The 57,671-nt window shown below is 36.7% G+C and carries 49 protein-coding genes and 2 riboswitches (2 of these 51 cut by a window edge); of the genes, 22 read left to right on the forward strand and 27 right to left on the reverse strand.

The window, feature by feature from the left end; all coding sequences use genetic code 11:
• The 5 genes from ACJJVW_RS14605 to ACJJVW_RS14625 all read left to right on the forward strand — a co-directional run.
• Positions 1 to 4,620, forward strand: partial view of a translocation/assembly module TamB domain-containing protein gene (locus tag ACJJVW_RS14605; RefSeq protein WP_405252816.1) — the 3' portion only. Its footprint begins 420 nt before the window's first position; 4,620 of the gene's 5,040 nt are visible here — the last part of the coding sequence; its start codon lies off the left edge, out of view; its stop codon occupies positions 4,618 to 4,620.
• Positions 4,621 to 4,623: 3 nt separating this feature from the next.
• The gene (locus tag ACJJVW_RS14610) at positions 4,624 to 6,894 is read left to right on the forward strand and encodes a BamA/TamA family outer membrane protein (RefSeq protein ID WP_405252818.1); all 2,271 of its coding nucleotides are present in this window, start codon (positions 4,624 to 4,626) and stop codon (positions 6,892 to 6,894) included.
• 135 nt (positions 6,895 to 7,029) lie between these two features.
• Positions 7,030 to 8,283 carry an NAD(P)/FAD-dependent oxidoreductase gene (locus ACJJVW_RS14615; RefSeq protein ID WP_405252820.1) on the forward strand — a complete coding sequence of 418 codons (1,254 nt, stop codon included), beginning with the start codon at positions 7,030 to 7,032 and terminating at the stop codon, positions 8,281 to 8,283.
• A 607-nt stretch (positions 8,284 to 8,890) separates the two neighbouring features.
• Entirely contained in the window at positions 8,891 to 10,378 is a 1,488-nt protein-coding gene (gene mqo, locus ACJJVW_RS14620; RefSeq protein WP_405252822.1) for a malate dehydrogenase (quinone), read from the forward strand.
• Positions 10,379 to 10,879, forward strand: coding sequence for a peptide-methionine (S)-S-oxide reductase (locus ACJJVW_RS14625; protein ID WP_405252824.1), 501 nt, complete (start codon positions 10,379 to 10,381; stop codon positions 10,877 to 10,879). It abuts the gene before it with no gap.
• On the opposite strand, the gene ACJJVW_RS14630 is transcribed toward ACJJVW_RS14625, so the two are convergent.
• Positions 10,876 to 11,631 (reverse strand): acyl-CoA desaturase, encoded by a 756-nt coding sequence (locus tag ACJJVW_RS14630; protein ID WP_405224762.1) that lies wholly within the window; start codon positions 11,629 to 11,631, stop codon positions 10,876 to 10,878. The two genes, ACJJVW_RS14625 and ACJJVW_RS14630, sit on opposite strands and share 4 nt — an antisense overlap.
• Before the next feature lie 50 nt (positions 11,632 to 11,681).
• Positions 11,682 to 12,254 carry a Crp/Fnr family transcriptional regulator gene (locus tag ACJJVW_RS14635; RefSeq protein ID WP_298325018.1) on the reverse strand — a complete coding sequence of 191 codons (573 nt, stop codon included), beginning with the start codon at positions 12,252 to 12,254 and terminating at the stop codon, positions 11,682 to 11,684.
• Positions 12,255 to 12,415: 161 nt separating this feature from the next.
• Here ACJJVW_RS14635 and ACJJVW_RS14640 point away from each other — a divergent pair, with 161 nt between their 5' ends.
• Complete coding sequence (locus ACJJVW_RS14640; RefSeq protein ID WP_405224756.1) at positions 12,416 to 13,348, forward strand: EamA family transporter; 933 nt, start codon at positions 12,416 to 12,418, stop codon at positions 13,346 to 13,348.
• Positions 13,349 to 13,412: 64 nt separating this feature from the next.
• Here the strand turns inward: ACJJVW_RS14640 and ACJJVW_RS14645 are convergent, their stop codons facing one another.
• The gene (locus tag ACJJVW_RS14645; protein ID WP_204161779.1) at positions 13,413 to 13,724 is read right to left on the reverse strand and encodes a YtxH domain-containing protein; all 312 of its coding nucleotides are present in this window, start codon (positions 13,722 to 13,724) and stop codon (positions 13,413 to 13,415) included.
• 214 nt (positions 13,725 to 13,938) lie between these two features.
• Complete coding sequence (locus ACJJVW_RS14650; protein ID WP_013752104.1) at positions 13,939 to 14,265, reverse strand: hypothetical protein; 327 nt, start codon at positions 14,263 to 14,265, stop codon at positions 13,939 to 13,941.
• Positions 14,266 to 14,695: 430 nt separating this feature from the next.
• Between ACJJVW_RS14650 and ACJJVW_RS14655 the strand changes: the two genes are divergently transcribed.
• The 6 genes from ACJJVW_RS14655 (at position 14,696) to ACJJVW_RS14680 (ending at position 20,600) form a co-directional block, all read left to right on the forward strand.
• A complete protein-coding gene (locus ACJJVW_RS14655; protein WP_108878812.1) occupies positions 14,696 to 14,887 on the forward strand; it encodes a cold-shock protein in 192 nt (63 codons plus the stop codon).
• 155 nt (positions 14,888 to 15,042) lie between these two features.
• Positions 15,043 to 15,492 (forward strand): KTSC domain-containing protein, encoded by a 450-nt coding sequence (locus tag ACJJVW_RS14660; protein WP_108878813.1) that lies wholly within the window; start codon positions 15,043 to 15,045, stop codon positions 15,490 to 15,492.
• A gap of 79 nt (positions 15,493 to 15,571) precedes the next feature.
• Positions 15,572 to 16,912 carry a DEAD/DEAH box helicase gene (locus tag ACJJVW_RS14665; RefSeq protein WP_405252827.1) on the forward strand — a complete coding sequence of 447 codons (1,341 nt, stop codon included), beginning with the start codon at positions 15,572 to 15,574 and terminating at the stop codon, positions 16,910 to 16,912.
• Between the two features lie 132 nt (positions 16,913 to 17,044).
• The gene (locus ACJJVW_RS14670; protein ID WP_405252829.1) at positions 17,045 to 17,848 is read left to right on the forward strand and encodes a phospholipase A; all 804 of its coding nucleotides are present in this window, start codon (positions 17,045 to 17,047) and stop codon (positions 17,846 to 17,848) included.
• Positions 17,849 to 17,957: 109 nt separating this feature from the next.
• Positions 17,958 to 18,527 (forward strand): hypothetical protein, encoded by a 570-nt coding sequence (locus ACJJVW_RS14675; protein WP_405252831.1) that lies wholly within the window; start codon positions 17,958 to 17,960, stop codon positions 18,525 to 18,527.
• 45 nt (positions 18,528 to 18,572) lie between these two features.
• Positions 18,573 to 20,600, forward strand: coding sequence for a M13 family metallopeptidase (locus ACJJVW_RS14680; protein WP_405252833.1), 2,028 nt, complete (start codon positions 18,573 to 18,575; stop codon positions 20,598 to 20,600).
• 66 nt (positions 20,601 to 20,666) lie between these two features.
• Here ACJJVW_RS14680 and ACJJVW_RS14685 read toward each other — a convergent pair whose 3' ends face one another.
• A complete protein-coding gene (locus tag ACJJVW_RS14685; protein ID WP_405252835.1) occupies positions 20,667 to 21,407 on the reverse strand; it encodes an SDR family oxidoreductase in 741 nt (246 codons plus the stop codon).
• Between the two features lie 166 nt (positions 21,408 to 21,573).
• Entirely contained in the window at positions 21,574 to 22,323 is a 750-nt protein-coding gene (locus ACJJVW_RS14690) for an arylesterase (RefSeq protein ID WP_405252837.1), read from the reverse strand.
• 26 nt (positions 22,324 to 22,349) lie between these two features.
• Between ACJJVW_RS14690 and ACJJVW_RS14695 the strand changes: the two genes are divergently transcribed.
• Entirely contained in the window at positions 22,350 to 23,039 is a 690-nt protein-coding gene (locus ACJJVW_RS14695; RefSeq protein ID WP_405252839.1) for an ABC transporter ATP-binding protein, read from the forward strand.
• A gap of 47 nt (positions 23,040 to 23,086) precedes the next feature.
• Positions 23,087 to 25,579 (forward strand): ABC transporter permease, encoded by a 2,493-nt coding sequence (locus ACJJVW_RS14700; RefSeq protein WP_405253117.1) that lies wholly within the window; start codon positions 23,087 to 23,089, stop codon positions 25,577 to 25,579.
• Between the two features lie 142 nt (positions 25,580 to 25,721).
• Here the strand turns inward: ACJJVW_RS14700 and ACJJVW_RS14705 are convergent, their stop codons facing one another.
• The 6 genes from ACJJVW_RS14705 to ACJJVW_RS14730 form a co-directional block, all read right to left on the reverse strand.
• Complete coding sequence (locus ACJJVW_RS14705; protein WP_013752116.1) at positions 25,722 to 26,528, reverse strand: type 1 glutamine amidotransferase domain-containing protein; 807 nt, start codon at positions 26,526 to 26,528, stop codon at positions 25,722 to 25,724.
• A gap of 8 nt (positions 26,529 to 26,536) precedes the next feature.
• The gene (locus ACJJVW_RS14710; protein WP_405252842.1) at positions 26,537 to 27,697 is read right to left on the reverse strand and encodes an iron-containing alcohol dehydrogenase; all 1,161 of its coding nucleotides are present in this window, start codon (positions 27,695 to 27,697) and stop codon (positions 26,537 to 26,539) included.
• Positions 27,698 to 27,746: 49 nt separating this feature from the next.
• On the reverse strand, positions 27,747 to 28,745 hold the full coding sequence (locus ACJJVW_RS14715; RefSeq protein WP_405252844.1) for an NADP-dependent oxidoreductase: 999 nt from the start codon (positions 28,743 to 28,745) through the stop codon (positions 27,747 to 27,749).
• 12 nt (positions 28,746 to 28,757) lie between these two features.
• Positions 28,758 to 29,390: an NAD(P)H-dependent oxidoreductase gene (locus tag ACJJVW_RS14720; RefSeq protein WP_339844472.1), complete on the reverse strand. Its 633-nt coding sequence runs from the start codon at positions 29,388 to 29,390 to the stop codon at positions 28,758 to 28,760.
• 29 nt (positions 29,391 to 29,419) lie between these two features.
• Complete coding sequence (locus tag ACJJVW_RS14725) at positions 29,420 to 30,004, reverse strand: TetR/AcrR family transcriptional regulator (RefSeq protein ID WP_298325070.1); 585 nt, start codon at positions 30,002 to 30,004, stop codon at positions 29,420 to 29,422.
• A gap of 244 nt (positions 30,005 to 30,248) precedes the next feature.
• Entirely contained in the window at positions 30,249 to 31,148 is a 900-nt protein-coding gene (locus ACJJVW_RS14730) for an EamA family transporter (protein WP_339844470.1), read from the reverse strand.
• A gap of 161 nt (positions 31,149 to 31,309) precedes the next feature.
• On the opposite strand from ACJJVW_RS14730, the gene ACJJVW_RS14735 reads away from it, so the two are divergent.
• Both ACJJVW_RS14735 and ACJJVW_RS14740 read left to right on the forward strand, forming a co-directional pair.
• Positions 31,310 to 32,872 (forward strand): SDR family NAD(P)-dependent oxidoreductase, encoded by a 1,563-nt coding sequence (locus tag ACJJVW_RS14735; protein ID WP_298325076.1) that lies wholly within the window; start codon positions 31,310 to 31,312, stop codon positions 32,870 to 32,872.
• Between the two features lie 63 nt (positions 32,873 to 32,935).
• Positions 32,936 to 33,127: a cold-shock protein gene (locus tag ACJJVW_RS14740; RefSeq protein ID WP_298325079.1), complete on the forward strand. Its 192-nt coding sequence runs from the start codon at positions 32,936 to 32,938 to the stop codon at positions 33,125 to 33,127.
• A gap of 126 nt (positions 33,128 to 33,253) precedes the next feature.
• Here the strand turns inward: ACJJVW_RS14740 and thiE (ACJJVW_RS14745) are convergent, their stop codons facing one another.
• The 4 genes from thiE (ACJJVW_RS14745) to ACJJVW_RS14760 all read right to left on the reverse strand — a co-directional run bounded on the left by thiE (ACJJVW_RS14745) (position 33,254) and on the right by ACJJVW_RS14760 (position 37,090).
• The gene (gene thiE, locus ACJJVW_RS14745) at positions 33,254 to 33,895 is read right to left on the reverse strand and encodes a thiamine phosphate synthase (protein WP_405252847.1); all 642 of its coding nucleotides are present in this window, start codon (positions 33,893 to 33,895) and stop codon (positions 33,254 to 33,256) included.
• Positions 33,896 to 34,067: 172 nt separating this feature from the next.
• Positions 34,068 to 34,628, reverse strand: coding sequence for a DUF4494 domain-containing protein (locus ACJJVW_RS14750; protein ID WP_405252849.1), 561 nt, complete (start codon positions 34,626 to 34,628; stop codon positions 34,068 to 34,070).
• A gap of 199 nt (positions 34,629 to 34,827) precedes the next feature.
• Positions 34,828 to 35,502 (reverse strand): fasciclin domain-containing protein, encoded by a 675-nt coding sequence (locus ACJJVW_RS14755; RefSeq protein WP_405224704.1) that lies wholly within the window; start codon positions 35,500 to 35,502, stop codon positions 34,828 to 34,830.
• A 253-nt stretch (positions 35,503 to 35,755) separates the two neighbouring features.
• A complete protein-coding gene (locus ACJJVW_RS14760) occupies positions 35,756 to 37,090 on the reverse strand; it encodes a Na+/H+ antiporter NhaC family protein (protein ID WP_405252851.1) in 1,335 nt (444 codons plus the stop codon).
• Between the two features lie 35 nt (positions 37,091 to 37,125).
• Positions 37,126 to 37,222: riboswitch (SAM-I-IV-variant riboswitch) on the reverse strand.
• A gap of 316 nt (positions 37,223 to 37,538) precedes the next feature.
• On the opposite strand from ACJJVW_RS14760, the gene ACJJVW_RS14765 reads away from it, so the two are divergent.
• Positions 37,539 to 37,967, forward strand: coding sequence for a hypothetical protein (locus tag ACJJVW_RS14765; protein WP_405252853.1), 429 nt, complete (start codon positions 37,539 to 37,541; stop codon positions 37,965 to 37,967).
• Positions 37,968 to 38,296: 329 nt separating this feature from the next.
• A complete protein-coding gene (locus ACJJVW_RS14770; protein ID WP_298325089.1) occupies positions 38,297 to 38,725 on the forward strand; it encodes a peptidylprolyl isomerase in 429 nt (142 codons plus the stop codon).
• An 86-nt stretch (positions 38,726 to 38,811) separates the two neighbouring features.
• On the opposite strand, the gene ACJJVW_RS14775 is transcribed toward ACJJVW_RS14770, so the two are convergent.
• From ACJJVW_RS14775 to ACJJVW_RS14815, 9 genes are all read right to left on the reverse strand, one after another.
• Entirely contained in the window at positions 38,812 to 39,867 is a 1,056-nt protein-coding gene (locus tag ACJJVW_RS14775; RefSeq protein ID WP_405252855.1) for a ThiF family adenylyltransferase, read from the reverse strand.
• Position 39,868: 1 nt separating this feature from the next.
• Entirely contained in the window at positions 39,869 to 40,987 is a 1,119-nt protein-coding gene (gene thiH / locus ACJJVW_RS14780) for a 2-iminoacetate synthase ThiH (RefSeq protein ID WP_405252857.1), read from the reverse strand.
• 11 nt (positions 40,988 to 40,998) lie between these two features.
• Positions 40,999 to 41,769, reverse strand: a complete 771-nt coding sequence (locus ACJJVW_RS14785; RefSeq protein ID WP_405252859.1) for a thiazole synthase — start codon at positions 41,767 to 41,769, stop codon at positions 40,999 to 41,001.
• Positions 41,766 to 42,413, reverse strand: coding sequence for a thiamine phosphate synthase (gene thiE / locus ACJJVW_RS14790; protein ID WP_405252861.1), 648 nt, complete (start codon positions 42,411 to 42,413; stop codon positions 41,766 to 41,768). Before thiE (ACJJVW_RS14790) ends, ACJJVW_RS14785 begins: the two co-directional genes overlap by 4 nt.
• Positions 42,413 to 43,186: a hydroxymethylpyrimidine/phosphomethylpyrimidine kinase gene (locus ACJJVW_RS14795; RefSeq protein ID WP_405252863.1), complete on the reverse strand. Its 774-nt coding sequence runs from the start codon at positions 43,184 to 43,186 to the stop codon at positions 42,413 to 42,415. Before ACJJVW_RS14795 ends, thiE (ACJJVW_RS14790) begins: the two co-directional genes overlap by 1 nt.
• Positions 43,187 to 43,381: 195 nt before the next feature.
• Entirely contained in the window at positions 43,382 to 43,966 is a 585-nt protein-coding gene (locus ACJJVW_RS14800; RefSeq protein ID WP_405252865.1) for a thiamine phosphate synthase, read from the reverse strand.
• Positions 43,967 to 44,073: 107 nt separating this feature from the next.
• A complete protein-coding gene (gene thiC / locus ACJJVW_RS14805; RefSeq protein WP_405252867.1) occupies positions 44,074 to 45,933 on the reverse strand; it encodes a phosphomethylpyrimidine synthase ThiC in 1,860 nt (619 codons plus the stop codon).
• A gap of 55 nt (positions 45,934 to 45,988) precedes the next feature.
• The gene (gene thiS, locus ACJJVW_RS14810; RefSeq protein WP_013752138.1) at positions 45,989 to 46,192 is read right to left on the reverse strand and encodes a sulfur carrier protein ThiS; all 204 of its coding nucleotides are present in this window, start codon (positions 46,190 to 46,192) and stop codon (positions 45,989 to 45,991) included.
• 93 nt (positions 46,193 to 46,285) lie between these two features.
• Positions 46,286 to 46,380: riboswitch (TPP riboswitch) on the reverse strand.
• Between the two features lie 149 nt (positions 46,381 to 46,529).
• A complete protein-coding gene (locus ACJJVW_RS14815; RefSeq protein ID WP_405252869.1) occupies positions 46,530 to 48,002 on the reverse strand; it encodes an ATP-binding protein in 1,473 nt (490 codons plus the stop codon).
• Between the two features lie 459 nt (positions 48,003 to 48,461).
• Here ACJJVW_RS14815 and ACJJVW_RS14820 point away from each other — a divergent pair, with 459 nt between their 5' ends.
• Complete coding sequence (locus ACJJVW_RS14820) at positions 48,462 to 50,609, forward strand: response regulator (protein ID WP_405252871.1); 2,148 nt, start codon at positions 48,462 to 48,464, stop codon at positions 50,607 to 50,609.
• Positions 50,610 to 50,737: 128 nt separating this feature from the next.
• On the opposite strand, the gene ACJJVW_RS14825 is transcribed toward ACJJVW_RS14820, so the two are convergent.
• Together ACJJVW_RS14825 and ACJJVW_RS14830 are read right to left on the reverse strand one after the other, a co-directional pair.
• On the reverse strand, positions 50,738 to 52,222 hold the full coding sequence (locus ACJJVW_RS14825; protein WP_405252873.1) for a mannitol dehydrogenase family protein: 1,485 nt from the start codon (positions 52,220 to 52,222) through the stop codon (positions 50,738 to 50,740).
• On the reverse strand, positions 52,222 to 53,946 hold the full coding sequence (locus ACJJVW_RS14830; protein ID WP_405252875.1) for a purine-cytosine permease family protein: 1,725 nt from the start codon (positions 53,944 to 53,946) through the stop codon (positions 52,222 to 52,224). Before ACJJVW_RS14830 ends, ACJJVW_RS14825 begins: the two co-directional genes overlap by 1 nt.
• Before the next feature lie 788 nt (positions 53,947 to 54,734).
• Here ACJJVW_RS14830 and ACJJVW_RS14835 point away from each other — a divergent pair.
• From ACJJVW_RS14835 to ACJJVW_RS14845, 3 genes are all read left to right on the forward strand, one after another.
• Complete coding sequence (locus ACJJVW_RS14835; protein ID WP_405252877.1) at positions 54,735 to 55,979, forward strand: hypothetical protein; 1,245 nt, start codon at positions 54,735 to 54,737, stop codon at positions 55,977 to 55,979.
• On the forward strand, positions 55,949 to 56,641 hold the full coding sequence (locus ACJJVW_RS14840) for a condensin complex protein MksE (RefSeq protein ID WP_405252879.1): 693 nt from the start codon (positions 55,949 to 55,951) through the stop codon (positions 56,639 to 56,641). The genes ACJJVW_RS14835 and ACJJVW_RS14840 overlap by 31 nt, the downstream gene beginning before the upstream one ends.
• 259 nt (positions 56,642 to 56,900) lie before the next feature.
• On the forward strand, positions 56,901 to 57,671 hold the start of the coding sequence (locus ACJJVW_RS14845; protein WP_405252881.1) for a hypothetical protein. Its footprint extends 2,133 nt past the window's final position; the window shows 771 of its 2,904 coding nt (coding positions 1-771); its start codon is at positions 56,901 to 56,903; its stop codon lies off the right edge, out of view.

Here is a 57,671-nt window from a genome sequence, read left to right on the forward strand (position 1 = left end):
TTTATTACAGAAGCATTTGCTAGCCCATCAACTGCAGTGGTAGATACCACTACGACAAAGCCTCTTGATATAATTTTAGGAGATCTTTCCCTAAAGGATTTTGACATCACTTACAATGATGGTGTGACAGGAATTACGAGTAGCTACGTATTTGATGTTCTTGAAGTAGAGATGGATATTGTAGACCTGGAAGCAATGAAGTTTACTGCTACTAGCGGCTTGATAACAAATGGACGCTTTAATATTTATCAAGTTCCAATACCTGCAGATCCAAATGCAGAAGAAATTCCGTTACCATTTTTAGCGTTTGACGAGTTAACGCTTAACAACGTTAGCGGTAATTATACTGGTACAGAGGCAGGAATCGATTTTGACTTCGATTTTAAACAACTATATGCCGAAATCCCAAAGGCAGATTTTAATACGTTTACCATAGATGTAAATACAATCAATATTGCAGATAGCAAGTTGGGTATTGATATGACTACTGTTGCATCTGGAACAAATAATGAAACGGTAGCGAGTTCCATTTTTCCGGCTTACACTATTCAAATAAACGAAGCGCTAATAAAAAATACAGATATTGCCTATACAGTAGATGGAGCAACTCCTTCTAAAGGTGTATTCAATCCCAATGCTGTTATTCTTGAAGATATCGCCTTTGATGCATCAAATACATTTTTAAAAGATTTTAAAGCGGGTAGCACAATTGCTCATCTTTCGGGTTATGAATTTAGTGGTATCCATCTTAAATCTTTGGCAACAGATTTTATTGTTTCTGAGCAAAATCTAGCTATCAATGATTTAAAGCTTCAGTTAAATAATAGTGCTTTAGATGGTAGTATATCAATGAATTACCCTTCATTTGAATCACTAACATCGCAACCTGAAAAGGTAACTCTTAATGTCTCAATACCAAGCGTTAAATTTAATGTTAAGGATGCTTATCGATTTCAGAAAGACTTAGCAAGCAATCAATATGCAAGCGCATTAAGCAAGCAATTAATAACTGGATCTGTAAATGCATCAGGATCGTTGGCTTCACTTGATGTTCCATCATTTCGTATGAATTGGGGTAAAGAATCAGCGATTTCGGCAAGTGGTTCTCTTAGTAATCTTAATGATGTAGATAAGCTCTACATGAACTTACCAAAAATACAAGCACAAACAAGCAAGAGGGATATTTCAAAGTTTGTAAGTACAGACTCGCTTTCAATTAATTTACCTGAGAAGTTGAAACTAGTAGGGAATGCAAAAGGTAGTATTGAGGATATTATAGCGAACGCAACAATAACTACAAGCCAAGGTGCAGCAACCATAGCTGGTAGATTTAAAAATAGTAACACAATTGCATTTGAGGCAGATCTTGCTGTGCAGGAATATGCGATGGGAGAATTATTGGGTAATGACCAATTAGGAGCACTCACCTTATCTGTTAAAACTAGTGGATCAGGAAGTACCGTAAATACACTCGATGCTAGTATAGATGCTACTGTAAATACTTTCCAATATAATAAGTATGCTATTAAGGGCCTTAACCTTAAAGGTCAAGTCACAAATGGTAAAGGGGCATTTAAATCTACTTATAAAGATGAAAATCTTAATATGACGTTAGATGGATTAGTAGTGTTAGATTCTATAGCTCCTGAAGCCTCTATAGATCTAGACATTATAGGAGCAGATCTTCAAGCGCTTGGTCTCATGCAAAGAGATGTGCGCACAGGTTTTAAACTAAAAGGAAATTTTAAGGGCAATGCAACGAGTTATGACGTAACTGCTACGATGGATGATGGTATTGTTGTTTATGATGACCGCTCATACCTCATTGGGAACCTAGATGGTACTGCGAGAGTTCGCCCAGATAGTACCTCAGTTACTTTTGATAATAAAATCATGAATCTTGATTTAAAATCAAATGCAGATCCAGCACGCATAACAACAGCACTTCAAGATCACATTTATAGCTATTTCTTTAGAGATGTGGCTGTTGCAGATACACTGGTGAATCCTGTAAATCTTATTCTTAAAGGAAAAATTAGACAGTCGCCTTTGCTTAATGAAGTGTTTTTAGTAAACATGAAAGATCTTGACACGGTATCCATTGATCTAGACTTTGCACAAGCAAAGCGTGTATTAAAAGCTTCTATTAAAGCACCACATATTAATTATGGAGGTAACGAGATCGATAGTCTTGCTTTTGTAATGAATACAGATAAGGATGATTTCAATTTTAATCTGGGCTTTAAAGGAGTAACAGCTGGTCCACTTGCAATTCAGCGTACAGAGATAAGCGGTAATCAGACCAATAATGAGCTAGCATTAGATTTTCTTGCCTATGCCGGAGGAGAGAAGCTTATACAAGTTCAATCTGAAATTACTGGAAGTAGAGATAATCTCCGTTTTCAAGTATTGAGAGATAGTTTGATTTTTAATAAAAAACAATGGGGAATCCCAGTTACTAACGAAGTCCTCATCACAGATAAAAAATTATCCTTTAACGATTTTCGCTTTAAGCGAAATACCCAATCGGTAGAGATTACAGATAAGCTTCCTACCATTGAGAAAGACCATATTGCAATAGACTTTAGGAATTTTAAGATTAGCGAATTCTTAGCTTATCTCAATCCAAATGAGCAACTAGCTACTGGAAATCTTAATGGCGATCTGGTATTAGAAGAGCCTTTTGGAGATTTAGGTTTCTTGGCAGACTTATATGTGCAAGAGCTTGGTTTATTGGGAGAGAATCTAGGTACAGCAGAGCTTACAGGTAGATCACTTAATGGAGATCGCTATGACTTTAACTTAGGCGTGCAAGGTGGAAGTGTAGACCTTGATTTGACTGGTGATTATGTAGCAGATGTAGATGGCGCATTAATTAACATGGATCTCGATATTAACGAGATTAAAATGGAAGCTATAGATGGCTTCTCACTTGGAGAGCTCAAAGATGGCTCAGGAAGTCTTGAGGGTAATTTTAAATTAAATGGGGCACTTGCAAGCTTAGAATATCAAGGATTTTTGAGGTTTAAGAATGCTGGATTTATAGTGTCAAAGCTTAATGCTCCTTTTTCTTTAAAGAACGAAACAATCTCCTTAGATAACGATGGAATCTCAATGTCTAATTTTACAGTATTAGATGAAAAACAAAACACACTTGTAGTCTCTGGGCTCATTGGTACGGAGAGTTTTATTAACCCATCTTTTGATTTAACAATCAACGCAAAAGATTTCCAAGCTTTAAATGCTAAGCCAGAAGATAATGACTTCATTTATGGTACGGCTATTTTTGATGCAAAAGCAAGTATCAAGGGGGATTTACAAATTCCAATTGTTACAGTAGACGCGACAGTAGGAGGTGCTACAGATGTCACTTATGTGATGCCTACGGCGGCAGCAAATATAGAATCTAGTGACGGAATTGTTGTTTTTGTAAATCGTGAAAATCCAGATGCCATACTTACAAGAACAGAAGAGGAGACCGGAACAATTACAGGTTTTGATTTTAAAGGACTTTTTAAGGTAAACAAAGAAGCGCAAGTAACTGTTCTTATAGATAAAGAAACAGGTGATAATCTTAAAGTACAAGGAGAAGGAGATTTTAATTTTACATTACAACCTAATGGTAGAATGACCCTTACGGGTGTCTACGACGTAACTAGTGGTCAGTATGAAATGAATCTTTACAATCTAGTGAACCGCACATTTAAATTAGATCCTGGTAGTAGAGTAAGCTGGTCTGGTGATCCATTTGATGCAAAACTTGATGTACGTGCTGTATATGAAGTTGAGGCTTCTGCATCACCTTTAATGGCAAGTGCAAATGCAGGAGCAGATCCTGCTCAAAGTAGTAAATACAGACAGCAGCTACCATTCTTAGTATATTTAAATATAGATGGCGAACTACTGAGTCCAAAAATCAATTTTGCACTTGATTTGCCAGAAGACGAGCAAGGCGCCATAGGTGGTCAAGTTTATAGCCGTGTGCAGCAAGTAAACCAGCAAGAAGGAGAGCTCAACCGTCAGGTGTTCTCATTGCTGGTATTAAATAGATTTTATCCAGATTCCAATTCTGATGGTAGTCGTGGTGGTTTTGCAAGTATTGCAAGAGATAACTTGAATGACGCTCTATCGGATCAGCTTAATATTTTTTCAGATAAGTTGTTGGGAAAAACAGGATTTCAACTTGATTTCGGATTAGATAGTTTTACAGATTATCAAGGAACCACACCACAAGAGCGTACACAGCTAGATATTGCAGCACAACGCAAGTTTTTTGGTGATAAGCTTACAGTACGCGTAGGTAGTAGTGTCGATGTAGCAGGAGAGAGTGCTTCTGGCGAGAGTAACCCGCTTATTGGGAATGTGAGTCTTGAATATGAGCTTACAGAGGATGGTCAATACCGTCTTAAAGGTTTTCGTCGTAGTGAGTTTGAGAATGTAATAGATGGACAAACGATTGTAAGTGGTATTTCACTTATATTTCAGCAAGAGTTCAATAAATTTAGTCAGCTGTGGGATGCTATTTTAAGAAAGAAACAGCAGCAGCTTGTAGAAGAGGAAAAAGCTAAGAAAGAAGCGACTCCACCTGAGGAAACTATTGAAAACAATAAAAACAACTAGCACGTGCAATACCGATTATCTACATATTTTTCAGCTCTAGTTTTGATTGCTTTTTGCGCATCTTGTAGTGTTGAAAAGTACATTCCAGAGGGAGAACGTTTATATACTGGCGCTGAAATTATCATAACGCCAGATAGCACCATCACAAATCAAAGTTCGCTACAAACAGAGCTTGAAGGTGTGCTGCGACCTACACCTAATTCTAAAATCTTAGGAGGTTATCCTTATTTAAGTGTTTACTACAAAGCACAGCGTGAAAAACCAGGAGTAATCAATAAATGGCTTAATAAAAAGATAGGAGAGGAGCCTGTTTATCAATCTGATGTAGAGGAATTTGAAGTAGAATCATTACTACGTAACAGACTAGAAAACCGCGGATTTTTCTATAGTACGGTGAGTTCACGCTTTCGCGAAAGCGAGACAAAAAAAAGAGCCTCCATCACCTATGATTTGAAAGTTCCTACGCCATACCGCATGGAGACGTATCAACTTGATACATTATCACCGCCTATTTATAGAGAGATGATAAGCACGGTGGCTTCCTCACCGCTTGAAAAAGGCATGAGATATGACTTGTCTAATCTTAAACTTGAGCGCGATCGCATTGATTATCTCCTTAAAAGAAAAGGATATTACAACTTCAATCCTTCGTTTTTAATATTTGAGATAGATACCAATCAATACAGCAATAAGCGTTTTGATATGTTCTTGAAAATTAAGAAGGATGTGCCTAATAAAGTCATTGTTCCTTACAAAATAAGCAAGGTAAATGTGTATCCTAATTATGCGCTAAAAGACACATTGCAATCTGATGTGGTTCGCTTTGATAGTTTAAATTTTATTCAAGAAGAGCTTTATTTTAAACCTAAATACCTTGCGCCATTTGTACAACTTGAAGAAGGTCAATTGTACCATCCAGATGTCTCCCGTAACACTGCGCGACGCCTGTCTACTATAGGAGCCTATAAATTTGTAAATATCCAGTATGACGAGATTGATAGCTTGCGCATAGATAGCTTGGGTATTCTTGAGGCAAATATTTATTTGTCGCCATTAAATAAAAGAGCCATACGAGCAGAAGTGCAAGCAGTGACTAAATCCAACAACTTTGCTGGACCAGGACTAGCATTAACTTATAGCAATAGAAATCTTTTTAACGGTGGAGAGATTCTTAATATCACAGGATCTGCAGGATACGAAGTACAACTAGGAGGAGGTGAGTCATTAAGTAGTATAGAGTTAGGTCTGGCTAGCGAACTCGTATTCCCAAGAGTGATATTTCCTATTGATATTTCAACAGATTTTTTTGAGTATAATATCCCAAAAACGGTTGCAGCACTCGGCGTGGATTATTTGAGTCGTTCTAAATTATACACCTTATTATCTGGTAATGTGGGATTTGGCTATGTGTGGGATGCAAATAGATATGTCACACACCGTATAAATCCTATTTCTGTGAGTTATACGAGACTCTCTAATACCACGACAGAATTTGAAGATATACTCACTGAAAATCCCTTATTGAGACAGAGTTTTGATCAGCAGTTTATTGCTGGGCTCAATTACAGTTTCACCTATAATGGGATGGTAGATGCGCAAAAAACACATCAAATCTTTTTCAATTCTAATTTTGAGCTTGCAGGTAACGCCGTTAGTTTGCTAGGTAAAGATGATGCAGACACTCAAAATAAGACATTTATAGGACTGGAATATGCGCAGTTTGCCAAGCTAGATGTAGATTTTAGGTATCATTTTAATATGGCAAATGAGCAGAAAATCGCAACGAGACTCTTTGCAGGATATGGTTATGCGTACGGCAACTCAGAGATATTACCATTTGTAAAGCAATACTATTCTGGTGGGCCATATAGTGTGCGCGCCTTTAGAATACGCTCATTGGGGCCTGGAACATCTTCTGGAAATCAATCTAGCGGAAACTTCTTTGATCAAATAGGAAATATAAGGCTAGAAGCAAATGCAGAGTACCGTTTTCCAATTTTCAGTTATCTCAAAGGAGCCTTTTTTGTAGATGCTGGAAATATTTGGAACAGTACAGAAAATGAAGATCTTGAAGGTAAAGATAAGTTCACCTCAGATTTTATTAATGAACTTGGAATAGGCGGTGGCTTTGGTCTTAGAGTAGATGTTCAGGGCTTTGTGATCCGTTTTGATCTCGCAGCTCCTTTTCATGATCCATCATTACCAGAGGGCGAGCGATGGGATTTCAAATTTGACGAACCTATTTTTAACTTTGCTATTGGATATCCATTCTAAAACAATCTCGCTTTCGCGAAAATGTGAAACAAACTCTTATTAGTAAGCAATCACGTCACAGCTAGGGGATTTTTATAGTACAAGAATTATCAAACCAACAGACCAAACAATACATACTTACCTTATTTTTGAGTTATGAATCAAACTGACCAGAAGATTTACATCATAGGCGCTGGAATAAGCGGCCTTGTTGCAGCTATTAACTTAGAGAAAAAAGGCTACGCACCCATAATTATTGAAGCTACAGATCGCATAGGAGGACGTGTAAAAACTGATATTGTAAAAGGATACCAGCTAGATCATGGTTTTCAAGTGCTACTAGAAAGCTACCCGAAAGCCAAAGAGTATCTTGATTACAAAAAACTTGAATTACAATCCTTTTTACCTGGAGCTACTATTTATAAAAATAGAAACTCGCAATCTATAGGAGATCCTACACGTAGTCTCAAAATGCTTATCCCGACTATGAGCTCATCTATAGGCACACTAGGGGATAAGGTTAAAATTTTAAAGCTTAATAAAAGTCTTAAGAAGAAATCACTAGAGGATATTTTTGAAGAGGAAGAAACAACCACTTTAAAGTATTTGCAAGATAAAGGCTTTAGCAAAGCGATGATAACAGATTTCTTTAAGCCGTTCTTTAGTGGGATATTTTTAGAATCTTCACTAGAAACATCTAGTAGGATGTTTGAGTTCGTTTATAAGATGTTTGGTACTGGTATGGCAACATTGCCAAAAGCTGGAATAGGAGCTATACCAAATCAATTACAAGAGCAGCTAGCGACTACTCGGATTAGACTAGACACCGCCGTTAAGGAAGTGTCCGGGCAAACAATCACATTGGAAAATGGCGAGGTGCTAGAGAGTGACTACATCATCATTGCAACAGAAGCAAGTCATATAGTTCCCAACCTGAGAGGTCAAGAGACTCCTTGGAAATCATGTGCAAACTTATACTTTGAAACAGATGCTCCCAAAGACCGTAAACCACTCATTGGTCTTGTGGCAGATGAGAATACAAGAATTAATAACATATTCTATCACGACACCTTAGAAACAGCTACAACTGGTCCCAAAAGTCTATTATCTGTTACCGTAGTAGATGATAGCGATTTGAGCATAGAAGCGCTTATCGCTATGGTATCGTCAGAGCTTAGTACTTATTGCGGTATAAAAGGAGCTACTTTTCTCAAATCTTATGAAATAAGAAAAGCATTACCTGAGCTTAGCAATCTCCGTAACAATTGCGCGCCATCAGAAACGCAGCTTACCAATAACATTTTTCTTGCTGGAGATCATTTATTAAATGGTTCATTAAATGCAGCAATGGTTTCTGGGGAGAGAGCAGCAGAAGGGGTAATCGAAAAAATAGAAGGTCTACTAAAGTAATTTTAGGAACCTAAATTAATACCTGAAAGAGGCGATGATTTTATAATCATCGCCTCTTTTTTGTGCAATACATTCTGGATGTAGAACTAGTAAGTTTCGGAATATTCTAAAGCAGAATAGAGAGCAAAGTGGACTTAATTTTTGAATCCTCAGACTCAATAAATAATGCTTGTTTAAGACTTTTGTTTAATAAATCTATGGTAAATGAATCATCAGTAATTACTAACTATAGATGTTGTCTATATAGAGTTTAAAATAATATAAAAAGTATTAAAATCAATTAGTTACATAGTATTTGTAAAGTTATTGTTTAATCATAAAGAATAGCTATTTAAGATTGGTATCAGAGATTTTAAGTTAATTTGTGATGATAAGTGCATAGTGAAAAGAGTAGTCATTTTGAGGATTTTGATTGCTGAATCAGCTTAATTTTTAGACAAGACTAAAAGTGTAAATTCATGATATGTGTGAGATTGTTGTGTTGCCATTTTAAGCTTTCGCGAAAGCGTAATTGTTATCATTTACAATCTTTACCGACTCATTCTTTTTTGATGTTTTACTCAAACTCAACGAGCTTATTAATATCTTTAGAGTGTAAAAATTTACTATGACTGGAGCTATCCCAAAACAACATTACGACCTCATTTGTGTAGGCGGAGGAATTATGAGTGCAAATCTGGCGTTACTGGCTAAGATGCTAAAACCAGAGTTGAGCATCTTAATTCTAGAACGACTTGGAGATGTAGCTCAAGAAAGTTCGGCTGCTTGGAATAATGCAGGAACGGGTCATTCTGCTCTTTGCGAACTCAATTATTGCCCGGAAGAAAGTGATGGTTCTGTATCTATTGATAAGGCAATTAAAATATGCGAACAGTTTGAAATCACAAAACAATTCTGGGCGCATCTCGTAGAAGAAGGTCTAATAGAGGATCCTCAGGCATTTTTAAAGCCTATACCACATCATAGTTGGGTGACTGGTGAAAAGAACGCAGATTATCTAGAGAAGCGTTATGAGGCATTTAAAGATCACTTTATGTTTGATACTATCGAGTTTACTCGCAATGTGTCAAAAATGAAGGAGTGGTTTCCGCTTATCATGAGAGAGCGCACAGAGGATGAGGTAATGGCAGGATCGCGCATAGATCGAGGTACAGAAGTTAACTTTGGCGTTCTTACAAAGCGATTATATGAGATTCTTGAAACAGAATTTGATACACCTGTCCATTTCCATAAAGAAGTAAAGGATCTCGATCCGCTTGAAAATGGGAATTGGACGGCAATTACAAAAGATTTAAAAACAGGAACTAAGCAATCTATAGAGGCAGATCATATATTTATAGGTGCAGGTGGTGGTGCTTTGCTACTACTAGAAACTGTTGAAATAGAAGAGAAAGATGGTTTTGGAGGATTTCCCGTAAGTGGAGAATGGCTTGTTTGTAAAAACAAGGAAATCATAGATCAACATTATGCAAAAGTGTACAGTAAGGCAGGCGAGGGCGCGCCACCTATGAGCATGCCGCATCTAGATACTAGATATGTAGATGGAGAGCGACAATTAATGTTTGGTCCCTTTGCTGGTTTTAGTCCTAAATTTTTGAAGGAAGGATCTAATTTTGACCTGCTTGATAGTGTTACTTTTAAAAATATACCTTCTATGCTAGGTGCCTTCTGGCACAATCTAGATTTGACTAAATACTTGATAGGTCAGATTACAATGACTTTTGATGATCGTATGAAGGACTTACGCACCTTTATAAAAGATGCAAAAAATGAAGATTGGCGCATAGAAGTAGCTGGACAGCGCGTACAGACTATAAAACGAGATGAATTTGCAGGAGGGAAGCTTGAATTTGGGACTCAAATCGTAAGCGGTTCTGATGGAAAAATTACTTGTTTACTTGGTGCATCGCCAGGAGCATCTACAGCGCCTAGAATTATGCTTGATGTACTAGAGAAAGCCTTCCCAGAGATTATGGAAACAGCTGAGGGTAAACAACGATTAAGCGAGCTTTTACCTAGCTACAAGCAGGAGATAACGAAGGAGCATTTTAATCAAGAGTTAAAACGAACGTCTGCTTTATTGAATCTAGACTAATTGCAAGATAAGGAAATACATACAATAGGATTTGGAGGTGGCTGTCACTGGTGTACAGAGGCGGTGTTCCAATCATTGCGTGGTGTTCTGACTGTAGCGCAAGGATATATTGCTTCAGAGGGAATACACGCTTCCTTTTCTGAGGCTGTAATTGTGCATTATGATAGGAGCGTTATACCTCTGGAGGTATTAATTGAAATTCACCTTCTCACGCATAAGAGTACAAAAATGCACAGCATGCGAGATACATATCGATCTGCGGTGTATGTTTATAATGAGGAGGATAATGCTTTCGCGAAAGCGGTATTGAAAACATTACAAAAAAGCAGCAAAGAGAAAATAATTACTGCCGTAATGCCTTTTAAAGACTTTAATCCTTCAAGAGAAGAGATTACAAATTACTATAAGAAAAACCCAAATAAACCCTTCTGTGAGCGTTACATATCGCCTAAGCTGGGGGGACTTAAGAATACGTTTGCTCACAGAATGGTCGATTTTTAATGGTGCGAGTGCACGTCTATCGTGATAGGTTTCATCTTTATCACTCCTGTGCGGTGCAATACTTTCATAATTACATAAGTAACATCAATCTCATACCAATGTACACCTCCAAAGTTAGGTCTAGCCGCAAATTTGTGGTGGTTATTGTGATATGCTTCTCCCATCATTAAGAAGTCAAAGCGAAATAAATTTTTAGAAGTGTCCTTAGTCTTAAAGTTTGTGTACCCTAGAATGTGACCAAACCAGTTGATAATCACTCCATGTATAGGAGCCATTGCAAAGGCAACAGGTAATAATAACCATTGCCACCAAGCTGTTGCAAATACGGCAAAGAAAGCGATATATAAACCTACCCAAAGTAAGCGTGATAAGCGCGAGCTAGCGAAGTTGTCAAAACTCTTCCACTGTGGTACGTTTTTCTTAAACTTAGGATCTACCTCAATACGATCATTATTTATATCTTGATAAATAGTCTTAGTCTTCCACATCATTGCAAATAGGTTTGCATCATAAGAAGGGGAGTGGGGATCTTTTTCTGTATCTGTATAGGCATGATGCATACGGTGCATAATCCCATAACCATAAGCACTTAAGTAACTTGGTCCTTGAAAAAGCCAGGTTAATATAAAAGTGATTTTTTCTGTGGTTTTAGACATTGTAAATGTCTGGTGAGCAGCATATCTATGGAGAAAGAATGACTGAAAAAATAACCCGCTATACCAGAGGATTACTATAAAGAATATTATAAGCATTTTTTTTTACAAAGGTACTTTCACAAATGATGCCAGACAATGAACCTGTATCAAGTAATACGCTTGCGTATGCGGCTTAAAGCCTGTGGTGTCACGCCTATGTAAGAGCTTATATATTTAAGCGGAATTTCCTTAAGTAACTGAGGGCGTTCTTTAAAGATGCTTAAATAACGCTCTTCGGCAGTTTGATCTAGGAGTGATTGTAGTCTTTTTGATTTTGTAATAAAAAGATTTTCGGCAGTAAGTCGGCCTATAAGATTGCCTATAGCAGTTTTCTCGTAAATTTCTTGTAAATCTTTATATGAAACGCTCAAAATCACAGTGTCTTCGAGGGCTTGTACAGAGTGATCAGATGGTTTTTGAACTAAAAATGAATCGTAGGCACTCACAAACTGGTTTTCAAAGCAGAAACCAAAGGTGATTTCTTTATCTGATGATTCCTTTGGTATAAATAAACGTACAGAACCTTCCTTAATAAAGGAAATGTAGTTTTCTGTTACACCAGCTTTAAGAATGGTTTCTTTCTTTTTAAACGTGCGTTCTACAAGCTTTGACGTAAAAAGTTCCCAATCTATATCAGATACGGGAGCAAACTGGTTTATATAGGTGCGTATTTCGTCCAAGATGGTTTATAAATAAGAGTAAAGATACTACTCAAGAGCGCAGTTTACTTGAATAAATTACAAATTCTATTGTTGTTTTATTTAAAAATAAAGATACACTCCGCGTGCATAAAATAGCTAAGTTCGTAACTTATAAATTTTAAACTATTTAAGGCCTTATAATGAAGAAGGAAACCTATCTAGCTATTCTCGCTTTTTTCTCTATTTATGTTTTTTGGGGATCAACTTATCTGTGGAATAAAATTGTAGTAAGCGAAGTTCCTGCATTTATGCTGGCCGGTTTACGTTTTACCACTGCGGGTCTTATTATATTTCTAATAGCGGGACTAAGCGGTAAATCACTTAAAATAACAAGAAAACAACTGCGTAACTCTGTACTTGCTGGTTTTTTCTTTCTCGTGTATGGTAACGGAGTTTTTGTATGGTCACTTAAGTATGTGGATAGCGGATTTGCTGCGCTACTTGCTGCGTTGCAGCCGTTATCTATTCTTTTGTTAATGCGTATCGTTCAGAAAAAGGGATTAAAGCTCAAATCAATTATTGGTGTAGTTTTAGGTCTAATAGGGATGTACTTACTGGTTTCTCAAAGGGAGATAGCGATGCAAGAAGGAGCAACCTTAGGAATTATAATGATATTTACCTGTATTTTGAGTTGGAGTATAGGGAGCTTGTTTGTCGCGCAAGCAGATTTACCTAAAAACTTTTTTATTACTACTGGTTATCAAATGGTAAGTGCTGGTATTTTATTGTGGACATGGAGTTTTATTATAGGAGAAACATGGAGCTCTCCTGTAGATTGGAGTTCGCGCGCACAGATATCTATGGTATGCCTTATTGTTTTTGGAGGAATAGCGGCATTTACTTCGTTCAATTACTTACTTAAAAATGTCTCAACAGAAAAAGTTGCAACCTCTGCATATATAAACCCTGTTGTTGCTTTATTCTTAGGTTGGTATTTTCTAGATGAAAATGTAACTACTCAGTCTATTATTGCAGCATGTGTCTTGCTAAGCGGTGTATATTTTATAAATAGCGTACGTAAAAATGATAAGACGCAAACAAAGAAGATGCGTTTTAGAAGGGGTAGGGTATAATCAAACTCTTGAAAACAAAAAAAGTTCCATCGTTAGATGGGACTTTTTTTTACTTTAAATTGTTTTATGACTTTACTGTCTTTTCAATATTCTCTGCAGTGATGTCAATTACATCTTCTGCGTGATCTATATTTCTATTTACAGAGTTCTTAGCTTTTGCAGTCTCGCGCTCTAAAGCGTTTTTTAAGCTTGTAAGTTTTTCAGACACTTGATCTTCAACTTCGTTGTAGCTTTCTTTTAGAGTGTCTCCAGCTTTTCTTGCTTTGTCTTTTAAAGCTGCTTTCTCTTCAGGAGACATTTTCTTGTATTTATATAATCCTAAAGCTCCTGCTGCTACAGCGATTAGTCCTAGTATACCTTTTGTGTTATTATTCATAATTAAGTGGGTTTGATTGTTGTTGTATAAAGATAATGACTAATCCGAGCTAGCAATAAAACTATGATTAGATTGTGTTTTAATTAATACATTTTTGGCAATAAACACCTGTTTTTTAAGAATTAACAAGTGATAGTTGTATGTTATTTTTTGATTTTACGCTTTCGCGAAAGCATAAAAAAAGCGACTCAATAAGAACCGCTTTTAATTACTATTAAGCTACCGCAGCATTACTTGCGTAGTAGTGTAGTATATTTTTATAAAATGCCACGTTACTTGGCTTATTGCGAATACATGACTTTAAGAATTTTTCTAGATTATCAAACTCTATAGTTACTTCGGCACCTTTATTTAAGACATCTATTCCTAAGCAAACGCTATTTGTATCAATATCTAAAACAACAGATGATGCGTTAAAAAAATGTTTGATCAATGCAATGTGAAGCTGTTGAAAGCTAGCACTACGTTGAAATCTAAAATCTGTTGAATATTCAATTAAATCATTGAGACTTTTTAAGATGGTGTTGTTTGAGTGTTGCATAGCTTTTGATGTTTTTGGTTTCGTAAATTTAAAATCTAAAGTGTTAACAAAAATCTAAGGCTGAACGTTTTATAAATAGTTTAACGATAAATGTAATAATGGTCTGTTGTCCAGAACTATTTAAAATCCTTTAAAAATCTATGCAATTTAAGTTTGTTGTAATGAGTTTTGATTAGTGGTAATTATCTTATTTTTAGATGTTTAGATAAGCGTTCATTACGAGTTGTAAATTACTTTATTGCTATCGTGTTTCTTAAAGACCATATTTTTATTTCAAAAAAATATCTTAAAAGAATTGTGTCCTATTGTAGTACAGTAAATGACCTTTGATGCATTTTGAGTTATAGGATATAAATTGATGATTGATGATTGTAGATTGTGGCACCATCTTTGTTTATCACTAAGTATTAATAAATTAAATTATAATACAATGAGTAAAGGAACAGTAAAATTTTTCAACGACACTAAAGGTTTTGGATTCATAACAGAAGAAGGAGTTGAAAAAGACCATTTTGTACACATTTCTGGATTAATCGATGAGATTAGAGAAGGTGACGAAGTGGAGTTTGACCTTAAAGAAGGTAACAAAGGATTAAATGCAGTTAACGTAAAAGTTATCTAAGTTATATATACTTTCAATTAAGAGAAAAGCCCGTCATAACTGACGGGCTTTTTTTTGTTTACTCTTAATTTATAGTGTCCTTGCTATTAACTTTTTATAATTTATTAAATTACATTAAAAAGAAGTACTTTCGCGCTCTGATAAAAGCCCTGATTATGAAGAGAATAAATGAATACAAGAAACTCTTTGGAGTTGAAAAAGAAATTGATCTTAAAATGCTCAAAAAGAGCTACCGCAACCTTGTAAAAGAATGGCACCCAGATAAATTTCAAGATGGTGATGCAAAACAAGAGGAAGCAGAGATACAAAGCCGTCGCATTATTGATGGTTACCACTTTCTAGTAAGCATGGCACCAGAGACCAAAGCTGCAAATTTAGAAGCTTACACAGAGACGATAACAAATGCCGCTATCGCAGATTACCAGCACAAAGGATTACTACTAGAAATCACATTTACAGATGGGACTACTTATGAGTATTTTGGAGTTACGAAGCCTATTTATATAAAAATGGTAAATGCTGGAAACCTTAATCGTTTTGCAAAGCGCAATATTTACCCTAAGCATAACTACCGTAAGTCCAAAAGACACTTACAAGAAGCATAAGATTACTACATCCTTTTACTGAGATAGTCATCGTACTTTACAGTAAATAGAAGATTATTATTTAATAAATATTGAGACTATGACAAGTACTTTCACAGCATTAGGTGTAATGGATGCTATCCAAGAAGCCTTAAAATCACTAGAGATTACTTCTCCTACAGATATACAGCAGCAGGCTATACCTGCAATGCTCACGTCTAAAAAGGATGTCATAGCGCTCGCACAAACTGGGACTGGAAAAACGGTAGCCTTTGGGGTACCGTTATTACAGCTTATAGATCGCACTAACCCAACTACGCAGGCAGTTATTCTTGTGCCTACAAGGGAGTTAGGGCAACAAATACAATCTAACATTGCTGCACTTGCTGCACATCTTCCCGAGGTAAGCACTGCCGTTTTTTATGGAGGTGTACCTGTAAAAGATCAGATAGAACGACTCAAGGAAACTGCTCAAATTATTGTAGCAACACCTGGACGTCTTATTGATCTTATGGAGAGACAGGCTATCAATATCACGCAAGCAAATTATCTTGTGCTTGATGAGGCAGATGAGATGGTAAGCTCTCTTAAAGATAGTCTAGATACGATTGTTACTGCTATGCCTAATAATAGAAGAACTTTTCTATTATCTGCTACCATGCCAGGAGCAATCAAACAAATAGTTCAAAATTACCTTTCTAAAAACCCAATAGAAGTTAGCGCCGAAATGGCAACCCTAGGTAGTCAGAAAATTACACATGAATATGTAGTTGTTGAGCCTATTGAAAAACTAGATGTTTTAATGCATTTCTTGAACGCAAGAATAGGGCAAAGAGGTATCATCTTTTGTAAAACAAAAGCAGCAGTTAATAAACTAGCCAAAAATCTAGCGATTAATAAATTTTCCTCTGGTGCAATCCATGGAAGTTTAAGCCAGCCTATACGTGACCGTATGATGGGCCAGTTTAGAGAAGGGCACATTGACATTCTTGTAGCAACAGATCTTGCTGCTAGAGGTATTGATGTAAAGGAGATTGAATACGTAGTAAATTACCACCTTCCAGAATTTTACGATATGTATGTACACAGAAGTGGTCGTACAGCTCGTGCTGGTGCAACTGGATATGCGCTTACTATTTTACAAGAAGAGGAAGTAAAAGAGATTCCTGAGTTTGAACATGAGCTTGGTATTTCTTTTTCCGCTTTCGCGAAAGCGTCACCACAACAAATTGAGGATAATAATACGGTACTTTGGGCCAAGAAAATCTTCAAAACGAAGCCTAACAGAGAAATTGCTACGGAGCTAAAAGAGAGCGTTCACGCAGTGTTTCATCACTTGACAAAGGAAGAACTTATTGATAAACTTATGGCAGAGCGCATTGCATCTGCTCTTAAAAGTATCGAACCTAAGGCACTTCCAAAAAAGAAGAAGAAAAAATAAGTTTTAAATACAAGAAGCTGTTGTTTTCTTTTGTTAAGTAGGTTTAAGTATCCAAATTACCATAGCTTAGCTTTTACATAAGTAATTTCATATCTTAAAATGATGAAAAAACAACTACTCATAATTGTTCTAATGTTATCTTATTGTGTGTCTTTTGCACAAGAAATAACGCGAGAAGCATTTAATGACTCTTTACAAGGCTTACCATCATTTTCTAGTTTCCAAGATAATTACTTTATCACTGGCTTACCGACTAATAGAGATATAGATCGCAATAGCGCAGATGCTAAGTATCAAGTAAGTTTCAAGCAAATTATCTCAAGAGATTTGCTTCCATTTGAGTCTTATTTGTACTTGACTTATACACAAAAGGCGTTCTGGAATATTTATAAAGAGTCATTACCTTTTAGAGATGTTAATTTCAATCCGTCTATCGCGATAGGTAAAGCGATTTTCAATAAGGATAATCAATTAAGAGGTATAGCATCACTTGAATTTGAGCATGAATCTAACGGCAGAGACAGTATATCTTCTCGCAGTTGGAATCGTATTACCGCTGGATACACAACACCTCTTTTTAAAAATACTACAGCAAGATTTGAGCTCTGGCTGCCTTTTGGCTACCAAGAGAGCAACCCAGAATTGTTAGATTATGTAGGAGTAGGGGAAGTGCATATTAATCATGAGATTAAGCATGATAAGCTCACGTTAAATCTTATGCTACGTAAAGGACTAGGTTTTGATGGTAGAGGTGTAATGCGCTCTAGATTATATTACAACCCTTTTAAAACAAGTAAACTTAACCAATATATTATGCTTGAGTGGTACTTGGGTCAAGCAGAATCGCTTCTCGATTTTCAAAAATCTAGTAGTATCATAAGACTAGGATACGTAATTAAGAGTACAGAGTTTAATTGGTTTAGAAATAGAAAATAGAAGATTCTAACGAGACTAGTAATTGAGAAATTGTATCATTTTTTTATAATATAGATTCTTAATGATTATGATATAATCTAAGCCATCTGGAATTTAATTACATTTGAGAATGACAAAAAAGCTATTTTCTTTATTCGCAATCGTTTTAATTTCAGTTTCTGCCACTTCACAAACAGAATTACCTTCTCAACAATTTTGGAATACACTCAAGGCGCATTGTGGTAAAGCATATCAAGGAGTACTTGAACAACCTAAAGAAGATAAAGCCTTTGGAGGTAAACAACTTACCATGCATGTACGTTCTTGCAATGAAAACGAGATTAGAATTCCGTTTTTTGTAGGTGATGATAAGTCACGTACGTGGATACTTACTATGAATGACGGTATTATCTCATTAAAACATGATCATCGTCATGAAGATGGCAGCGAGGATGGCGTAAACTTCTATGGAGGTACTGCTAGTAATGCTGGAAAAGCTAATATTCAATTTTTTCCTGCAGATGTTCACACACAGCAAATGATTCCGGGAGCAGCGACTAATGTATGGTGGATCACCGTAGATGAAACTTCATTTACATATAATTTAAGAAGACTGGGTACAGATCGACTATTTACAGTGGTTATGGATCTCACAAATCCTATAGAAACTCCAGACGCACCTTGGGGATCAGAAGATTAATTTTAATTCTCACATTGATTGTATCCAGATTAAAAGTATAACATTATGAAAAATCTCATTTATTCGGCAGTCATTGCTGTTTTGGTAATTTCTTGCGACACTAAGAATGACGGTCAAGATGTCGCCAAGCAAAAGCAACAAGCTATCGCCTTTGATGGTATAGATACTTCAATTGCACCGGGAGATAATTTCTACAATCACGTCAATAAAACATGGTATGATAATGCCGTTATTGCAGATGATCAAGTAGGAGTAGGGGCTTACAGATTTTTAAATATTCCGCAGCAAGAGTTATTAAAGAATATCTTAGAAGAAGTCTCAACAGAAACACATATCAAAGGTTCTGTAGAGCAACTTGTAGGTGATTTTTATGCTTCTGGTATGGATACTTTGAGTATTGATAAACGAGGGATTGAACCTATGAAACCTATTCTCAATCGAATTGAGTCCATTAGTAATGTTTCAGAGATGATGCACTTTGTGAGCACGCAAATTATGAGCGGAGATTATTCGGTGGTAGCTCCTTACATATCTCCAGATCAAAAAAATAGTAAGATTAATATTTTGCATGTTGGTCAGACTGGTTTGGGATTACCTGACCGTGATTATTATTTCAATGAAGATGGCTCGTCAAAAGCAATTCAAGAGGCTTATAAAAAGTACTTAGCTACACTATTTGAATTAGTGGGTGAGGATAACGCTTTCGCGAAAGCGGAAACAGTATACAGCATAGAACAACAACTTGCTAGCGCTCATAAAACACGTATCGAGCGCAGAGTCATAAAGGATAATTACAATAAGTTTTCAGTTGAAGATCTAGCAGCTAAACAACCTGCTATAGGTTGGCCGAAAATGCTAGAGAACTTAGGAGCAAACGTAGACTCGCTTGACGTTAGACAGCCTGCATATTATGATGCATTAAATAGCATGTTATCAAGTGTACCACTAGCGCAATGGAAATTATATCTAAAAGCGCATTCTATAAGCAGTCATGATACTATGTTGAGCACTCCTTTTCAAGATGCTGCATTTGCTTATACTAAGGTGATATCTGGACAGTCTGAGCAACAATCTCGATCTAAACGTATGGTGCGCAATGTAGACAGGCAAATAGGGTTTGCATTAGGACAATTATATGTTAAGCTTTACTTTAATGAAGATGCCAAAAAGAGAGCACTGGAACTTGTAAATAATTTTCAAAGCGCACTTGAAGTTCGCATTGAAAACTTAGCATGGATGAGTGATAGTACCAAAGTAAAAGCTAAAGAAAAGCTATATGCCATAAACAAGAAAATAGGATATCCCGATGTATGGCGCGAGTATAATGTGTCAATCGACAGAGGGCAGTTTTTTGAAAACGTAGTAGACTTGCGTAAAGATAGTTATGACTACGAACTTAAACAATTGAATAAAGCGCCTAATCGTGATGAATGGGGTACAACTCCATCCACTGTTACAGCATATTATAACCCATCTCTTAATGAAATAGTGTTTCCTGCAGGAATCTTACAGCCGCCATATTTTGATCTTTATGCAGACGATGCTGTAAATTATGGAGGTATAGGCATGGTGATAGGACATGAGTTTACACATGCTTTTGATGATCAAGGAGCACAGTATGATAAGGATGGAAATGTAACAAACTGGTGGACGGATGATGACTACACAAAATTTAAGGCAAAGACGCAGCAAATTATCGAGCAGTATGATTCTTTTACCGTTTTAGATAGTGTACACCTTAAAGGAGCACTCACAGTAGGTGAGAACACTGCAGATAATGGCGGAATCGCAATTGCTTATGATGCTTTTAAAATGACAGAGCAAGGAAAAGACACGATCTCTATAGGCGGTTATACTCCTAATCAACGTTTTTTCATGTCTGTAGCTCGTATTTGGAGAGTGAAGACAAGAGATGAATACTTACGCAACTATGTTGCTACAGACCCACACTCACCACCTATGTGGCGTGTAAACGGCCCATTAATGAACTTTACGCCTTTTTACGAAGCCTTTAATGTTACTGAAGGACAAGAGAACTTTAAGACCGAGGAGGAGCGTATAGAAATTTGGTAAAAAAAATAGGGTATGCTTTCGCGAAAGCATACCCTATTTTTTTTCTATTGTAATTCTTATCTAAGCTTATTTTTGCTCACTTGGCACAATATACACATCATTAATATTGACACGTGATGGCTGGCTTAATGAGTAGTAAATTGCATTTGCAATATCCTCTGCTTCTAGCGTTGTCATTTCTTGCATTCCTTCCATCATTTCCTTAACGTCCTCATCTGTAATTGTCTCAGTAAGGCTAGTGCTTACTGCGCCTGGCTCGATAGAGGTAACATTAATTCCATATTCTGGAGCTAGCTCTTGACGTAGTCCTTCAGAAAACATCTTTACGGCGCTCTTTGTAGCGCAATACACAGCTCCACCTGGGAAATAGCGGTGTGCTGCCATGGAAGAGATGTTTATGATATGGCCTCCTTTATTCTTTTTAAGTTCTGGTAAAACGGCTGCAACTCCATTTAATACTCCTTTTATATTTACATCTACCATTTGCATCCACTCATCTGTTTTGAGCTTTTCTACAAAAGATAATGGCATTAATCCTGCATTATTAATAAGGCCGTCTACTTTGCCATATTCTTTTACCGCGGCAGCAACACCTTTGTCAAAATCTTTTTTGCTTGTTACATCACCTGTTGCTACAATCGCTTTTCCACCATTATCGGTAATTGCTTTTTGTAGCTCTTGCAATTTATCTTCACTACGAGCCATTAATACCACATTTGCACCGTGTGATGCTAGTTTGTGTGCGGTTGCTTCACCTATACCACTTGATGCTCCTGTTATGATTATTGTCTTATTTGTAAGTTCCATAATTTTGTTTTTTTATAAAATTAAGTGGACTTTACAGCTTTACCATGGGTCTTAAAGGTATTTTAAGAAGGTGATAAGAGTGTTTTAACGCATTAGCGCGTTGTAAAATGACAAGATGCAATTGATGATATATTTATATTTTCAAATAACTGATAATCAATACTGTTTAATGCTTTTTGGTGAGAAGCTCTTCTAGAGTATCCCAGACAGTTTCGGCAACAATCTCATGACCTTCTTCTGTAGGATGAATACCATCATTTTGATTAAGGGCTTTAATACCGCCCACGTCTTTTAAAATAAAAGGAATCAAGCTTATATCATTTGAGGTAGCAAGTTCTAAAAACATGTTTTTGAAATTAGATGTATACACTTCTCCAAAATTAGGAGGCAGTTGCATTCCAGCAAGAACAATAGTAGTAGACGGACTTTTGGCGCGTACAGCATTAATAATAGCTTGAAGGTTTTCTCTGGTTTCTTCTACAGCAACGCCTCGTAAGCCGTCATTTGCACCAAGTTCTAGCACAAATATATCTATAGGTTGATTTAGTATCCAATCTATCCTGCTTCGACCACCTGCACTGGTTTCTCCGCTTAAGCCTGAGTTTATCACCTCATAATCTAAGTTTAGACTGTCTATTTTGTTTTGGATGAGTGCTGGATAGGCATCATTTGTATCATCTAGGCCATAGCCAGCAGTAATACTATCTCCAAAGAAGAGTAGTGTGTTTTTTGAATCATGTACCTCTTCTTGAGAAACCGCTATTGTGGGCTCTTGTACAACTTGTTCTTTTGTAGCCGTATTACTGTTACATGAAGCGAAGGAAATCGACATTATAACAATACTAAACTTTGTGATAATGTATTGTAGCGACTGTGGGCTTTTTAAAGACCATTGTGTTAATTTTATAGAGAACATAATTAGTTGTATTTATTTAAGGAAGCATGTCAAAGATATTAAAGATAAGCGGGCTAGAAAAGACGTATACCAGCGGCTCAAAACAGCTCACCGTATTGCAAAATATAGATTTTGAAGTAGAAAAAGGTCAGACTTTTTCTATCATAGGTCCGTCGGGTAGTGGTAAAACGACCTTGCTAGGTTTATGCGCAGGTCTTGACCAGCCTAATGCTGGTACTGTTGAGTTATGCGGTCATAACTTAAGTGCATTAAACGAAGATGAGCGTGCTGCATTACGCAATAAAGAAGTAGGTTTTATTTTTCAGAATTTCCAATTATTACCAACACTTACAGCCATAGAGAATGTGAGTGTACCTCTTGAACTTCAGGGAGACAAGAATGCTAGTACACGTGCAAAAGAACTACTAGAGCAGGTAGGTCTAGTTGATCGTATAGATCATTATCCTTCCCAACTTTCTGGTGGAGAGCAACAGCGTGTTGCTCTTGCACGAGCTTTTGTAAATAAACCATCGATACTTTTTGCAGATGAACCTACGGGAAATCTTGATGAAGAAACTGGCGAAAAAGTGATAAAACTCCTTTTTGAACTAAACAAAAGTGCCGGAACTACCTTAGTGATTATATCACACGACTTAGATCTAGCAAATAGAACGCAACAAATCTTGAGATTAAAAGGAGGCCAAATTTTAACTAACGAACGCACCACAGCATCTTGAATAATCCAAAACTAATCACCAAGGCAGCTACAAGTTGGTTGTTTAAAATGGCATGGCGGGATGCTAAAGCAAGTAAAGTGCGTTTGTTGCTCTTTATGGCTTCCATTATATTAGGAATTGGAGCGGTGGTATCTATTCAGCTATTTAGCCAGAATCTTACAGAAAATATACAGCGACAATCTAAAACCCTCATGGGGGCAGATTATATCATTGACAGTAGACAAGCTCCAAGCGAGCGTGCTCAAGCTATCATAGACTCGCTTCAACCAGATGCATCAGAGGTGAACTTTGTATCTATGATTGCGTTTCCTAAAAATGGAGGAACAAAACTGGTACGAGTAAGAGGTCTAGAAGGTGATTTTCCATTTTATGGAACTATGCAAACTAATCCTGTAAACGCAGGAACTAGTTATCAGGTTAATGGCGGAGCTCTCGTTGACGCAACTCTTATGCTACAGTACAGTGTGGTTCCTGGAGATTCTATCAAAGTAGGAGCAATCACGTTGCCTATCATTGGGGAGTTAATATCTATGCCAGGAAGCAGTGCTGTATCAAGTTCTGTTGCACCGCCCGTAATAATCCCTAATCGTTTTATTGCAGAGACGGAGCTATTGCAGTTTGGTAGTCGTAAGGAATATCAATTCTTCTATAAAGCGCCTTCCATAGATCTTGATGCTTTAGAAAAAAGCATAGATCCAATTCTCAAATTAGAAAATGCAGACATAGATACACATACAAGCACCAGCGCACGCTTAGGACAGCGATACGAGAATGTAGGAGCATTTCTCAACCTAGCAGCATTTATAGCACTTCTATTGGGATGCGTAGGTATCGCTAGTTCTGTGAATATCTATATCAAAGAAAAACTGAAAGCCATCGCTGTTTTAAAGTGCATGGGAGCATCTAGAAAACAGAGTTTTTTAATTTTTCTGATACAAATAGCTAGCATAGGATTAATAGGTGGAATCATAGGCACCATCATAGGTGCAGGTCTACAAGAGTTATTCCCTTATATCCTACAAGAGTTTTTACCTTTTGATGTGACCATAAATATTTCCATACAGCCACTCATCATGGGAGTATTACTTGGTTTATGTATGTCTGTTTTATTTGCGCTATTACCACTTATTCGTACTTGGTATGTGTCTCCATTAGATGTGTTAAGAGTAACGGAAACATCTAATCAAGAAAGTGCAAAAGCTAGATTAGTGGTCGTAGGACTCATTTTGGTATCACTATATTTATTTTCCTTTTGGTTATTAAAGGATGGTCTATTTGCGCTCGCTTTTGTAGGCGGTGTTGTCGTGACATTTGCTGCTTTAGCTGGAGTAGCAAGAGGTACTATGCTCATCGTTAAGAAATACTTCCCTAAGAAGGCATCATTCACCATGCGCCAAAGTCTGCTTAATTTATACCGACCTAATAATCAAACCTTAGTATTGATGGTAGCCATAGGTTTAGGCACTTTTTTAATAAGTACACTTTATTTTACAAAGGACATTCTACTTGCCAAAACGGAAGTAGGTAACACCTCGGATAGTGCAAATATCATTACGCTAGACGTCCAGCCAGATCAAGTTGAGGAGGTAGCCACTATTTTCAAAACTAATGATTTACAAGTTATTGATAATATTTCGCTAGTGACTATGCGTATGCACAGTATTAATGGAATTCTAGTAAACACCTTACGTACAGATAGTACCGCACAAATACGTAAGTGGATTCTCAACCATGAGTTTAGAACTACTTACAGGGATGAGATTATAGCATCAGAAGAAATTATAGAAGGGGAGTGGATAGACGCTATAGCACCTAACGAACCTATAAAAATTTCCATTTCTGATAATCTTGCAGATGATGCAAATGTGACTGTAGGTGATCCTATTGTTTTTAATGTGCAAGGAGTGCTTATGGAAACTACCGTGGGAAGTATTCGCAAGGTTGATTGGGCACGATTACAACTCAATTTCTCCATCGTTTTTCCTAAGGGTGTACTTGAGAATGCTCCTCAGTTTAATGTGTTAACCACGTATGCAGATACTAAAGAAAAATCGGCGGGATTACAGCGGGATTTGGTTACGGCATTTCCTAACGTCTCTATTATTGATTTAAGACAGGTTTATAATGTGGTGGAAGATATCTTGAGCAAAGTCTCGTGGATAATCAATTTTATGGCATTCTTTAGTATTCTTACAGGGATCATCGTACTTATAGGTTCTGTACGTACGAGTAAATATCAACGCATAAAAGAAAGCGTACTACTGCGAACATTAGGTGCAAAAAATAAGCAGATTCTTAAGATTTCGGCATTTGAATACTTCTTTTTAGGTGTTTTGGGTAGTTTAGTTGGGATCTTACTGGCATTAGTGAGTAGTTTAATGCTAGCAATATTTGTATTTAAAGAGCCGTTTGTCCCATCATTAATCCCATTCCTAGTATTTCTACCTGGCATCACATCATTGGTTGTGTTCATTGGCCTCAGTAATATAGGAGGTGTATTGCGCAGTTCTCCCCTTGAGGTCCTCAGAAAGGCAGAGTAGGAGATAGTAACGATGTATTATAGTTTTACGCTTTCGCGAAAGCGTAACCCTTCTACAGCAAACAAATTAAAGATTATCACATTTTATCGCATAAAAAAAGGTTGCCAAACGGCAACCTTTTTACTTGTAAGAAATACATCAATTACTTGATGCTCTCTAATAATTTATCTGCTACTAGTTCTGATGAAGCTGGGTTTTGACCTGTAATAAGGTTTCCATCTTGGATTGCATATGCAGCCCAATCTTCTTTTTTAGAATAGATACCACCGTTTTTAGTTAGCATGTCTTCTACTAAGAAAGGTACTACCTCAGTAAGTTGTACAGCCTCTTCTTCAGTGTTAGTAAATCCTGTTACTTTTTTCCCTTGTACTAATGGGTTTCCATCAGTTCCTTTTACATCTTTTAATGCAGCTGGAGCGTGACATACGAAAGCAACTGGCTTGTCTTGACTATTGAATTTTTCAATAAGTGCGATAGATTTTGCGTCATTTGCAAGATCCCATAATGGTCCGTGACCTCCTGGGTAAAATACAGCGTCAAAATCGTCTGCATTCATATCTGCAAGTACTTTTGTATTTGCGATAAGGTTTTTTGCAGTTTCGTCTTTGTCAAAACGCTCTGTAGCTTCTGTTGCAGCGTCTGGAGAGTCACTACTTGGATCTATAGGTGCAGCTCCTCCCTTTGGAGTTGCGATTGTAATGTTTACACCTTTGTCAAGTAACGAGTAATATGGCGCAGCAAATTCTTCTACCCAAAATCCTGTTTTCTTTCCAGTGTCTCCTAGTTGGTCGTGTGATGTTAATACAAATAAAACGTTCATTTCTTTTTCTTTTTTGGTTTCTGTTGTTACTTCCGAAACTTTTTCAGAAGTTGTTTTTGTGTTTGACTCTTTACAGCTTGTTGCTGTGATAATAGTTAGCACAAGTGCTAGTGATTGTATAATCTTCATAATTGTTATTAGTAAGCCATTTTGACTATTTTCTCCACATTATCGGGAGTTAGTGATTGGTGTTCTCCTAATCCTTCCCAGCCACGATCTGTAAATCGCTTCGAAATTTTCTCAGCAGTTCCTTCGTAATCTTCTGTGTAATCTGAGAGCTTCGTATCTATTCCTAATTCTTTAAAGAAAGCCTCTGTCTTTTCGATAGCAGCATATGCTTTATCATCTACACTACCTTCTGTTACATTCCATACACGTTCTGCATATTGAGCCAATTTCTCTTTCTTAGCTTCAAAATTGAATTTATAGTGACTAGGAGCAATAACTGCTAGCGTGCGTGCGTGATCTATACCAAACATTGCTGTAAGTTCATGACCAATGGCATGTACCGCCCAGTCTGTAGGAACTCCTTTTTGGATTAATCCATTAAGAGCCATGGTACAACTCCACATAAAATCTGCTGCGGCTTTGTAATCTGTTGGGTCTTTAATAACAGTTGGAGCTACCTCGATTAATGTTTGTAAGATACTTTCTGCAAAACGATCTTGTAAACGCGCACCTATAGGATACGTCATATATTGCTCAAGAACGTGGGTAAATGCGTCTGTAAGACCATTTGCTAGCTGGCGTTCTGGAATAGAAGTAATAACCTGCGGATCTAAGATAGAAAATACTGGAAATAATCCTGGACCTCCCATAGCAAGCTTCTCTTGCGTTTCCTTTCTCGTAATTACAGATCCTGAGTTCATCTCAGACCCTGTAGCTGGTAGTGTTAATACCGTTCCAAAAGGCATACCTTTCTCAGTTTTGATATTCTGTGTAAGAATATCCCAAGGCCTATCTCCTTCATAAAGAGCTGCTGCAGATAAAAACTTAGTTCCATCGATTACAGAACCACCACCCACAGCAAGTAAATATGTAATTTTTTTGTCTTTAATTACCTCTAACGCTTCCATAAGTACTGCATACTCAGGATTTGCAGGAATACCTCCAAACTCAGTAACATCTACATCTGATAGTGCTGTTTTTACTTGGTCATAAATTCCATTTTTCTTGATACTTCCACCACCATATAATAATAGCACCTTAGCATCTGCAGGAATCTCTTCACTTAGCTTTGCAATCGTATCCTTTCCAAAGATGACTTTAGTCGGATTCTTAAATTCAAAATTGTTCATCGTACTTTTCTTTTTCTTTTTTCTTTTTTCTTTTTTCTTTCAATAATCTTTAGATCTTTACGACCATTTTCCCTTTGTTTTTACCTTCAAATAAATCAATAAAAGCTGTTGGGATATTCTCAAAACCTTCTACTACAGTTTCCGTGTAAGTAAGTTTACCTTCAGATAACCATGTAGCCAGTTGTTTCATAGCCTCAGGAAATTTCTCTGCATAGTTTGAGACAATAAAGCCTTGCATTAGTGCGCTATTTTTAACTAAAAATGGCTGTACACTCATACTCATCGGTATTTCTGTATTGTTGTACACAGAGATAGCTCCACAAATAATCATTCTTGCAAAGCGATTAATATTTACGAGCACTGCGTCAGAGATGGGTCCACCTACATTATCAAAGTATACATCTACACCATCTGGCGCTGCAGTTTTTATTGCCGCCGCCATATCATCTGTAGTGTTGTAGTTGATAGCTGCGTCAAAGCCAAATTTGTCTTTGAGCATTGCTACCTTCTCATCAGTTCCAGCAATTCCTACTACGCGCAATCCTAAGATTTTTCCAATCTGTCCTACAACACTACCTACAGCACCGGCTGCACCAGAAACTACGAGCGTTTCTCCGGCAACAGGTTTTCCTATTTCATGTAACCCTAGAAAAGCTGTAAGTCCAGTCATTCCTAAAATACCTAGGTACGCACTTAATGAAGCTTTTGATGGATCTACTTTAAGCAATCCTTCTCCAGTGTGCACTTGAGCAGTTGCCCAATCTAGCATTCCCGAAACATAATCACCTTCTTTAAAAGCGTCATTATTAGATGCTGTTACTTTTGCAACTACACCAGAGTGTATAGGTTTACCTATTTCAAAGGGTGCAATGTATGACTTTGCATCACTCATTCTACCTCTTAAATAAGGATCTACAGAAACATATGCTGCTTCTACTAAGATTTCACCAGAACCAGCAGATAAGTTTTTTTCATCTGTAACAAATTCAAAATTTGATAAAGATGGTGTTCCTTCTGGTCTACTTTTTAATAATATACTTTTAGTCATCGCTATATCTTTTTACTCTATTACAGTCACCATATCTTCCATAGGCTTTCTCACCTTTACAAGATTTACTAGCCAGTCTTCATCTTCTTTTCTGTATCCTAAAGGAAGTAATACTGCACTACGTAAACCCTTTTCGCGTAAGCCTAATATTTTATCTACTTCTGTAGCGTCAAAACCTTCTAGTGGTGTTGCATCTACATTTTCATAAGCTGCAGCGATGATTGCATGCGAAAAAGCGATATATGCTTGTCTCGCAGCGTGCTCAAAGTTTTCTTGCTCATCTTTTTGTGGGTAAGAATCTAATAACATCTGGCGGTAGTTTTCCCATCCTTCATTTTTAAATCCTCTTATATCATTAGTAAGATCAAACATGTAGTTGATTCTCTCAGGAGTATATGTATCCCAAGCAGCAAAAACTAACAAGTGTGAGCAATCCGTAACTACAGACTGGTTCCATGCTACAGGTCTAATTTGTTCTTTAATGTCTTGATTTTTAATTACCATAACCTCAAAAGGTTGTAGTCCGCTTGAAGTAGGAGCAAGTCTTGTAGCTTCTAAAATTCTTTCAATTTTATCTTCGGCTACTTTTTCACCATTCATTGCCTTTGCGGCATATCTCCAGTTTAACTTATCTAATAAATCCATATTCTTATTATTTACGTTCTTGTTGTTTTTTATTGACATACTTTAATACTACTCCATGCAGATTGATAAGCTTCTTCCATGTGAGTTTTATCTAATTGAAATGCTCCTCGCTTTTGGGTCATCATTAAAAATGAAAGCGGATTAATTGCATATGCGTATAGTATAAAATCTGATAATGGTTTGATAATTCCTTCCTTTTTACCGCGTTCCCATAAGTCGAGTAGGGGCTGTAAGTGCTTTATTCCTTCTTGTCTGCTTTCCTCATCAATCATAGGAGTGTTATCACACTGAGCAAGAAACATTGCTTTCTCACATTCCTTTAACTTGAAATCTGCAATACGTTTCCAGATGTACTCAAAACCTGATTCTACTGGCAGCGTGGCGTCGTAAGATGCAAATGCATATTCTGTATAAGAAGCCTTAACTTCTATATATGTTTTATTTACGAGGTCTTGCTTATTCTCAAAATATAAATAGATAGTGGCAGGAGAAACGTTTGCCATTTTGGCAATTTTACTCATAGGAGTAGCGTGAAAACCGTTATTGTTTACAAGCTCGATGGTCGCCTTTACAAGCGCATTACGTTTATCTATACTTTTTTGAAGTTTTGCCATGTTATCTTATTGCTGGTGCAAAGATAGCATCAAAAATGAACGTTCATTCTTTTTTAACAAACATTTAATTTAACAAGAGAATTAGGAGTATTAATTATGGTTTGTAAACAGAGCTGGTTTAATAACTAAGAAGGCGTATAGGTGTGATGTTACGCTTTCGCGAAAGCGTAAAAAGAACATTTTATTTATGATGAAGGATCAATTATAGACTCGTACAAGTCAATGATAACCGAACCTTACCTCACTAAGAATACAAAATAAGGAAGACACCAAGCAAAATACCTGCGAGCGGCACTAGTTTCTTACGTTTATTCTTTTCCTTGAATACAAGACCACCTATAACTACGGCAATGATTAGTTGGCTACGTTTTATTGCAGAGAGTAACATGATAAGCGCATCTGGATCTTGTAGCGCTTTAAAGTAAAAATAATCGGCGGTTTGTAGCAGCACACCTACTGCTATAATGGTCCACCTAAAGGTAAAGGCTTGTCTTTTTTCGGCTTTGGGAAACCAAGTAATCGCTAGAATGGCTAGTAACATTAAAATAGTATACCAGCAAAACCAAAACTGCAACGTTTGAGGATTAAGAGATAGATTCTGAATTAAGAACTTGTCGTACAATCCGCTGGAGGCTCCTAGGAAAGTAGCACCTATAATGGCAAAAATCCACTTATTCTTTCTAAAGTGAATCCCTTCTTTCTTACCAATATTTGCATAAAGAATTACTGATAGAATAATCACAAAGAAACCTACCCATTGTAGAGCATTAGGTTGCTCTCTATATATAAAAATAGCACCTATAAATGTAAAAAACGGTCCAGCAGATCGTATAGGAGTTACTATGGTGATAGGTAGGTGCTTTAAAGCTTGATATGCTAGAATCCATGAGGCAGTCATAATCATGGATTTGATAATGATAAAACCATGCGTTTTCCATGGAATAGGAGTGATGTAAAACCCTATTTCCTTAGTGTATTCTGGAAAAAATCTTGAACCTATAAAAAATGGAAGTATTAATACAAAACCAGCGCAGAGTGTACCTAACAATACAGGTAACACTTCGTTACCTTGTACTGCATGTTTCTTTGCTAAGTTGTGTAATCCAAGAAAAAGTGCGGCTAGTAAGCCTAAATACATCCACATGGCGCGAATATACTTTTTTGTAAGATTTTAAAGTGCGTAGTATTAAGGATTCTCAAAGCTTTCGCGAAAGCGTAACTCAAATACATAATATAACACTCACTTTTAAAGAAAAGGTCAAAAGAGTATAATTACCTTTGCAAAAAATCTGTTTGCAGTTCATTATGCCCGAAGATCAAAGTAAAAATACCCAAGATAAAAGTATCTCTCAACAAGAAATTGATGCATGTATTAATACATTGCAGCAACTAGTAGCCGATACGAATCAGCTTTTTGAGCTTCCAGAAGAACAGCGCACAGAGCTTCTCAAGGCTTCAGGAATGTTATCTCGTCCTAATAGAGATGAGTTTCAGCGTAGGAGGAAAGACGCAAAGAAGGCTGCCAAACGTAAGATGATTACTAGAGATAAGCACGCTCGTAAAACCACTGGAATACGATCTGCTAGAGAGGCTTCGCTTTTTGTTGCTCCTAAGTTACTGGGCGCAGCTGCAATCCCAGAAGACACTCCAGAACTTGAGTCTCCAAGAAATTGCTACGTGTGTAAAACAGTGTATACAAAGCTGCACCACTTTTATGACACCATGTGTACTTCATGTGGTGATCTTAATTATGCAAAACGCTTTCAAACAGCCGACTTAAATGGACAAGTAGCTGTAATAACAGGCTCAAGATTAAAAATAGGTTATCATATAACTCTTATGCTATTGCGTTCTGGTGCGACGGTGGTGGCAACCACACGTTTCCCTGCAGATAGCGCAATACGATATGCAAAGGAAGAAGATTATGGTGACTGGAGCGATCGCTTGCATATCCACGGTCTAGACTTACGTCATATACCCAGTGTAGAGATATTTTGTAATTATATAGAGCAGAAATATGATAGACTAGACATCTTAATTAATAATGCGGCACAAACGGTGCGTAGGCCATCTGGATTCTATTTTCACTTAATGGAAAATGAAAAACTACCCGTTGATCAACTTCCTAAACTCGCACAGCCACTCTTACAAGATCACATTACTTGCCTTCAGGAGTTATCAGACTTAAGTGTGAGTACTGCAAAAACTAGTAAGAATAATGTATTGCCAGTTACTTGGCATGGACCTGAGCCAGGAATAGGACTGCGCAACTCGGCAGAGCTTTCTCAGATTCCTTATAGTTTTGATAATTCGTTACAAACTAGCGAAGTCTTTCCAGAAGGAAAACTAGATGCAGATTTGCAACAAGTTGATTTACGTAAGACTAATAGCTGGCGTTTAAAGCTGGGCGAGATAGAAACGACAGAGATGGTAGAGGTACAGCTTGTAAATGCTGTAGCGCCTTTTGTATTATGCAATCGCTTGTCTAACCTTATGATGAAGGAAAATACTGGACAAAAGCATATCATAAATGTATCTGCTATGGAAGGTAAATTTCACCGCTTTAAAAAGGAAGATAGACATCCACATACTAATATGGCGAAGGCTGCTTTAAATATGCTTACACACACGTCTTCTGCCACTTTTGCTAAGTCTGGGATCTATATGAATGCCGTAGATACGGGCTGGGTGACAGATGAGGACCCTGCAGAGCTATCAAAAAAGAAAGTAGAAGTACATGATTTTCAACCACCATTAGACATCGTAGACGGTGCTGCTAGGGTGATGGACCCACTTATTGATGGTATCAATACAGGTAAGCATTGGTCTGGAAAATTTTTAAAAGACTATTTCCCTATAGATTGGTAATTAAAAGTTGTATTTTTGTGGCGTAATTGAATATCGATTACTAATTATTAAATAAATATTATTATGAGTAACGGAACAGTAAAATTTTTCAACGATACCAAAGGATTTGGTTTTATTACAGAAGAAGGTGTTGAAAAAGACCACTTTGTACACATTTCAGGATTAATCGATGAGATTCGCGAGGGTGACCAAGTTGAATTTGATCTTCAAGAAGGTAACAAAGGTTTAAACGCAGTAAACGTAAAAGTTATCTAATACATACTTTAAGTTTTTAAAAGAGCCCATCTATTTATTTAGATGGGCTTTTTGTTGTTATGGACTTTTTATGCTTTCGCGAAAGCGTATCTATAATCCGTAACACATGTTACGAGTAACTAACACTTATTTAAAAGTGTGTCGCTGCTCTTGTGTAGAAGAAGCACTGAGCAACTCATTAAATGAACGAATGCTATTAAAATCTGTCGTTATCGCTTTTGAAACGGCAATACCATCTACACCAGCCTCCAAAATTTTTGTAACATCATCAAGTGTGATGCCTCCCACGGCAAGAATAGGAGTAGTGGTACCCAGTTCTTCTATAATCGCTTTGTAACCAGAAACACCAAGCGTGCTTGCTGTAGTTTCTTTTGTGGTAGAAGTGCTGTAAGGCCCTAGACTTATATAATCTACTTGCTTCTCAATAAGTGCCTCACAGTCTTGTAAAGTATGTGCCGTGCCACCTATTATTTGCCAAGTGAATAAATGCTTCCTAGCAGAGATAGGGCAGGCATCTGCGCTTCCTAGATGCACTCCATCTGCTTTTACCTCTTTTGCAATTTTATAATCATCATTAATAATTAACCGTGTCTGGAAATGAGCTGTAATCTCTCTAGCTTCATGTGCAATGGCTAGCAGCTTCTTTTGAGAACAGTCTTTTACACGGAGTTGCACGAGCTCAGCTCCGGCATTACATGCTTTTTGTATATGTTCTATGTGCTCTTTGAGTGAGCTTCCTTGCGATATGTAATGAAGTTTTGGAATCATAATCTTCTTATTTAATAACTACGTAAAACGGTTATTTAGTAATGTAGCAAAGATACTCATCCCGCGTGGGTCTTACTGTAGTTATGATGAGCATGTGTTATTAAAAACAAAAGGCTGCCTATATGTTTATAAGCAGCCTCTCTAAAGTAGATTTTATGTAAAATCGTTTAATCTATTCTTCTTCGGTAACGAGTGAGTCTGCCATGGCTTGCTCCTTTTTTTCGCTATAATCTACAGGAACAGAATCTTTAATCCTAGTAAATTCATCTAGACGCTCTAGATCATCTTCCTCACCAGAAAAGTATGGGAAGACATCCATAATAGGTGACTCAGATACTGCTGGGATTGTATATTCTCCCATCGTGTCTTTCATAGTGACAACAGTGTTATCAAAGGCTTCCTTCACATCATTTGCTTGTACAAGCAAGTATTGATTAGTCTTACGCTCTTTACCACTTTCCTCATCATAAGCAATGAGTGATACACGAGATTTAAACCATCTATCTGAGTTTTCAAACGGATGTATCTCTGCGTAGTTTGCTACTTTTATGTTTGTGATTTTGATTTCTTCGCTATCACTTAAGTAGGCAGCCATTTCTTGTGTTATTCTACTTTCTGCTTCTGTATATGATATTGCATCTACTAGAAAAGGCTCTGTTTTTACCTTTTGAGTTCCAGATGCCTCATCAAATTTTCTATACTTTACTTTGCACTCATACCAAGTTGCACTCATATCTCTTTTATTTTAAGGTTGCCAAAAATAGGGGTTAGCTCAAGGCGAAAAAGTAAAAAACAACAATAGATATTCACAATCTCCAATTCATGAAGCTAGCTCTTTTAATACGAGTGATTTACCGCATAAAAAAGCTGAAATAAAAAAAGCGCCAACTGTAATTTACAGTTGACGCTTTTCAAGTTGGGTATTCTTATAATTATTTAGCTGGTAAAACTACTGTATCTACTACGTGTATCACACCGTTAGACTGCATTACATCTGCAATAGTTACTGTAGAGCTGTTTCCATTTTGATCCATAAGAACTACTGATGTTCCTTTTACAGAAGCCATTAGTTTACCACCGTTTACAGTAGTAAATGTAGCCGTACCGTTGTTCTTTTTGATCTCGCTCATGATAGCAGCTGCATCAAATTTTCCTGCAACTACATGATACGTAAGTACACCTTGTAAAGCAGTTTTACTTTCCGGCTTAAGTAGTGTTGCTACTGTTCCCGCTGGAAGTTTTTCAAAAGCAGCGTTTGTTGGTGCAAAAACTGTAAATGGACCTTCTCCTTGTAAAGTTTCTACAAGACCTGCAGCTTTTACAGCAGCAACTAGGGTAGTATGGTCTTTAGAGTTTACAGCATTCTCAACAATATTTTTAGAAGGATACATTGCTGCTCCACCTACCATCACTGTCATTTCATCCATCATATCTTCACCCTCAGACATTTTATCGTCCATCATATCCTCCACTTGAGACAACTTATCATCCATCATCTCATTTTGATCTGCTGCTTCTTCTTTTCCTACATTTTTTGAACCTTCACATGATGCAAGTGATAAAAGTCCTGCACAAAGTGCCATTGATAATACGTTTACTGTTTTCATAATTGTTTAGTGTTTGTGTTATATAGATTTACATATATAACGCAGCAGCTTCTCGTACGGTTCTCGGTAAGGTTTGAATTTGGGATAGGTTTAACAATTATGTCTGGATTGTCATAAAGTTATAATGCTGCATAAAATTTGCTGCAAAACTTAATTACAAGCTCTTCTAGGTTTCTTCTCTCTTTCGCTTTCGCAAAAAATTCTACATATAACCTACCAGTCATTAGCACTAACCACGTACTTCGATGATAAATTAATCAGCTTTCGCGAAAGCGTGCTTATGAGTATCACTCTTAAAGATGATGTATAAGATGGTAACTACAAACAGTAGTAATAAATACCAAGTATTTGCTACAAGATCTAAGTAATTGATATTACCTTCTGAGAAGCTCAAAATCATTAAAACCTGCGCTCCATAAGGTAATAAGCCCTGAAAGATACAAGCGAAAATATCCAGAATAGAAGCCGTTTTCTTATTGTCTAACTCATATTCATCATTAATGGTTTTTGCTATAGGTCCAGCAACAATGATGGATACGGTATTATTTGCAATTGCCATATTGATGGTGCTTACCAGCGCTGCAATACCAAGTTGGGCAGTTTTTTTACTCTTAATAAGTTTTTTAATTTTCACTAAGATAAACTCAATACCGCCATTACTAGCTACAAGTGCTGCAAGACCACCAGTGAGCAGAGACAACAAGAAAATCTCGGTCATATTTGTAAATCCTGTATAGGCAATTTTTGTGGACTCTATAATGGTAAAATCACCATAAATAATACCCAGCAGCGCTGCTGCAAGGACACCTACAAGTAGCGTTACAAAAACGTTTAGACCTACAATAGATAGTATAATGACAAGGACATATGGAGCAATTTTTATTACATCATATTCATAAACAACGGTTTCTGTAACATCTGTCGTGAGATCTACTCCTTTAAAAATCAAAATAGCAATGGTAAGTAGCGCTGCGGGAACGGCAATCTTTATATTTTGCTTGAATTTATCACTCATTTTTGTTCCCAAAGATTGAGTGGCAGCAATCGTGGTATCTGAAATTACTGAGAGGTTATCTCCAAACATACTACCTCCTAGCAGAGCTCCACAAAGTATGGCAAGGTCTGCGCTACTTTTATCTGCAAAACCAACAACAATGGGTGCTAAAGCTACAATTGCTCCCACAGAAGTCCCTGTAGAAACTGATAAAAACCCAGCAATCACAAAAATACCTACGTAGATATATTGTATCGCAATGTAATCTAAGCCAAGGTTTACAATCGCATCTACACTCCCTGTAGCATTAGTAATTGCGGCAAATGCCCCAGCAAGTAAATAAATGAGGCACATGGTTAAAATTTTATCATCACCACATCCTTTGAGTAGAATGTCAATCTTAGCATTTATGGTCTGTTTAAACATTATAAAAGCCACGATAATTCCAGCAATAACTGCCATAGGAGCAGGTAGTGCATAGAAGTCATCTTGATAAATACCAACACCTAAAAATGTAATAACAAATACAAATAGCGGGATTAAGGCTGTAAATTTTGGGGTAATTTGTGTAGTCTGTGTCATGTTCTTCTTCATTCTTGCAAGGAGATAATAGCAATTATATAGAAGTATGAGTTAACATTGTTTCCAATTAATTGGCTTATCTATTTAGCACCTTGCTCGTTATTGCAGGTTGCTATCTCCTTATTGAGATTCTTGATAAATAATTTAAAAGCGCAAAACTAACACTTGAATCTTCTTGTAGCGAACAGAAATCGTTAATTTAATTATAAAGATTATTTTGAATGTATAGTCTTCTGAGATTTAAGTCGTCATGAACATATAAATGTAGATAAAAATCGAAATTAATAAGGTAATATGTATCACTATGAGTCAGTAGGTTACAGTTGTATATGAGTTTTTACGCTTTCGCGAAAGCGTAACTCTCAACTAAAAATACATTTGATTTAACCTTCTTAGAGGATCTTTATGATGGTTGTGTAATCATACTTATTTAAAGAAATAATTACCTTTGCACCCCATTATGAAAAACGAAACATCACAACTACTAGATTTTGTTACTAGCGAACTCTCAAAAGCCGGTTTTACAATCACTCCAGATATTAATAGGGTAGAAGGTCTAGACTTTCTCATTACGGCACCTACAGGTAAAACAAGCGAATTACAGCTGCGTAACATCAAAGTTAAAGAGGAAGAAAGTATAAAAATTCAAAAGCTTGATTATGGACAGATTGCACCGCACCGTTTTTTAGGTTTAGTTACAGTGATAGAAGATGCCCCAAGAGCCTTTTATATCATTCCGTCTGCTACGTTTACAACAGCAGATAATGTGATATTCTTTGAGCATCCTATGGAAATGATGCCGCACTTAAGCCACTGGGAGATTAAAGTATTTACCGCCGCTATTCCTAAGTTTGCTCAATATGAAATAAGTAATTTTTATAAAGCTTAACAATCAATTTACCTCTAGTAAAAAGATTATCAATAGCACTAGCTTCTTGATGAATAGCGTTCATGCTTCTCTAAGATTAGAAGTAGTTTTGCGCACAATTCAATTGAATCAACATCGTGAGAGGGGCTCACGATTTTTGAGCTTATAAAGGTCTGGCAGGGGTGTCAGGCCTTTATTTTTTGAGATAATATTGGTTATTATGAATCATCGTAAAACTACATATCACAGTACAAGTTTTTATAGTCTTTAGATTCATTGATGGATTCCTTCGTAAGCCGATTTTCTTCTTGTAGTTTTGCAAATTATAATTCGATTAAAAACAAGTAATTATGAGTAAAGTAAAAGGAAATGATGTAGTAAAAGTACACTACACAGGAAAATTAGCAGATGGACAGGTGTTTGATAGCTCTTTACAAAGAGAACCTTTGCAGGTAGAACTTGGCAAAGGCCAACTTATCCCAGGATTTGAGAATGCTTTAATAGATATGGCGGTTAACGAGAAGAAAACGGTTACTATAACTAAGGAAGAAGCTTACGGTGACGTACAGCAAGAGTTATTTCAAACAGTACCGAAAACGCAACTACCTGAAGAAATCAAACCAGAAGTAGGTGTTATATTAGTAGCTTCTAGACCTGATGGTTCTGAGCAGCAGTTACGTGTATCTGAAGTAAATGAAGATCACATTATTGTAGATGCAAACCACCCACTAGCAGGACAAACACTAGAGTTTGAACTTGAGCTTTTAGAGATTGCATAAGACGACTTAATATTAAGTATATAAAACGCCTTAGCATAGCTAAGGCGTTTTCTTTTTGTATAGAATTAAGGTTGTTCAGCAATAAACTACAAAACAGTTCCCGTTAAATATAAAAGCCTGCAGTCAAAGTCTTCTTCTTGCAATAATTTGATGGCTTTCTTACTACGTACACCAGCTTTACAATACACAACCAGATCTTTAGTTTGCAGTACTTCGTGTGCTCTATTCTGCAGTTCGCCTAAAGGAATATGTTGCCCTCCTATATGATGTACTGCTCTTTCATGATGCTCTCTAACATCTAGAAGATTGTATTTGTCTGGATGTTTATTAATCTCATCTATTGTAATTCCCATATTGTCAATAGGAAACTCACATTGTAATTCGTACTCATCTTCAAGACAACTAACTATAATACTAGTATCTTTTTCAAATCCTAAAATCATTTGTTCCATGCTTATCATATTATAGGTGAGCAGTTTGCCAGAAAGAACATCAGCTATTCCACAGATGATTTTTAATACTTCATTTGCTTGAAATGCACCTATAATTCCTGCTAGTGCGCCTAGCACTCCGGCTTCAGAGCAATTAGGCATTTCATTCTGCTTAGGAGGTGTTGGGTATAAACATCGGTATGTAGGACCACTTTTATAATTATATACAGCCAGCTGACCTTCAAATTTATAAATAGAACCCAGCACAACAGGTTTATCTTTTAATACAGCAGCATCATTTACTAAATATCGAGTAGCAAAATTATCAGAACCATCCACAATAATATCATAGTTTGCAAAGAGCTCTAGCGCATTATCTCTAGTAAGACGCATTGGGTATTTATCAAATTTAATATAAGGGTTGAGCCTTTCTAAGCGGCTTGCAGCTATTATCGCTTTGTTACTTCCAATATCATCATGAGTATATAAAATTTGACGTTGTAAATTAGATTGCTCAACAAGGTCGTTGTCTATAATCCCTATTCTGCCTACACCTGCTGCTGTGAGATATTGCAACGCGGGGCATCCCAAACCACCAGCACCTATCACTAAAACACTTGCATTTTTTATTTTTAATTGGCCCTCTATTCCTATTTGGTCTAGAATAAGATGTCTGCTATACTGTTGTTTTTCTGAAGTGGTTAGATCCATTTTACACAGTTTTAAAATAACTTTTATCCCAATCTTTCCAAACCGCTTGGTATCCTTTAGATTCAATCATTTGTTTGATTTCTTCCGTATCTCTTTCGTCTGAGATTTCAAATTGCTCTAATGATTGTGGATCTACCACATATCCTCCAGGGTTTGTCTTAGATTGTGCACTTATTGACGTAATCCCTAAACTTATAATGTTATTACGGAAGCGTTCACTTTCTCTAGTAGACATTGATAACTCCACATCTTCATCTAGTAAGCGATATGCACAAATAAGCTGCACCAGGTCGGCATCTGTCATTTCAACTTTAGGTTGCACTTCTCCTTGGTGCGGTCTTAGCCTAGGGAAGGAGATGGAGTACTTTGTTTTCCAATAGCATTTTTGTAAATATTTTAAATGTAAGGCTGTATAAAAACTATCTACACGCCAATCTTCAAGACCAAATAAAGCACCAATACCTATTTTGTGTATTCCAGCTTTACCAAGTCTGTCAGGTGTATCTAAGCGATAATCGAAGTTAGATTTTCTGCCCTTAGGGTGATGTGTTTTATACGTTGCTTCATGATACGTTTCTTGATATACCAACACGGCATATAAACCAGCTTCTATAAGCTGTTCATATTCCTCTTGATCTAGCGGTTGCACTTCGATGCTAATGTTTGCAAAATGTGCTCTTATGAGTTCAATAGCGTTCTTTAAATAAGAAACGCCTACCGTTTTGTTTGCTTCTCCGGTAACTAGTAAAATGTGATCGTACCCTTTAGATTTTAAGAATGCTACTTCTTTTAAAATCTCGGTATCACTAAGGGTTTTGCGAGGGATTTTGTTAGTCATACTAAAACCGCAGTACGTACATATGTTTTGACACTCATTAGACAGATACATCGGAATATACATCTGCATGGTATTACCAAATCGCTTTTTAGTAAGCGCATGACTACGCTGTGCCATTTCCTCAAGAAAGTCTTTGGCAGCAGGAGAAATGAGTGCTTTAAAATCTTCCAATTCTATTTTTTCCTTATCAAGAGCATGCCGCACATCTTGTGCTGTGTAGCTATAGATTTCATTCTCTACGGTATCCCAGTCATAGGTGTCAAAGGTGTTTTTAAAAGACATAGGCAGTTGTTTTAATTAAGAAAAGAAGTGAGCGGGCTGCTAGCTTCTGCATATGTTTTTACCGGAGCTAATTTTCCATTGTAAGCCATGCGCCCAGCCTGTACTGCCATTTTAAATGCCTTTGCCATAGCTACAGGATTTTTAGACACTGCGATGGCTGTGTTCACTAACACAGCATCAGCTCCTAACTCCATAGCATAAGCCGCATGCGACGGACTACCAATTCCAGCATCTACAATTACTGGCACATTACTTTGCTCAATGATAATTTCCAGAAAGTCTACCGTTTTTATTCCCTTATTAGTACCTATTGGCGCTCCTAGGGGCATTACACATTGTACTCCCACATCTTCCAGCCTTTTACATAACACAGGATCTGCGTGTATGTATGGCATCACTACAAAACCTAATTTTACTAGCTCTTCGGCGGCATTGAGGGTTTCAATAGGGTCTGGTAAAAGGTATTTGGGATCGGGATGAATTTCTAGTTTAATCCAATTAGTCTCTAGTGCCTCACGTGCTAGTTGTGCTGCAAAAACTGCTTCTGTTGCAGTTCTTACTCCAGAGGTGTTAGGTAGTATATTCACATGAGGACGCATAATGCTTTGCAGCATGGTATCCTCTTCATTGGCAACATCTACACGCTTTAGAGCAACGGTTATTAGTTCGCTCTCAGATGCTATCAAAGCCTCTGTCATTAAATGATCTGCGCTAAATTTTCCCGTTCCAGTAAATAATCGTGAGCTGAATTCCTTGTCGGCTATTTTTAAAATATCGTTCATATATTATTCAATGTATGATGTTGTTCTTCTATTAATAATGCTCCTAGTGATTGTTGCAAGGCATCTATTTTTGTAAAATCACTAGTGATTTCTCCAGATACAGCGATTCCATGAATGCCTGTTTTTATTAAATCTGTTAGGTCGTCGATGGTGATTCCTCCGATTGCGATAATGGGAGTTTTAGTTTTTAATGTATCTGTAATTTGGTGATAGCCATTATAACCTAAAAACGGACTTAAATTTTTCTTGGTAGTTGTAAATCGTAAGGGACCAAGGCCTATATAATCCACACCTTTGTCTATTAATGATAGACAGTCTTCTAGCGTATTTGCTGTGCCACCTATAATTTGCCAGGAGTACAAATGTTCTCTAGCGACAGTAGGGCAGGAGTCGGTTTTTCCTAAGTGCACACCATCTGCTTTTACCTCTTTTGCTATTTCATAATGATCATTGATGATGAGTTTTGTATCATATTGAGCAGTAATTACTCGCGCTTCCTTTGCTATATTCAGCACCTGATCTAGAGGAACATTCTTTAAGCGCAGTTGCACTAGTGTTGCGCCATGAATACAAGCATTCCGTATGTTATCAAGATGCGCTTCTAGCGTATTACCCTGAGAGATATAATGTAGTTTTGGTATCATTACGACTTAATTTTTAGTGTTGGGTAACTGTGTTGTCCCAGTAAGTTATCGGTTGAATTTAAAAAGGCTTCTGTATAGTATTTTGCATTTATCGAGGCTTCTTCTATCCCTTGCTGCAACAAAATATTACTCGCCAGCGCCGCCGAAAGCACACAGCCGCTTCCGTGTTTCTGTAACACCTTTTCTGCTTTTGGAGCAATATGTTTTACAACCGTTTTACTGTGGTAAAGCACGTCCCATCCTGTTTTATCATTTCTATGTCCACCTTTTAAGTGAATATTTGTGAAGCTGCTCATGTGTGATATTGTTCCTTCAATACTGAGGTCTGGATACAGTTGTTTAATCTCATCATAATTAGGAGTAATCATATAACATTGTGACCATATCTTGTCTAAAATATCTTGATGTTCAAGGCTATGAAAATCAAATCCAGCACTCGCTTTTATGATGGGATCTACAATGACTTTTATCTCAGGATTGAGCATATGTAACCTATCCAAAACAAGCGACAGCACTTCCCATGATTCTATAATCCCAATCTTCACTACGGAGATTTCAAACCGTTCAAAAAGCGTTTCTATTTGTGAAATAATGACAGCTTTGTCCATCCACATACATTCTTTAAACTCTACATCATTTTGAACCGTAACTGCGGTACACACTGATAAACCGTATAGTTGGTGCGCTTCAAAGGTTTTAATATCTGAAGTGATTCCCGCGCCGCTTGATGGGTCTAGGCCTGCAATTGTCAATATGTAGTTATTTGTTTTCAATGTTATATTTTAATTTCTATTTGGACGCTCCTTGTTTTTTCTACTCTTTATTTGAGCGTTCCCTTTCAGGTCAGGCTTTCGCTACTCGCTTTTTTATGAATGAAATATTCATAAAAAGAGCTCAGACATGCCACTCAATCCTTAACGCAAACTGTTTTATGCATGATTATATGTGCTTTCCTGATGTTACTATTCTCAAAAAGCTGCTTTCATATTTTTAAAACTCTGCAGCGGATTCTCTGCTTTCCAAATACTTCCCAAAACTGCAATTCCGTTATAGCCTAGTTGTTTGACTTGTGCTATATTTTCTGGGCGGATTCCGCCTAGGGCTATGATTGTTTTATCACTGTTTTTTACATCAAAGCCACGGCCTTTATAGCCTTCTTTTGATATGGAATTAAACACAGGGCTCAAAAAGTGATAATCAAATTCAAAATAGCAGTCTTCTAGAGCTTGCAAATCATGAAAGGAGGAGCTTATCGTTTTTCCGAACATATTTAATCCTTTAAAATATTTACCAGGATTATCTATGTAATCTATGCGATGTTGTTCCTTAAAATGGATTCCTTTGAGATTGAATTCGTTGATTATCATATGATGATCGTGCACTACAATCCTGTCATGAAACGCAGTATCAATCTGCTGTATATAGGCGCAATATTCCTCATAACTTTTATGTGGCTTTCTTACATGATAACATGATAATCCGTGTTTAAATAACTGGTGTAGTATTTCTACTTCATTAGAGATATCATTTTCTGGTGATAGTACGATGATCATGTTTTTGAGTTAAGGATTGTAATGAAAATCCTTTTGCCTTTTTCTGGCAAAAGATTGTAGTGGAAAGCCTGCCCACGCTTTTGCAGCGTGGGAACTCCCACATCTTTTTACAGATATACTTCGGAACCTTTGGCTTTAAATTCTTTAGACTTTTCTTCCATTCCTTTTTGGATGACTTCGTTATCGACTATGTCATTTACAGCAGCAAAATCTCTTACTTCTTGAGAAATTTTCATGGAGCAGAATTTTGGTCCGCACATGGAGCAGAAGTGCGCCACTTTTGCACCAGCAGCAGGTAGCGTTTCATCGTGATACTCGCGAGCACGCTCTGGATCTAGTCCTAAGTTGAACTGATCTTCCCAGCGAAACTCAAAACGTGCCATACTCAGCGCATTATCTCGATGTTGCGAACCTGGGTGACCTTTGGCCAGATCAGCAGCATGGGCAGCTAGTTTGTAAGTAACCACACCAACACGCACGTCTTCTTTATTGGGTAATCCAAGGTGTTCTTTTGGAGTAACGTAGCACAACATCGCACAACCATACCAGCCTATCATGGCAGCACCAATACCTGAGGTAATATGGTCATATCCAGGCGCAATATCTGTGGTAAGCGGCCCTAAAGTGTAAAAAGGAGCCTCATCGCAAAGTTCGATTTGCTTCTCCATATTTTCCTTAATCATGTGCATCGGTACGTGACCAGGACCTTCTATAAAGCACTGCACATCATGCTTACGAGCGATTTTTGTAAGTTCGCCTAGTGTTTCTAGCTCAGCAAATTGTGCCTCATCATTTGCATCTGCGACAGATCCTGGACGTAAACCGTCACCTAAAGAAAAGGCAACATCGTATTGTTTTAAAATCTCACAGATATCTTCAAAATGCGTATACAAAAAGCTCTCTTTATGATGCGCAAGACACCACTTTGCCATGATAGATCCGCCACGAGAGACGATACCCGTCACGCGATTTGCAGTCATAGGTACATAACGCAATAAGACACCGGCGTGTATGGTAAAATAGTCTACGCCTTGCTCTGCTTGCTCAATTAAGGTGTCCTTAAAAATCTCCCACGTAAGATCTTCGGCGACGCCATTTACTTTTTCTAAAGCTTGGTAAATAGGAACCGTTCCCACGGGAACAGGGGAGTTGCGTATGATCCACTCGCGGGTCTCATGTATGTTTTCACCAGTAGATAAATCCATGATATTATCTGCTCCCCAGCGGCATGCCCACACAGCTTTTTCTACTTCTTCCTCAATAGAAGAGGTGACTGCAGAATTCCCAATATTTGCGTTGATTTTTACCAAGAAATTACGTCCCAAAATCATAGGCTCTGCTTCTGGATGGTTGATGTTTGATGGGATTACGGCGCGACCTCTTGCAACTTCTGAGCGTACAAATTCTGGCGTGATTTTATCAGGAATAGATGCGCCAAAATGTTCTCCTTTGTGTTGCTTTCTAATCTCCGTCATTTCATCAATACGCTGATTTTCGCGAATAGCGATATACTCCATTTCTGGAGTGATAATCCCTTGTTTTGCATAATGCAGCTGCGTAACATTCTCACCTTTTTTTGCACGTATAGGCTTCTTTAAAAGCTTAAAACGCATGTGGTCTAGACTCTTATCATTAAGACGCTCATTACAATAGGTAGAGGAGTAGCTGTCCAATTGTTCTACATTATTGCGCTCCAGAATCCACGACTCACGTATGCGCTCTAAACCGCTGTGTATATTGATTTCTTTGTTTGGATCTGTATAAGGTCCAGAAGTATCATACACCGTTACGGGCTCGTTAGGTGTTTTCTTTTTGGTCATAGAATCCACAGTATCACTAAGCGCAATCTCGCGCATAGCCACTTTAATCTGTGGGTGAATCTTACCGTTTACGTAGATTTTTTTTGAATTAGGAAATGGATTTCGGGTAATGCCGCCTTGCTTAGGCGCAGTGTCTCTATTTTTCATCTTTCTGGATTAATTAATGATGTTTTTCTACTCTTGAAGTACCTAGAAGTCGCTATTATCCACCTTGTGTGGCTTTAATAATAAGCACAGCATCGCCGTCATCAGGGATGGTAGAAACCCAATGTGATCTGGTAATAATGCGCTCATTAATAGCCACAGCAATCCCACTAACCGAAATGTCGAGTTGGGTGAGGATCTGGTCTAGTGTGACCTGTGCTGGAAATTGATACGAGGTTTGATTGACCTTTATGTTTATCATGTTTAATACAATTATGAAGCATGTGCTTCGGTTATATAAACGATAAAGGAATGAGAAGGATAGAATTAAAAATAGAGGAAGTGCGTAGTGGTGCAAGAACCTCTAACTTTTCCCTACGTTGGTATTAACCAAATCAGGTTCTAAGGATTTTTCTCAAACTAATTTAATAGCTACTCCTAAAGTTTAGACTTTAAAAGTAGCAATAATTCTGAACTAGACGAGAGAAAATGTAAAAAAAATAAAATGTTAAGTTTTGGTTGGTAGGTTTTTATGGGGATTTGGGATACATCTGCGTAATAATAAGTTACTTGATAAACCCTCATAGATACAGCGTAAATCAGCTATTACTAACCGCAAAACGCATTACAAAATGGGTGCCTTCATTGGGTGTACTCGTACAGAAAAGTTCGCCGCCATTCATTTCAACAAAGTCTTTTGAAATGAGTAGTCCAAAACCCGTTCCTTGTTCTCCCTTAGTGCCTAGAGTGGTCTTTGGTATGCAATCTTTAACAAGATTTTTGTGCCAGCTAGTTGTCATACCCACGCCAAAATCTTGTACGCCTATTTCAATCCCATCTGGGCCTTTCTTGCTTGATAATATGACATTTTGATTCTTTGTACTGAATTTTATGGCGTTTGAAATCAAATTACGTAAGACTACTTTAAACATATTTTCATCAATAAATAAGGTAGGCGTTTCAATTTCAAATAATAGTTTTACATCTTTCTCTTTTGCTGAGCGTTCATATTGCTTAGCTATAGATGTAAAGATTTCTTGAATATCACAATCCTTTTTATTGAGTTTAATTCCCTCTAGCTGGTTATATGACCAATCTAGTAAGGCACTCACCATAGCAATTCTATCATCCAATTCATTTTTAAGACTTTGTGAGATCTCTTTTAGTTCATTATCCTCAATTTGGTTTTCAAGTAGATTAACCAGCAAGGAGATATTATGTAACGGTCCTCTAACGTCATGTGTAAGCAAAGAGAACAGCTTGTTCTTAAGAGAATTGACAGATTCAAGCTCGTGGTTTTTACTTTCTAAATCCTCTTTTGCGATTTGTAAATCTTTCGTCTGCTTGTCTACCTCTAAAGCAAGGATTTTATTAGTTTCTACTTGTGTTCTTATGTTTTCGTCTTCAATAGACTTAAACTTATAGCCAATTAAAATAGAGAAGAGAATGAGTTGTAATGTGATGAGGATTGAAGTGATTAACACAATAAAATGTTTGTCTACAGTGTAAGCATCTTTTAAAAACCATGCGCTTATATAGATGACTGAGGAGAGTAGCATTGGGGAGTATGCATACAAATAGTACTTATTAAACTTTTCTTCATTAAATAAGCGAATCCCAGAGAAAATATTCAATAATACGGATAGCAAAGCAGTAATCGCTGCAGACATTACTAGCGAACTATGCAACCAAGGAATATGGAGAGTTAGAATATTAAGAACAAAAAGAATTGGGATTAAAACTGTGGTATATTTTAAAAAAGTATAACTGCGTGATATTTTAGGATGATTGCCGCGATGAACATTTAAATAATTGGTTGTAAACAATAAGAATCCAAAAGTGGTGGTCATTGCAGAGATAAGTGATCCATTTTTTTGAATAACCTCAGGAAGAAATCCATCTGGAAAAAGTGACCAACTCCAATGCACTGCAAGTCCAAAAAGAATGATACAATAGTGACACAGAATTTTGTGCCTTAAAATTAAATAAGAAACGAAGTGATAAACTCCGAAAACACCAAAGATGGCGGTAAATATGGAAACTATTAAAAAATTAATATCAAAACTATTCATATGGGGCGGTGGTTAGTTAAGAATATAATACAAGTACAATAATTAAGAATGCCTGATTTTCATCTAGATCCCTAATTACGTTTCTAAGGCTCAAAACTTATATAAAATGCAATTACAATTAGGGGTTATAATATCTTAAATATGAAGTAGTTGTCTCTGTAATATAGTAAAAATATCGCTTCCTCTGAAAATTGTCAACTTAAAATTAACAGTAAATAATTCTGAATTACAGAAAATTTAGTTGTTGAATTCTAAAAAATATGCTGATTCTTTATAACGTATATTTCTCTAAACAATACTAAAACTGCTTACATCTAATTACTGAATATGAGTCATAAGCATCTGAAATTAAAGAAGTAACAATTATTAATTATTATATGCAGTTTATCGTAATAATGTCTTTTTCTGTAATTTTTAAAATATTCTTCGCTATCTTTTAATGCCCCAAAGTTATTTAAGTTGAAAAACAAGCTACTTTTAGTCCTACTTGTATATTGTTATTACGTCCCTGTTATATCACAAAACAGGGCTGATGGCGATATAGATAGCGTGAGTATTTTTATTTCCTTATCTAAGGATGAAAATATAAGCGGCAATTATAAAGATGGGTTAACATTTGCAACTTCTGCAGTGCAATATGCAAATCAAGGTAAGGATAAAACCTTACAGGCAAAGGCTTATGTGAGTCTGGCAAATACCTATCAAGCTATAAAAGATTTCGCTTCCGCGAAAAAGTACTATAACCTCGCACTCGGTAAAAAAACAGATGATTACTTCGTAAACGTAGCATCACTCAACGGTCTCGGTAATATATACTCAATGGATATTACCACGGCAGACGAGGCTGCTGCTTATTTTGAAAAGTCTATCGTATACACACTAGAGGCAGGCAAAAATGAGCATTCCTTTTATACCTATTACAATATTGCGGGCATGTACCTTAATTTTAAAGATCCAGATAAGGCATATCCTTACATTCTAAAAACCGATACGTTGTTAGCTAACATTGACAAAGAAGACCCAATCTATGGGCTTTTACAACAGTTAAACTTTGCTATTTATAATAATCAAAAAGGCAATCATACATGCGCTTTATCTAACATAAAAAAAGCACTAGAGATAGGAGAGGAGCATAGCCTCACCAGAGAACTCATAGATATTTACGATTTTAAAAGTGAGATACATCAAGAGCTAGGAGAATATGATGCGGCTCTAGAAAGCCTTAGAAAACATTACTATTATAAAGACTTAGATTTTAATGAGGTAAAAAACCTCCAAATAGAACAAGTTGAAGCAGATTTTAAAGTAAAGGAGTTCCAACAAAAAGCCGAAGCATCTCAATTAAAATCTAACGTTATCTTTATAGGAGGTATTAGTGCGCTGCTATTTTTAAGTACCGCCTTTTTAATCTTTTATAATCACAAAAGGCGGTTATCATTCTTAGCGCTTGAAAAAAATAATAAGGCGCTATTACAAGCTAAAAATGAAGCTGAACACGCCCACAAATTAAAGTCTGAGCTATTAGTTAATATTAGTCATGACTTAAGAACACCCTTATACGGAGTTGTAGGTATTACGGAGATGCTTATAGAAAATCCTTCCATCATTAAGACAAATAAAGGTCTTCTAAATGCTCTAAAATTCTCTGGAGATCATTTAAAATCGGTTGTAAATAATATATTAAAGATTAATGAGGTAGAGTCTAACAACATTACGATTAAGCGAACAAAGGTTCATTTACATAACCTCTTAGAGAATATTATCACCTCCTTAAATTACCTAGCAAACCAGCAACAAACGGAACTAAGACTAGCTATTGCAGATGAGATTTCCAGCTACTACATCTTAGATGAAACTAATCTTACAGAGGTTCTTTTAAAACTCATTGATAATGCGCTAAAAAACACAACAAATGGAACTGTAACGCTCAGTGTAAATTTAGCTAAAAGAGAAAAAGGCATAGATCACATAGCTTTTAAAGTTTCAGACACAGGAACAGGTATCTCAAAAGAAAATCTAGCAGTCATTTTTGATAGTTTTAAACAAGCTAACACAGAAGAAAACACCTCATACGGTATTGGTCTTGGACTGCCTATCGTTAAGTCCTTAATGAAAGTGATGGACAGTAAATTATCTGTCACCAGTGAAGTAGGAGTAGGATCGCAATTCTCGTTTATCCTGGCATGCGAATTTGCAAATGAGATTAATGAGCCAGCGGTGGTTTCTGAATCTAAGAGTCTAGAAATACTAGTAGTTGAGGACAATAAGATCAACCAACTAGTAACCCAAAAACTAATAAGCACGCTTGGTCACAAGTGTACCATTGCTGTAAATGGAGAAGAAGCTATAAAAGAATATCGCAACACCCATTTTGATCTTATTTTAATGGATCTCAATATGCCGGTGATGAACGGATTTGAAGCCTCAGAAGCGATTTCAGGAGAAAACAAACATATTCCTATTATAGCATTAACAGCACTAGAAATAAGCGAGGTAGAAGAGCGATGCCACAATGTGGGCATACGTGATATTATCAATAAGCCTATAAACAAAGAAGCGCTTGAGGCTATCATAGAGGAGAATGTACACTGTACAGATATCATCTAGATATTTAAAGTGTACAATTCCTCTTATAACATATTTTATTCTTTTCCGTAGCTCAAAGCCACACCATAGTCTGTTTTTATCTCTTTAAGTGACTAACATGAGATTTCAAATTAATCAACTAAAGCTCTCTATAACAACTCTTGCATATACTTTTTAATAGCAACGTCATTATAAAAACGATTGACCATCTCCGTATATAGATCTGTAAATCTTTTGTTATCAATAAGGTTTCCAAAAATAGATTCTAGCTTTATAAAACTTAAAGCATCTTCTGTAGTCTTCTTTGCCGCTTGATGCAACTCCTCTTTCATTTCATCTTGAATGACTAGTTTTTGCCCGTTTTGATTTTCTTGTTTGTCACTATAATAACACCAAGCTACTAAAACAAGTGTTGCATATTTAATACTTCCACCAGTAGCTAAATTCTCTTGGATGGTTGCTATTAAAAACTTTGGAAGTTTTGCCGAGCTCTCTGAACAGATACGATCTACACTATCCTTAATGTTAGGGTTTCCAAATCGCTCCAGCAGGCTGTCTTTGTAATCTGCTAGATTAATGCCTTTAATCTCACCTAAAACGGGTGTTGCTTCTTCGTCAAAAAAGGCACGTAAATACTGTGCAAATAGCTCATCTTGTACACATACATCTATAGTAGGGTGGCCGTGTAGCACACCTAAAAGTCCTAACACAGAATGTCCAGCGTTAAGCAGACGCAATTTCATTTTCTCATAAGGAACTACATCGGGTACAAACTGGACGCCTACTTTTTCAAAAGAGGGTCTTCCATTAGAAAAATTATCTTCTACCACCCATTGTATAAAAGGTTCGCAGGTAACGGGCCATTCATCTTCTACGCCATAAGTATCAGCTAGTAGTTTGATGTCTTCTTGCGTGGTTACTGGCGTGATACGATCTACCATACTATTGGGAAAACTTACCTCTTTTTCTATCCACTGTGCTAGTGTTGGGTCTTGCGCTTTCGCGAAAGCGAGCAACATTTTCTGTATCATATTGCCATTATGCTCAATATTATCACAAGACAGTACCGTAAAAGCAGGTAGTCCTTCATCACGGCGTCTTTTTAAGGATGCCGTAAGAAAACCATATACCGTTTTTGGATCATCAGGATGTGCAAGTTCGTGCTGTATCTGCGGATTTTCAAAATTGAATTCACCTGTATTGGGATTAAAATTGTATCCACCCTCAGTAATGGTCAATGATACAATCTTTGTTTCGGGCGCTGCCATACGGGTGATGACAGTTTCTGGACTGTCTGTACCCATTTTAAAATCGACGATGGAGCCAATGACTTCTGCCTCCTTTTTTCCGTCTGGATGCTGAACCATCAAGGTGTAGAGATGGTCTTGTTTCTTGAAAATATCGTGAAGTTTTTGATCATTTTGGCGTAAGCCTATTCCGCAAATTTCCCATTCTGATGCTTCATCTAGTTGTCTGAGTTGATGCACGTAGTATGCAAGATGAGCGCGATGAAAACCACCTACGCCTATGTGTACAATGCCCGCCTTATTTGGCGAACGATCATACGTAGGTACTGGTATTTGTTTGCCTATTTCGGCTAGATTTTCTTTATTAAGTGGTGTCAATTTTCCCATTAGATAGTTGCGTTTTTTGATTTTCCTCTTCGTAATGCCCAATATGCAAATACAAAATAAAGGATAGTACAGATAAAAGTGTACGTATAAAATAGTTGTCTATTGTCAATATATTCTGTCTCAGAAGCACTGCCAAACATCACATTGCAAGCCAGTGCTAGACTAGCTATAAGTGCTAAAATTGCTAGGAATTTTAATGTCTTTGAAAACATAGAAGTATCCTTAACCTGCACATCTTCTTGTGCGGCTTGTTGCTCTTGAAAACGTTTTATAGTTTCCTCTCTAAGTGCTTCTTCTTTTACCTCTTCTGTATAACTATCTTTTGCCCCATATCTAGATGCAAGGAAGGTGTACATAGCGATGGTAAAAAACCAAGTAGGAATAAAGAGGTAGTAAAAGGATATCACATCTAGCGCTTGCAGTCCGAAGCCAAAAACTAAGCCTAATCCCCAAGAGGCAACAGCAGGCATACTAAATTTAAGCTTGCGATACGATGACCAGTATCTTGTAAAACCTATTCTAGGGAAGATTTGGTGCTCTGTAAATACAATCGCACCTACTGGTACTACAAGCAATCCAGCATAGGTGAGGAGTGGTAAAATCTGTGAGAATACAAAAGGAAAACAAGCGATGGTCACGGTAACTAAACCTACGACAATGGTTGTTTTCTTTCTAGAATGGTTTGAAAAAATGGCCTGAGCAGCAAGACCTGCTCTATATAAATTTGTTATCGCCGTAGTCCATCCTGCAACAATCACGATGACAAAACCAGACCAACCTAAAGCGTAATATGCAACATCACCTGGATCAAGTTCTACAATAGATTTCCCTAAAATTACGGCAGCACCAGCTCCCATAATTCCTGCAGCAATCCACGCTACGTAGTGACCAAACATCATACCTGTACTAGAAGCGTAGGCATAGTTTTTCTTTTTGGCAAAACGTAACAATGCCATATCCACCAGTCCAAAATGGGTAATTGTATTTGCCGCCCATCCAAAACCGATAACTTCTACAAGTCCAATTCCAGTCTCTCCATCGCTATTAATACCTGTCCAGATGGACTGATTACCTAGCGTCATAAAATCTGCCCAATTTGAGGGTATGGTTTTATCTAACACATCTAGTGACAATGCAGGCAGCAGCACCATTGCACCTCCGGTAAACATCACAAAAAGCCAGGGCGCACAGAGCCCAGAGAACTCAGAAACGGCATTAAAACCATAGAGCGCGATAGAAACCACAACAATACCCACCGCCAATACAATCAGTACAAACCAAGCATTTGTGGGATACCAATTAAGTTGCGCAGGAATATCAAATGCAAAACGTACCGCTGTGGACGATACCGTTATCATTGCCGCCGAAATAACAGAAAAGATAATCACATTTGCCCAATTATATAATTTGGTCATCGAGTCACCCGCAATCTTATTGAGATAGGTGTAGAGGCTTAAACGCGTTTCTACAGCGATAGGGGAGGTGATGAATCTCCAACTTAATACAGCCAGAATATTACCAATTAACAAGCCTAGAATAATATCTGAAGTTTTGGCACCCAGTGCGACAAAGGTTGCCCCAATTACAAACTCTGTTGCTGCTACGTGCTCTGCAGCGTAGAGACCCGCAAAATGCGTCCAATCTTTTAATTTGTTTTTTCCTACGGGTAGCTGTTCTTCATCTACCGATTTTAAGTGGTCGAACTCTTTGGTTTGTTTACTCATATGTTGCGATCATTTTTCTGGAACTTCTAAGGTAAATAAAAACTGTACGTGAGCAGTAATATGCCTTGGACTTTTATAGATATAGTTAATCGCTTTTGTGGTGGGGACATTACAGAAAGAGAATTGGACGGTGATTGTAATCATGAAAGAATCTTCACGTAGGTGTAGTAAACACAAGTTGTGTCATTCTATTATTTGTATCTATGTCAAATAGCGCTGAAAAGCGCGCTATCCACTCTTTTTCTAGATATATCAATTTGTACTATAATGTGCCGCGTTATTTCACTTCGCTTAGGTGAAAGCGGTTCGCAGAAACAAAATTTTCTTTATTTTTTTATTCTCAAATGTTTAATTAAAAACGTTATGGAATACTCCTTGCCAGAAGCGACGATAGGAGCGAAGTGGGAATGTGTTTGGAATGGGGAATTTTCTTTCTGTTTTTTAATTAATTACAGAAAGCCGTAAATTTATACTTGTTAAAATTTACTATATTTAAAGTTCTATATTTTGAGCTATAAATTTTCCCTAAACATTATCTCAATCAAATATTGTTTTGTAGTAAAACTACTATAAAACACAATTATTTATGTACAAAATTAACAAAGATATAGGATTGGATATTTACACTCAATTAATAATAAAAACTAAAAATTATAAAAGCACAATTACAAGACATAAATGATTTTTACGATAGGATAATCCCATCTAAAGCAGGAGGTCTATTAATTTATATACTTCACAAAAGGATAGAATTACAAATAATTCCGCATCGCTTTGAAGAAATAGATTTGGAATATGCTTTAGACGAAGTTTTAGAAATTGCTTCCATTGGAAAACCGCAAGTAGAGAGACTTACCCAAGAATTACTTCATTTTTTTATTGAGCATCCTAGAAATGACCAATACAAATATATCCTAACCTCCCACGCAACTCGGTTTTTAGATTTTCTCGGAAATAAACTGTTTAATGAACACAAGCACTTTCCGCTTAGAAAAACATTTCAGAATTATGGGCTGTTCAAGGCAGAAACAATACTTGAAATAACCGATTTTAAGGTTTGGTTTGAAAATAATTTTAAGAATAGTAGTAGAACTTTAATTGAAAATCATCTTGAAGCTTTTAAAGATGTCATTAATGAGTCTATCATTAGACTCAACAAGATTATTTCTAGTCCAGATAATGTTGCATTAGATAATTTAGATGAATTTACACAGTTATTTCGTGATAGTGTTTCCCGTTCTGATGAAATAAATGAAACACTACAACTTAGCGGTAATCTGAGAGCTCAGATACGTGGAGTAGTTGAATATTTTGATAACAGAGTAGCCAGCGTTAATCATATTTTAGCGCAAAAAGACCCTCAGATTTTAAAAGATTTAAAGGCTGATTATGATGCTGCCTTACTAATAAAAACAGAGGTGTTTAACTTTTTTGACCTTATAAAGGAAAAGTTAGACCAAATTATTGATAGATACATCTATGCCGATAAACAATTAGCAAATTTTAAGGAGAACTTTAGAACCAGAACACAATTCCAAAGGAACCTTCGTAAGTTTTTAGAAGTAAGCCTAGAAGCTGCTGTCTACGACCGTAATGAAGGTATAAGGTTTTATAAACCACTTGATATTAAGGTCATTCCAGAGGAACGTTTTAAATATCTCAATGTTAAAAAATACGATACGTTTATTAAAAAGAAGAGTTATGTGCTAGAAAAGGAATTAGACCCAGTTTATGCTCTGGAGCAGACAAAGAATGCAAATGTGGCACTCGATAAACAAGAAGAAGTGGCAAGACAACTCAACATTTTTAAAATCAATTTATCAAAACAAATAGATACAGACCTTACTAAAGAGTTCTACAGGCTTCTTAAAGAGACGAAAGATGAAAACATTGCTTTAAAAATAGTTTTTGATATTCTTAAGTATGCAAGCAAACACAAAGAATACGATTTAAAAATCGAGCAAAATATACCTAAAAAGTATCAGGATAAAAACATATTAATATGGCAAATGAACATACTGCAGAAGCAGTAAATAATCACTTTGTAGATATTTTTAAAAAGGCAGATGTTCAAAAGCATTTTGCCGATTTAAATATAGAATTATTGCGAGGTAGGCACATTCAAGATGATGCCCACTACTTTCATAGATTATTGTCCAAATATTTTATAGAACTTAAAAAGTACTATGAAGTGTTTTACAATCTCCTACTGGATAAAAAAACATTTGAAGGTGTTACCTATTTCTTTTTGACTTTTTATGAAGATTCAAAAGGTGTACTTTCAGCTAGTTCAAGACATAGAGACTTAACTCCTATTGAAACCATTATTGCCATCACCCTATTGCAAATGTATTATGAAAGGTATTTTGACAATGTAAAAGAGATTTCGTTTCAAGATATTAAGGTAAAAATTAAAGAAAGTGAATTTAGTCATTTATACAAATTAGCATTTTTTAAAAATGGCAATCGAGACAATTTTACGCCTAAAGAATGGGCTAACCTCACTAAGAATTTTAAGAACGTTATTCAGGATTTTGAACAATTAGGATGGGTAGATAAATTTATTCAAATAGATGATAAAAACTTCTCATTTACTATAAAGGAATCTATTCATCGATTCCAGACAATGTATGAATACGAAATTTTAAACTTTGAAGAGTTTGCTAATAATTTAGACCAATCAAATTATGAATAAACTCCCACTTATACATTCCATATCTACGGTAAACGTTGTCAAGCACTATAATCAAGATTACCTTGTTCACGATACACGTACAGATTTTACGGGACCTAACGGAATAGGGAAATCTCTACTAGCCGATTTACTCCAAATATTATTTATAGCAGAGCGAAAGAAAATTCATTTTGGCACCGATAGCGTAAAGAAAGAACATCGCCAGATACACACTATTCCTTATAGCGGTCCCAATGCTTATTTCTTTTTAAATATTGAGGTGGAGCATAAAATGTACTTGACCTTTGGAGTGAATATCCCAAATACAAGTTCTGGTCAAATCAAGTTGTTTCGGGTGTTAAATGCGCCTTTTGATGCTAGCGTTGATAGTAGAAAAACAGTAAAAGAGCGTCAAAGCATTAGCGAATATCTCATACCAGAAGACAGACTTATATATCACGACAACTTCATAGTAAATAAGACTATTCCATCCATAGATGTTCTCACAAGGCATCTACGCGATAACTATGAGCTTCACTTAGACATTTATTCAAAAAAGGCAGAACGCAAGGAATTATATCAGTTTTTTTACGATAAAAACATACTACCTCTCAATCTTAGTCAAGAAGCACATCTTACCGCTTTCGCGAAAGTACTACAGGCTTTTTCAAAAGCAAATACACTTGATACAGATAAGGATATTAGCCTTAAAAATTTTCTGTTCGAAAATAAAAAAGCTGAAATTGAGGACAACTATAAGCAGAACAAAAAGAATCTTGATGATTATGTAGCGCGTTATAAAAACTTGAGTTTGCTTATTGAAACGCTAAAAGGCAAACGAGCATTTTTAGAAGATTTAGAAACACTTACAAAAGCATACATTAGTTCAGAAAAAGAGTATTTTCAATATAAGTATCATCAACAAAAACAAGAATTTGATATCCAATGCAAAGAATGGGATGACATTGCGAAAAGAGAGAAAAAGCTTAAAACAGATATTAGCAAACAGAAAAAAGCTTTACCAGACTTGGAAACTAAGGCGCATAATGCC

The sequence above is a fragment of the Dokdonia sp. Asnod3-C12 genome (genome assembly GCF_045063975.1).
Classification (GTDB): domain Bacteria; phylum Bacteroidota; class Bacteroidia; order Flavobacteriales; family Flavobacteriaceae; genus Dokdonia.

Excerpts from the sequence above, each read along its gene's own strand:
- ACJJVW_RS14615 (WP_405252820.1), top strand. The coding sequence starts at position 7,030 with ATGAATCAAACTGACCAGAAGATTTACATCATAGGCGCTGGAATAAGC.
- mqo (WP_405252822.1), top strand. The coding sequence starts at position 8,891 with ATGACTGGAGCTATCCCAAAACAACATTACGACCTCATTTGTGTAGGC.
- ACJJVW_RS14630 (WP_405224762.1), bottom strand. The coding sequence starts at position 11,631 with ATGCTTATAATATTCTTTATAGTAATCCTCTGGTATAGCGGGTTATTT.
- ACJJVW_RS14640 (WP_405224756.1), top strand. The coding sequence starts at position 12,416 with ATGAAGAAGGAAACCTATCTAGCTATTCTCGCTTTTTTCTCTATTTAT.
- ACJJVW_RS14645 (WP_204161779.1), bottom strand. The coding sequence starts at position 13,724 with ATGAATAATAACACAAAAGGTATACTAGGACTAATCGCTGTAGCAGCA.
- ACJJVW_RS14650 (WP_013752104.1), bottom strand. The coding sequence starts at position 14,265 with ATGCAACACTCAAACAACACCATCTTAAAAAGTCTCAATGATTTAATT.
- ACJJVW_RS14655 (WP_108878812.1), top strand. The coding sequence starts at position 14,696 with ATGAGTAAAGGAACAGTAAAATTTTTCAACGACACTAAAGGTTTTGGA.
- ACJJVW_RS14660 (WP_108878813.1), top strand. The coding sequence starts at position 15,043 with ATGAAGAGAATAAATGAATACAAGAAACTCTTTGGAGTTGAAAAAGAA.
- ACJJVW_RS14665 (WP_405252827.1), top strand. The coding sequence starts at position 15,572 with ATGACAAGTACTTTCACAGCATTAGGTGTAATGGATGCTATCCAAGAA.
- ACJJVW_RS14670 (WP_405252829.1), top strand. The coding sequence starts at position 17,045 with ATGTTATCTTATTGTGTGTCTTTTGCACAAGAAATAACGCGAGAAGCA.
- ACJJVW_RS14675 (WP_405252831.1), top strand. The coding sequence starts at position 17,958 with ATGACAAAAAAGCTATTTTCTTTATTCGCAATCGTTTTAATTTCAGTT.
- ACJJVW_RS14680 (WP_405252833.1), top strand. The coding sequence starts at position 18,573 with ATGAAAAATCTCATTTATTCGGCAGTCATTGCTGTTTTGGTAATTTCT.
- ACJJVW_RS14685 (WP_405252835.1), bottom strand. The coding sequence starts at position 21,407 with ATGGAACTTACAAATAAGACAATAATCATAACAGGAGCATCAAGTGGT.
- ACJJVW_RS14690 (WP_405252837.1), bottom strand. The coding sequence starts at position 22,323 with ATGTTCTCTATAAAATTAACACAATGGTCTTTAAAAAGCCCACAGTCG.
- ACJJVW_RS14695 (WP_405252839.1), top strand. The coding sequence starts at position 22,350 with ATGTCAAAGATATTAAAGATAAGCGGGCTAGAAAAGACGTATACCAGC.
- ACJJVW_RS14700 (WP_405253117.1), top strand. The coding sequence starts at position 23,087 with ATGGCATGGCGGGATGCTAAAGCAAGTAAAGTGCGTTTGTTGCTCTTT.
- ACJJVW_RS14705 (WP_013752116.1), bottom strand. The coding sequence starts at position 26,528 with ATGAAGATTATACAATCACTAGCACTTGTGCTAACTATTATCACAGCA.
- ACJJVW_RS14710 (WP_405252842.1), bottom strand. The coding sequence starts at position 27,697 with ATGAACAATTTTGAATTTAAGAATCCGACTAAAGTCATCTTTGGAAAG.
- ACJJVW_RS14715 (WP_405252844.1), bottom strand. The coding sequence starts at position 28,745 with ATGACTAAAAGTATATTATTAAAAAGTAGACCAGAAGGAACACCATCT.
- ACJJVW_RS14720 (WP_339844472.1), bottom strand. The coding sequence starts at position 29,390 with ATGGATTTATTAGATAAGTTAAACTGGAGATATGCCGCAAAGGCAATG.
- ACJJVW_RS14725 (WP_298325070.1), bottom strand. The coding sequence starts at position 30,004 with ATGGCAAAACTTCAAAAAAGTATAGATAAACGTAATGCGCTTGTAAAG.
- ACJJVW_RS14730 (WP_339844470.1), bottom strand. The coding sequence starts at position 31,148 with ATGTGGATGTATTTAGGCTTACTAGCCGCACTTTTTCTTGGATTACAC.
- ACJJVW_RS14735 (WP_298325076.1), top strand. The coding sequence starts at position 31,310 with ATGCCCGAAGATCAAAGTAAAAATACCCAAGATAAAAGTATCTCTCAA.
- ACJJVW_RS14740 (WP_298325079.1), top strand. The coding sequence starts at position 32,936 with ATGAGTAACGGAACAGTAAAATTTTTCAACGATACCAAAGGATTTGGT.
- thiE (WP_405252847.1), bottom strand. The coding sequence starts at position 33,895 with ATGATTCCAAAACTTCATTACATATCGCAAGGAAGCTCACTCAAAGAG.
- ACJJVW_RS14750 (WP_405252849.1), bottom strand. The coding sequence starts at position 34,628 with ATGAGTGCAACTTGGTATGAGTGCAAAGTAAAGTATAGAAAATTTGAT.
- ACJJVW_RS14755 (WP_405224704.1), bottom strand. The coding sequence starts at position 35,502 with ATGAAAACAGTAAACGTATTATCAATGGCACTTTGTGCAGGACTTTTA.
- ACJJVW_RS14760 (WP_405252851.1), bottom strand. The coding sequence starts at position 37,090 with ATGAAGAAGAACATGACACAGACTACACAAATTACCCCAAAATTTACA.
- ACJJVW_RS14765 (WP_405252853.1), top strand. The coding sequence starts at position 37,539 with ATGAAAAACGAAACATCACAACTACTAGATTTTGTTACTAGCGAACTC.
- ACJJVW_RS14770 (WP_298325089.1), top strand. The coding sequence starts at position 38,297 with ATGAGTAAAGTAAAAGGAAATGATGTAGTAAAAGTACACTACACAGGA.
- ACJJVW_RS14775 (WP_405252855.1), bottom strand. The coding sequence starts at position 39,867 with ATGGATCTAACCACTTCAGAAAAACAACAGTATAGCAGACATCTTATT.
- thiH (WP_405252857.1), bottom strand. The coding sequence starts at position 40,987 with ATGTCTTTTAAAAACACCTTTGACACCTATGACTGGGATACCGTAGAG.
- ACJJVW_RS14785 (WP_405252859.1), bottom strand. The coding sequence starts at position 41,769 with ATGAACGATATTTTAAAAATAGCCGACAAGGAATTCAGCTCACGATTA.
- thiE (WP_405252861.1), bottom strand. The coding sequence starts at position 42,413 with ATGATACCAAAACTACATTATATCTCTCAGGGTAATACGCTAGAAGCG.
- ACJJVW_RS14800 (WP_405252865.1), bottom strand. The coding sequence starts at position 43,966 with ATGATCATCGTACTATCACCAGAAAATGATATCTCTAATGAAGTAGAA.
- thiC (WP_405252867.1), bottom strand. The coding sequence starts at position 45,933 with ATGAAAAATAGAGACACTGCGCCTAAGCAAGGCGGCATTACCCGAAAT.
- thiS (WP_013752138.1), bottom strand. The coding sequence starts at position 46,192 with ATGATAAACATAAAGGTCAATCAAACCTCGTATCAATTTCCAGCACAG.
- ACJJVW_RS14815 (WP_405252869.1), bottom strand. The coding sequence starts at position 48,002 with ATGAATAGTTTTGATATTAATTTTTTAATAGTTTCCATATTTACCGCC.
- ACJJVW_RS14825 (WP_405252873.1), bottom strand. The coding sequence starts at position 52,222 with ATGGGAAAATTGACACCACTTAATAAAGAAAATCTAGCCGAAATAGGC.
- ACJJVW_RS14830 (WP_405252875.1), bottom strand. The coding sequence starts at position 53,946 with ATGAGTAAACAAACCAAAGAGTTCGACCACTTAAAATCGGTAGATGAA.
- ACJJVW_RS14840 (WP_405252879.1), top strand. The coding sequence starts at position 55,949 with ATGGCAAATGAACATACTGCAGAAGCAGTAAATAATCACTTTGTAGAT.